This window comes from Rhodococcus sp. ARC_M5 (assembly GCF_022810405.1).
Taxonomy (GTDB): domain Bacteria; phylum Actinomycetota; class Actinomycetes; order Mycobacteriales; family Mycobacteriaceae; genus Rhodococcoides; species Rhodococcoides navarretei.
The window spans coordinates 1-56961 of record NZ_JALGQE010000012.1 but is presented as its reverse complement, the minus strand read 5'-3'; the positions used below and the strand labels follow the sequence as shown (position 1 = coordinate 56961).

Genomic DNA, 56961 nt, shown 5'->3' with positions numbered 1-56961 from the left:
TCAGGACCACGACTGTCGCAGCAGCTCTGGACGCCTGCGCAACGTTGTGACAGGTCACCAAGCTCGGCCACGGAGTGAGGTGCTCAAAGTTGTTACTCTCAAGTAGGGTAAGGAATCTCACATCGTCTTCAAAGGGGAGTTCATGGCTGTCGATGCCCGTCAGAAAATCGGAGTGACCGACCTCGCGGTCGCGTTGCCGAAAATGGTGACGGAGGTGCCTAGTCTGCTCAAGGGCCTGGCGGGATTCACCCGCAAGCCCGACCACAAAGCGTCGATCGGTCAGATCTTCCAGGACGCCGCCGCGAAGAGCAGCGACCGTCCGTTCGTGCGGTTCGAGGGCGAGTCGATCACCTACCGGGACGCGAACGAGCTCGTCAACCAGTACGCGGCAGTGTTCGCCGACAACGGAGTGGAGCGCGGCGACGTCGTCGGCATCCTCAGCAAGAACCGTCCGGAGGCGCTGTTCGCCGCGCTCGCCGCCGTCAAGCTCGGTGCCACCGCGGGCATGCTGAACTACAACCAGCGCGGCGACGTGCTCGAGCACAGCCTCGGGATTCTCGACGCCAAGGTTCTCGTACTGGACGAGAACACGCAGGAAGCCCTCGATTCGCTGGACGCCGAGCCGAAGGTGGGAGCGGTTCTGCCACTGAAGAAGCTGGCCGAACTCGCGGCGACGGCGTCCACGGCCAACCCGAAGGTGACCGCGGAGATCCAGGCCAAGGAGAAGGCGTTCTACATCTTCACCTCGGGCACCACCGGCATGCCGAAGGCCAGCCTGATGAGCCATTTCCGCTGGCTCAAGTCGATGTCCGGGCTCGGCAACATGGGCGTCCGGCTGCGCAGTAACGACGTCATCTACTGCTGCCTGCCGCTGTACCACAACAACGCACTGACGGTGACGCTGTCCTCGGTGCTCGCAGGCGGCGCGACCATGGCCATCGGCAAGCAGTTCTCGGTCAGTAATTTCTGGGACGACGTCCGCGTCAACAAGGCCACCGCGTTCACGTACATCGGTGAACTGTGCCGTTACCTGCTGACGCAGCCGGAAAAGCCCTCCGACCGTGACAATTCGGTCAAGCTGATCGTCGGCAACGGACTGCGCCCGGAGATCTGGGAGGAGTTCACCGAGCGGTTCGGCATTTCCCGCGTCGCCGAGTTCTACGGTGCCAGCGAGTGCAACATCGCGTTCATCAACGCCCTCAACATGAAGAAGACCGCTGGTATCTGCCCACTGCCCTACGCCGTCGTCCAGTACGACGAGGAATCCGGCAAGGCCAAGCGCGGTCACGACGGCAAGCTGCGCAAGGTCGGCAACGGCGAGGTGGGACTGCTGCTGTCCAAGATCACCGACCGGGCACCGTTCGACGGCTACTCCGACGACAAGGCCACCGAGAAGAAGATGGTGCGCGACGGATTCAAGGACGGCGACGCGTGGTTCGACACCGGCGACCTGGTCCGCAAGCAGGGCTGGATGCACGTCGCGTTCGTCGACCGCCTCGGTGACACCTTCCGCTGGAAGGGTGAGAACGTGGCCACCACGCAGGTCGAGGGTGCCCTCGGTGGGCACTCGTCGGTCGACGGTGCCGTCGTGTACGGCGTCGACATCGACGGAACCGACGGCAAGGCAGGCATGGCTGCGGTGACTCTCCGCGAGGGCGAGGCCTTCGACGGCAAGTCCGTGGCCGAGCACCTCTACGACAAGCTGCCGACGTACGCGGTGCCGCTCTTCGTCAGGGTCGTCGACACCCTCGAGCAGACGTCGACGTTCAAGAGCCAGAAGGTGGCCCTGCGCAAGCTCGGCTACGAGGAAGACAGCGACAGCGATCTGTACGTGCTGCGCGGTAAGTCCGGTGGCTACGAGAAGGCGTACGACGGCTACGTCGACGAGGTCGCCGCAGGTAAGGCACCCAAGGGCTAGGCCCGTGCCACTATTGATTTCATGAGCACCCTCTGCGGCAAACCGGTCGCCGACGATCGCGCATTGGTCATGGCGATCGTCAATCGCACCCCCGATTCGTTCTACGACGGGGGTGCGAACTTCACCGACGACGCGGCGATGGCTTCGGTTCACCGGGCTGTCGCAGAGGGTGCCGACATGGTCGACATCGGCGGAGTGAAGGCCGGTCCCGGCGACGTCGTCGATGCCGAGGAAGAGATTCGCCGTGTCGTTCCGTTCGTCGAGGCGATTCGGGACGCCTACCCGGAGCTGCTGATCAGTGTGGACACCTGGCGCAGCGAGGTCGCTCGCCTGGCCTGCGGCGTCGGGGCGGATCTGATCAACGACACGTGGGCCGGGGCCGACCCCGAACTGGTGCGCGTCGCTGCCGCCGAGGGCGTCGGCATCGTCTGCTCGCACACCGGCGGAGCGGTACCTCGCACGCGCCCGTTTCGGGTTCGGTACGCCGATGTGGTGGCCGACGTCATCGCCGAAGTCACCGCCGCCGCCGAGAACGCAGTCGCGGAGGGGGTGAAAAAGGATTCGATTCTCATCGATCCGACACACGATTTCGGGAAAAACACCTATCACGGGCTCGAGTTGTTGCGTCGCGTGGACGATCTTGTAAACACCGGGTGGCCTGTGCTCATGGCGCTGAGCAACAAGGACTTCGTAGGCGAGACTCTAGGGGTAGAACTCGCCGACCGGTTGGAGGGAACATTGGCAGCGACAGCATTGGCCGCAGCAGGCGGAGCCCGAATGTTCCGGGTGCACGAGGTGGCGTCGACCAGAAGAGTCGTCGACATGGTGGCAGCGATCCAGGGGCTGAGAACCCCGGCGCGGACGGTCAGGGGTCTGGCATGACACTCGCGGATCGAACGGACGTGACCCGGGCGTGGTCCGAGACCAACAGCTGGGACACCCCGCAATGGACCATCGCCGAGCTCGAAGCCGCGAAGGCGGGCCGCACGGTCTCGGTGGTACTACCGGCACTCAACGAGGAACAGACTGTTGCTGCCGTAATCGATACGATCCACCCGCTGCTCGGTGGCCTCGTCGACGAGCTGATCGTGCTCGACTCCGGTTCCACGGACGAGACAGCTGTGCGGGCGACGGCGGCCGGCGCGCGGGTCATCAGCCGTGAAGAAGCTGTACCCGGCGTCGACCCGGTACCGGGCAAGGGCGAAGTGCTGTGGCGATCCGTCGCCGCGTCGACCGGTGACCTCATCGCGTTCGTCGATTCCGACCTGATCAACCCCGATCCGGCCTTCGTGCCCAAGTTGCTGGGCCCACTGCTGATGGGCGACGGTATCCATCTGGTCAAGGGCTACTATCGCCGTCCGCTGCGGACCAGTGGAACCGAGGACGCCAACGGCGGTGGACGTGTCACCGAGCTCGTGGCCAGGCCGCTGCTCGCTGCGCTGCGACCGGAGTTGACCGGTGTCATTCAGCCCCTCGGCGGCGAGTACGCCGGTACCCGCGAGCTTCTGTCCGCGGTGCCGTTCGCACCCGGCTACGGAGTGGAGATTGGGCTGCTGCTCGATACCTACGACAGGCTCGGGCTGCGGGCGATAGGCCAGGTCAATCTGGGTGTACGCAAGCACCGCAATCGCCCGCTGGTCGAACTCGGGGCAATGAGCAGACAGATCGTCGGGACCATGCTCAATCGGTGCGGGATGGTCGACTCCGGGGCCGGTCTGATGCAGTTCCGCGTCGACGGTGACTCGTTCGAGCCGTTCTCGACCGAGGTGTCGCTGCAGGACCGACCGGCGATGAACTCGCTGACCTAGCGTGTCGGACGGTCTGACAAGATCGTGGCATGTTGACGCTGCTGATCTACGTCGTCGTCATCGCCGTCGTCGCCGCTGCACTGTTCTTCGTGGCATCGGTGGTGTTCGGTCGCGGTGAGGAACTGGGCCCGTTGCCCGAGGGAACCACCGCGACCGTGCTCCCCGCCGAGGGCGTCACCGGAGCCGACGTGAACTCGCTGAAGTTCCAGCAGACCCTGCGGGGATACAAGCCCAGCGAGGTCGATTGGGCGCTCGAGCGACTCGGCGGCGAAATAGACATGCTGCGGTCGCGACTGTCCGCGGCACAGCAGTCGCAGGACACCATCACCCCGTCCCCGGTCGAGGCAGGACCGGACGAGCGGTGAGCGCGGTCGCCGGACCGGACGGTCGTCTGCGCTGCCCCTGGGGTGCCACCGACGACGACGTGTATCGCAACTATCACGACGTCGAATGGGGGCAGCCGCTGCACGGCCGCAACGAGCTTTACGAGCGGCTCTGTCTCGAAGCGTTCCAGTCGGGCCTGTCGTGGATCACGATCCTGCGCAAGCGTGACAGTTTCCGCACCGCCTTCGCCGGTTTCGATCCGGAGCTGGTGGCCCGGTTCGGCGAGGCCGATGTCGAACGACTGATGAACGACGCGTCCATCGTGCGCAATCGGCTCAAGATCGACGCAGCGGTGAGCAACGCGCGCGCCATCGTCGATCTCGAGGACACGGACCTCGACTCCTTGCTGTGGTCTTTCGCGCCCCAACCCAGGTCGGCTCGCCTGACGGAGTTCTCCGATGTGCCCGGCTCGACCCCGGAATCGACGGCTCTGGCCAAGGAACTGAAGCGGCGGGGCCTGCGGTTCGTAGGTCCGACAACCGCCTACGCCTTGATGCAGGCCACCGGAATGGTCGACGATCACCTGTCGGGGTGCTGGGTGCAGGTCGCGAATACCGACTCCGTTTCCCGGTATCGACGGCGATAGGGAAGAATAGGTGTCAACACCCGTCGCCCCGCGACGAATTTATCTTTTAGGCCTAGGCGCCGAGCTGGTGGGCGCAGATCTGGAGGGAGCAGAGGATGGCGGCGATGAAGCCCCGGACCGGGGACGGTCCCCTCGAAGCAACCAAAGAGGGACGAGGAATCGTCATGCGTGTCCCGCTCGAGGGGGGCGGCCGTTTGGTCGTCGAATTGACCCCTGACGAGGCCGCGGCACTCGGTGACGAATTGAAGGGTGTCACCGGCTGATAGCTCTGTCGATCGATCATCGCTCAGCCCCGCTCGCCGCCACGGCAAGCGGGGCTTTGTGTTGTCTCGACGAGTGTGGGTGCTTTCGATGTGAGAGGGGTGTTCGGTGCTGACCGACGTCGTCGACGCGTTGGTGTGCCCGCAGTGTCGAGCACGCGAGCTCGACTCGGGGCTCGGTGTGGGCGACACCGATCGAACGCTGTGGTGCGATCGAGGGCATTCGTTCGATGTCGCCCGGCAGGGCTACGTCAGTTTGCTCACCGGCGACGGTGGCAAGTTCAGCGGCGACTCGGCCGAGATGATCGCGGCGCGTGAGGTGTTCCTGGGGGAGGGGCATTTCGATCCGATCGCGGCAGCGGTCTCGGCGGGTGTCCCGGAGGGCAGTGACGTCGTGCTCGACGTCGGGGTCGGCACCGGTCACTACCTCGCGGCTGTGCTCGACGCCCACGCCGATGCGCGGGGGATAGGCGTCGACGTGTCGAAGTTCGCGGCCAGGCGTGCCGCACGGTCCCATCCGCGGCTGGGGTCCGTGGTCGCGGACATCTGGAGTGGCCTACCTGTGCGGTCGGGCGCACTGTCCGCGGTGACGTGCGTGTTCGCGCCGCGCAACGCCGGTGAACTGAATCGAGTCCTCGTCGACGACGGCGTGTTGGTGATCGTCACACCCACGTCGCGACACCAGCGTGAGTTGCGTGGACCGCTGGGTCTCATCGGCGTCGAGGAAGACAAGACACGTCGCCTCGGCGAATCGCTGTCCGGTCTGTTCGAGCCGGTGGCCGAATCCCCGCTCGAGTACTCGATGATGCTCTCGCGCAACGACATCGACGCGCTGATCGGCATGGGGCCGTCGGCGCGGCACGGCGACCCCGTTGCTCGGGCAGCTGCGCTGGCGCAGTTTCCCGACACCACCGAGGTCACCGCGTCGGTGACGGTGTCGATCTATCGAGCGACGAATCAGCCGCGCCGCGCCAGCGCGTCGTTGTAGACGGCGAGAGTCTGCTTCGCGATCGATGCCCAGGAGAATTCGGCGACCGCTCGCTCGCGGCCGGCCTTGCCCATCGCTTCCGCGAGTGCGGGGTCGAGGGCTACCTCGTTGACGGTGTCCGCCAGGTTCCGCTCGAAGGCATCGGGTTCGTAGGAGTTGTAATGCACCAGGCGACCGGTGCGGCCCTCGTCGACGACCTCGGGGATGCCGCCGACATCCGACGCCACGACCGCGGTTTCGCAGGCCATCGCCTCGAGATTGACGATGCCGAGTGGCTCGTACACCGATGGGCAGACGAACACAGCTGCGGCAGAGAGAATCTCGCGAATCTTGTCGGTGGGCAGCATGTCCTTGACCCAGAACACGCCGCTGCGCTGCTGGGCCAGCAACGCCACCGCTCGCTCGGTTTCCGCGGCGATCTCCGGAGTGTCGGGTGCGCCCGCGCACAGTACGAGCTGGATCGACGGATCGAAGTGGTGGGCGGCAGCAATCAGGTGACCCACACCCTTCTGCCGGGTGATGCGGCCGACGAACGCGACGATCGGCTTGTTCGGATCCACCCCGATCTCGTCCAGAGTCGCAGTGCCGTGATCTGCGAACCACCGCTCGGTGTCGATCCCGTTGCGCACCACGTGGACTCGACTCGGGTCGAGGCGCGGATAGGCGTCGAGCACGTCTTTTGCCATGCCCTCGCTGACGGCGATGACGGCGTCGGCGTACTCCACTGCATTCTTTTCCGACCACGACGAGATGCGGTAGCCGCCGCCGAGTTGCTCGGCCTTCCACGGCCGTCGCGGTTCGAGCGAGTGCGCGGTGAGGATGTGCGGAACTCCGTACAGTTCTGCCGCGAGGTGGCCGGCGAGGCCGGTGTACCAGGTGTGCGAATGCACCACGTCCGCACCCGCTGCCGCGTTGGCCATCCGCAGCTCGGCCGACAGCGTTGTCAAGGCAGCGTTGGCACCGGCGAGTGCAGGATCGGGGTCGTGCACCTGTGCGGTGTCGCGCGGGGCTCCCATGCAGTGGATGTCGACGTCGCACAGCGACTTCAGCTGCGCGGTCAACTCCGTGACATGAACTCCTGCGCCACCGTAGATCTCCGGCGGGTATTCCTTGGTCATCATCGCTACTCGCACGTGAACGAACCTACATTCCCCGGCAGTTGTGCGTGTACTGGTAGCAAGGTTCTCTCGGTGCGGATAGGTTGAGTGGGTGAGGACACAACCGCACGTACTAGGGATTGTGCTTGCCGGCGGAGAGGGTAAGCGCCTTTACCCGATGACCGCGGACCGAGCCAAGCCAGCCGTTCCCTTCGGGGGCGCCTACCGACTCATCGACTTCGTGCTGAGCAATCTCGTCAACGCCGGTTACCTCCGGCTCTGCGTGCTCACCCAGTACAAGTCCCATTCACTGGATCGCCACATCTCGCAGACGTGGCGACTGTCCGGATTCGCCGGGGAGTACATCACTCCGGTCCCGGCACAGCAACGTCTCGGGCCTCGGTGGTACACCGGCAGCGCCGATGCCATCTTCCAGTCGCTGAACCTGGTGTACGACGAGGACCCCGAGTACATCGTGGTCTTCGGAGCCGACCACGTGTACCGGATGGATCCGGAGCAGATGGTGCAGCAGCACATCGACTCCGGTGCGGGCGTCACCGTGGCCGGGATCCGCGTTCCGCGCAGCGAGGCATTTGCGTTCGGCTGCATCGACTCCGACTCCGACGGCAAGATCACCCAATTTCTCGAGAAGCCGGCTCAACCGCCCGGCACCCCCGACGACCCCGACGTCACGTACGCGTCGATGGGCAACTACGTGTTCACCACCAAGGTTCTCGTCGACGCCATCAAGGCCGATTCCGAGAACGTCGACTCCGACCACGACATGGGCGGTGACATCATTCCGGCACTCGTCGAGGCCGGCGTCGCCTCGGTGTACGACTTCAACGACAACGTCGTTCCCGGTGCCACCGAACGCGACCGCGGCTACTGGCGAGACGTGGGCACCATCGACGCCTTCTACGACGCCCACATGGATCTGGTGTCGGTGCACCCCATCTTCAACCTCTACAACCGCCGCTGGCCCATTCGTGGATCGGCCGAGAACCTGCCGCCCGCCAAGTTCGTCCAGGGCGGCTTGGCTCAGGAATCGGTGGTCGGTGCCGGCTGCATCCTGTCGGCTGCCACCGTCCGCAACTCGGTACTCAGCTCCAACGTCATGATCGACAGTGGCGCGACCGTCGAGGGCAGCGTCCTGATGCCCGGCGTCCGGATCGGCAAGGGTGCCGTCGTTCGGCATGCGATTCTCGACAAGAACGTCGTCGTCGGTGACGGCGAGATCGTCGGCGTCGACCACGAACGCGATCGCGAGCGCTTCAACGTCAGCGCCGGGGGAGTCGTCTCCGTCGGCAAGGGCGTCTGGATCTGAGTGCCTGCGGCAGTGGTGCGGTCAGGTGCCGTAGAGGGCACATAACCGCACCACTGCCGTAGGCACCTACGCTCTGGACGCGCAGATCAACCCGTCACCCAGAGGCAGTAGTACCGTCGTCAGGCGCTCGTCCTCGGCGATGGCCCTGGCTGCGGATCGAACGGCCACTGCGGTCGCGTCGCGCTGAGTCGGGTCGGCCACGCGTCCACCCAGTAACGCGTTGTGCAGCACCAGAACTCCGCCGGGGCGCAGGAGTCGAACACTCTCGGCGACGAAGTGCGGATGGTCGGCAGGGCTGGCATCGATGAACACCAAGTCGTAGGTGTCATCGGCCAGTCGGGGGAGCACGTCGAGGGCCCAGCCGTTGATCAGCCGGGTACGCGAAGGCGCAATTCCACCCGCGCGGAACGCCTCTCGGGCCGCGCGCTGATGCTCCGGCTCGGTGTCGATGGTGGTGAGAACGCCGTCCGCGCGCATCCCGTCGAGCAACCACAGACCGCTGATCCCTGCGCCGGTGCCGATTTCGACGACCGTCTTCGCACCGAGCATCTGGGTGAAGATGGACAGAATTGCGCCGACCGACGGTGGAACCGGGGCGGCACCGAGGTCGACGGCTCGCTCTCTGGCTGCGATGAGAACCTCGTCCTCCTGAGCGGAGTCTTCGGCGTAGGCGAGCATCTTCTCGGCGTTGGTCGGCACGACCCGAGGCTATCGTGCCCCGGGCACAATCTCACGCACACATTCTCAGGTGCGCCTCAGGTGATTCATACCGGACCCACACGCGGGTCCGTCAGGCTGTGGAGGAATCGAAGGTCCGTCTCGATTGCGAAGTGTGAGCTGGAACATCCGAGGGTAGTCGTCGGTTGAATCAGAAGGACGTACGCAGTCCTGAGCAGGAGGATCCAACTATTTACAAGATCAACGGCGATCGCGACACCGCGCGTCTACCCGAGTCCGTACCCACGCCCGACGATCTCAGCGGCACCGCAGTGTTCGATGCGACCGGCGAGGACTCCACCATGCCGTCCTGGGACGAATTGGTTCGCGAACACGGCGACCGCGTCTACCGACTGGCTTACCGGCTGTCCGGCAACGCCCAGGATGCCGAGGACCTGACGCAGGACACCTTCATCAGGGTGTTCCGCTCCCTCTCCAACTACCAGCCCGGCACCTTCGAGGGCTGGTTGCACCGCATCACCACCAACTTGTTCCTGGACATGGTTCGTCGCCGCAGCCGCATCCGTATGGAAGCCCTCCCCGAGGACTACGACCGCGTCCCCTCCGACCGGCCCAACCCCGAGCAGATCTACCACGACGCGCGCCTCGACCCCGATCTGCAGTCCGCACTCGACTCGCTGGCACCGGAGTTCCGTGCCGCAATCGTGCTGTGCGACATCGAAGGACTGTCCTACGAGGAGATCGGTGCGACACTGGGCGTCAAGCTCGGAACGGTTCGCAGCCGCATTCACCGTGGACGCCAGGCGCTACGCGAGTACCTTCGAGTGCACGGGAAGGTCGACTCAGGTCACGCAAGTGTCCACTAGCTACGAGGAGGGTTGGATGACGCAGGCGCGCAAGCGAAGGCAATTCAGCTCCACCGAACATCTGGCCAGTGAAGCCGTCGCGGCGTACGTGGACGGTGAACTGCGGATGCCCGCCTACCTCCGTGCTGCTCAACACCTGTCCGAGTGCCCGGAATGCGCCGCCGAGGTCGAAGCCCAGCAGCAGGCCCGCAAGGCGTTGCGCGGGGCGGGTGAGCTGTCCATGCCACACTCGCTGCTCGGGTTGCTCAGTCAGATTCCGTCCTGCGCAGGCGAGGACCGGCCGGCCCACACGAAGCGATCGTTCATGTCGGCTGTCGCCGACGTCCGTCGTCGCCGACGCTGACTGCATCGCGATCCACGCGACGACTTCTCACCTGCATCGAGCCGAGCCGACCGCTCGAGTGATACTGAACTCTCACACCGACGTATGCGAGGGGTAACCGGACGCGTGACATCGAATTCGACCAGCACCGAGACGACCGGCACCGACCCGTCGGAGACCGAGCCCGACGGTATCGGTCCGGAAGGTCCACGGTTGCCACCGCGTCCGGTGTATCGACCGTCCGTCGATCCGGTGTCGGCATCGGTATTCGGACGCCCCGACAACGTCGACGGTTCGTTCTCCGAGCGCAGGCCCGGTGAGGAACTGCCGTCGCGCGTCTCGGTGCGGCCTCCCGATCCCATTCTCGCCGAGGCATTCGGACGTCCGGACGACACCGAGGAATCGCTGCAACGTGATCCGAACGCCGAGACCGACAGCGACACCGCTCCGTCGGCTCCGGCCGATCCGTGGCGCGACCCCACCGCTCGGGTGTCCCTCGGCAGCGCGGCGCTCGACACGCCGCCCCCGCCCGTTCTCCCGCCGGGCACCAAGCTCGGTGTGCGCGATGTGCTGTTCGGCCGATCGGTGTCCGTCCGAGCCCTCGTGGTGCTCGGTGTTCTCGCTCTCGTCATCGGGTTGGTCGGCGGCCTCTTCGGTCGCCTCACCGCCGAGGTGACCGGCGCGTTGACCAGCCAGAAAGTGACACTGACCCAGTCCAGCGGCGACGACATCCCGCGCGGGCAGATCAGCAACGTCGCCGACGCCGTCCTGCCGTCCGTCGTGTCGATCCAGGTGACGCTCGGCGAGACCGGCGGCACCGGCTCGGGCGTCGTCATCGCAGGTGAGGGTTACATCGTGACGAACAATCACGTGATCTCGCTGGCCGCATCCGACCCGGAGAACTCGACGTTGGAAGTGACGTTCTCCGACGGCACCAAGGTGCCGGCCGACATCGTCGGCCGCGACACCAAGACCGACCTCGCGGTCCTCAAGACCGATGTCGGCAACCTGACCGTCGCCGAACTCGGTCGTTCCGAGGACGTTCGCGTCGGGCAGGACGTGATCGCCGTCGGCTCACCGCTGGGATTGAACAAGACCGTCACGTCCGGCATCGTCAGCGCGCTCGACCGACCCGTCGCCCTGTCGGGTGAAGGCACCGACACCGACGCCGTCATCGACGCCGTGCAGACCGACGCTGCCATCAACCCCGGCAACTCCGGTGGCCCGCTCATCGACTTCGAGGGCCGGGTGATCGGCATCAACTCGGCGATCCGCAGCGAGAGCGGCGGATCGGTGGGCCTCGGCTTCGCGATCCCGGTCGACGAGGTCTTCGAGGTGACGCAGTCGTTGATCCGAGACGGCGTCATGCGGCACCCGGATATCGGCATCAACGCTCGCTCGGTCATCAACGACACCTCCGCCGGCGCGGAGGTCGCCAACGTCCGCGCCGACGGGCCTGCCCAGCGGGCCGGAATCGTGGAAGGCGACGTCATCACCAAGGTCGGCGATCGCACGGTGGGCGACGCCGACGAGTTGGTCGTTGCCGTGCAGGCCACCACGATCGGTGAGTCGGTTCCGGTGCAGCTCGTCCGCTCGGGACGGCTGGTGGACCTCTCCGTCACGCCGGTTTCGGACTGACGACGTAGGCTGACAGACGTGTTCGGCAACATCGGTTGGGGAGAGCTCGTCATTCTCCTCGTAGCAGCTCTCGTCATCCTCGGCCCGGATCGCCTTCCTGGCGCGATCAGCTGGGTGTCCAAGTCGATTCGGCAGGTCAAGGACTACGCCAACGGTGCCAGCCAGCAGCTCAAGGACGAGCTCGGCACCGATTTCGAGGACTTGCGCAAGCCGCTCGCGGACCTCAACCAACTCCGAGGCATGACCCCGCGGGCAGTGATCACCAAACACCTGCTCGACGGCGACGACTCGGTCTTCAAGAATCCCCTCGACGACACCTTCAAGGGCAAGCCCTTCGACGCCAAGCCGAAGAATTCAGGCGGCCCGACGCCTCAGAACGGCGTGTCCTCGGGCGGTGCGTCCGGCAACACCGTGTCGATGAGCAAGAACGAGCCGAAGCTGTCGGCGGGCGATACTCCACCGATCGACGCGGACGCGACGTAGTTCCACCCGCCCCACCCCGTCCGGACCCCGCCCCTCGTTCTCGTCAATGGACCACTGCACACGTCTGAGCGGTGCAACGGTCCATTCACGCAGTCATGGGTCCGACGTGAATGGACCACTGCACACGTCTGATCGGTGCAATGGTCCATTGACGCGGCAGGGGAAGCGGGCGACGCCGCCCGCCTAGAGTTTGCGCGCCGAGTCGATGCCGAGTGACATTCCGACCAGACCGCGCTCGCGCACTGCCAGTTTTGCAGCCACGGCCTCCAGTGCCTGAGCCGCGGGCGATTCCGGATTGCTCAGCACGATGGGAGTCCCGGCGTCACCGCCTTCTCGGACGGCGGTGTCGAGGGGGATCTGGCCCAGCAGAGGAACGCTCGCACCCACGGCCTTGGTCAGTCGATCCGATACGTCCTGACCGCCACCGGACCCGAAGATGTCCATGCGGGTGCCGTCGGGCAGCTCGAGCCACGACATGTTCTCCACGACGCCTGCCACGCGCTGCCGAGTCTGCAGAGCAATTGCCCCCGCGCGTTCGGCCACCTCTGCCGCAGCTTGCTGTGGCGTGGTGACCACGAGGATCTCGGCACTCGGAATGAGCTGTGCGACAGAGATTGCCACGTCGCCGGTGCCCGGCGGGAGGTCGAGCAGCAGTACGTCCAGGTCGCCCCAGAAGACATCGGCGAGGAACTGCTGCAACGCGCGGTGCAGCATCGGCCCGCGCCACACGACCGGGGTGTTTCCCTGTGTGAACTGGGCGATGGAGATGAACTTCACGCCGTGTGCCTGGGGCGGCATGATCATCTTCTCGACCTGCGTTGGCTTGGCGTCGTTGCCGAGCATCCGGGGCACGGAGTGACCGTAGATGTCGGCGTCGAGCACGCCGACCGACAGTCCACGAGCGGTCAGTGATGCGGCCAGATTGACCGTCACGCTGGACTTGCCCACGCCCCCCTTGCCCGACGCCACCGCGTACACGCGCGTTAGGGATCCGGGTTGCGCGAAGGGAATGATCGGCTCTGCGGAGTCGCCGCGCAGCGACTTGCGGAGTTCGGTGCGCTGCTCGTCGTTCATCACGTCGAGTTCGACCGTCACCGTGCCGACGCCCGCGACGTCGGCGACCGCGTTCTTGACGCGGTCGCTGATCTCGGTCTTCATCGGGCAGCCGGACGTCGTGAGGTAGATACCGACCCCGACGGCTCCGTCGTCGGCGATGTCGATGCTCTTGACCATCCCCAGATCGGTGATGGGTTTGCGGATCTCGGGATCGATCACCTTCGTGAGCGCGGTCCGAACGTCGGATTCGGTCAGTACAGCCATTACCTCATGCTAGGCGGTGGGCACTGCGTCGATGGACAGCAGGGCAGCCGGACACCTGATCAGTGAATGCGTGGTAGCTGGTCCGAGGTCGGGATGATGCCGGTGGCGTATCCGGCCGACCATGCGAGCACGTTCGCAACGTAGGCCATCGAGTTGTTGTAGCGCAGGATCGCCTTGGTGGTCGATCCGAGGTCGCGCATATCGGTCCCGTTGTCGCAGAGATACATGCCGGTGGCCAGCGCAGCGTCGTAGAGGTTCTGCGGGTCGGAGACGCCGTCGCCGTTGCCGTCTGCGTGGTAGAGGTTCCACGTCGAGGGCAGGAACTGCATCGGTCCGACTGCGCGGTCGTATTCGGCGTCACCGTCGAGTGCGCCGCCGTCGGTGTCACGAATCACCTGGTTTCCGGCCAGGGTGCCGTTCAGGCGCGGGCCGAGGATGGGCTCGTGCAGCTCGCCCGAGTCGTCGACCTTTCCGTTGTTGGCATGGGTGGACTCGACGCGGCCGATTCCGGCGATGACGGTCCAGCTGATGCCGCAGCCGGGTTGCTGCTGGGCCAGGATTTGCTCGGCGTTCTTGTAGGCGGAGACGTTGACCACCGGAATCGCGATGGGGCTCACCGCGAGGTTGGTGGGGAGCTCGGGTGTGGGCGGGGTCACCGGGGCCGGTGCTGGGACCGGAGCGGGCACCGGCAACTCGGCCTGAGCCACCGGCTGCGCTTGCTGGTCCAGGGCGATGGGCTGCGGAGTCTCGACGACCGAGTTCGATTCCTGCGCGGCCGGAGCCGTCTCGGTGCTGACGAACGGAATGTATTCGGTGGCTCCGGCGCTGGTGGCGGCAGTGACGAGTCCTGCGGGGACGAGTCCTGCCAGAGCAATCACCGAGTTCCGTCGGACCTTGGAATTCGATGCTTTTCTGTGACGACCCACGCGTGCTGTACCTCCTGATTTCCCCGGATGACAACCGGGGCCCGACCTGATGACCGGGATCGAGGGTACCTGATTCGAGACTGTTCCGTTATCGGGCCGTTACCAGGCGCGGAGGCCCGTCTAGTGCAGATCGGTGTCGCTCGACGCGTCGTCGGCCACGCGTGCTGCTGCCTTCTTCCGTGCTTTCTTCGGAATCGCCACGGGCTGCCCGGTCGCCTGCTCGAGTAGCGCCTTGATCTCGTCGAGTTCGCGACGCAGGTAATCGCGGGTTGCGACCTCTCCGACGGCGATGCGCAGTGCTGCGAGTTCGCGGGCGAGGAACTCGGTGTCGGCTTTCGTCTGTTGCGCGCGAGATCGGTCCTCCTCGAGCGAGACGCGGTCGCGGTCGTCCTGCCGATTCTGGGCCAGCAGGATCAGCGGAGCCGCGTACGCGGCCTGGGTCGAGAACGCGAGGTTGAGCAGGATGAAGGGATACGGATCCCACTGCAGGTTGATGGCGACGACGTTGAGGAAGATCCAGACGATCACGATGGCGGTCTGGATCGCCAGGTAGCGACCGGTACCGAGGAACCTCGCGGCCTTCTCGCCCGACTTGCCCAGGTCGACGTCGAGGCTGACGTTGAACAACCGCGATCCACGCGGGGTGTCCATTCTCTGGCGTGCTGTTTCTTTCACTGTCCGGCCACTTCCTGATCTCGCCAGTCCTCGGGCAGCAGGTGATCGAGGACGTCGTCCACGGTCACGGCCCCGACCAGGTGGTCCTCGTCGTCGACCACAGGGCCGCAGACGAGGTTGTACGTCGCGAAGTACCGCGTCACGGCGGTGAGACTGTCGTCGGGGGACAAGCGCGGCAGAGCGCTGTCCACGACTCCGCCGACCAGGCTCGCCGGGGGTTCTCGCAGCAGCTGTTGCAGATGGACGCAGCCGAGGTACGGTCCGGTCGGTGTTGCGGTCGGGGGCCGGACCACGAACACCAGCGACGCCAGCGCGGGTGTCAGGTCGGGGTTACGTACCCGGGCGAGCGCCTCGGCCACCGTGGTCGACGCGGTGAGGATGACGGGCTCGGGTGTCATCAGGCCACCGGCGGTGTCGGGGGAGTGTTCGAGCAGGCGACGGACGGGTGCGGAATCCTCCGGATCCATCAGGCGGAGAAGCGATTCCGCCTCGGTCTCGGGCAGCTCGCCCAGCAGATCGGCAGCGTCGTCGGGGTCCATGGCCTCGAGCACGTCGGCACCACGGTCGACGCCGAGGTAGTGCATCAACTCCACCTGATCGTCGTCGGGCAGTTCCTGGACGACGTCGGCGAGGCGCTCGTCGTCGAGCGCCCGAGCGACTTCCATACGGCGCTTGACGGGCAGCTCGCGCATCGCGTTGGCCACATCGGCCGCGCGTAGGTCCTCGAACTGCATGAGCAGCTGCGCCACACCCTGATCGGGCATCGACAGCTCGTTCTGCGTGAGCCCCTGCACGTGCTGCCAGTCCACGACGTGGATCGCACCGCGTCGCGCCAGCCGTTGCCGCTGTTTGCGTACGGCGACCCTGGCCACCACCCAATCCCGCGTTCGGGTGAGCTCGACCCCCAGGTCGACGACGATCGAATCGACGTCGTGCAACTCGTCGAGCTCGGGGTCGTCGACGCGCACCTTGGAGTCGAGGATCTGGGCGAACACGAGAATCTCGTTCGCGCGCTGCGTGAATCGACGCAGACTGACGTTTCCGGTCGTGAGCTGAACCGAGTTGGGCTCGATACTGGTGACTCTGAGCATCGGTACGAAAATTCTTCGCCGAGTTGCCAATTCGACCACGAGGCCGAGGACTCGCGGTTGCGCTCTACCGACGCGCATCGAGATGACCACGTCGCGGACCCGGCCGATCGATTCGCCGTCGGGGCCCAGGACGCCCAGGCCGGCGAGCCTGGCCGCGAATACCTTGCTCAGTGCTGCCATGATGGCAAGGTTAGAGGCTTCGCAATACAGAATGTGAATCAGACAGGGGTTGTGCTTTCGTGAGTGCTTCGGGCATGCGTCGGTCGGTACTGGCCGTTCCGGGCAGTTCGGACAAGATGATCGCCAAGGCCAAGGGTCTCCCTGCCGACGCGATCTTTCTCGATCTCGAAGACGCCGTCGCGCCGATTGCGAAGGTCGAGGCACGGGCGCGCATCGTCGACGCCCTGAACTCCGACGGCTGGGGCGATCAGCTCAAGGTCGTACGCGTCAACGACTGGACGACCCAGTGGACGTACGGCGACGTCATCGATGTCGTCTCCGGTGCCGGACGCACTCTCGACGCCATCCTGCTGCCCAAGGTCGAGTGCGCCGCGCATGTGCAGGCGCTGGACCTACTGCTCACTCAGATCGAGAGGGAGCACGGACTCGACGTCGGCGCCATCGGAATCGAGCCGCAGATCGAGAGCGCGCGCAGTCTGCGCAACATCGACGAGATCGCGACCGCGAGCCCCCGGGTGCAAACCCTGGTGTTCGGTCCCGCGGATCTGATGGCCAGCGTGAACATGCGCACCCTCGTAGTCGGTGAGCAGCCGGTCGGATACGACACCGGCGACGCCTACCACCACATTCTGATGACCATTCTGCTCGCGGCCCGGACGCACGGCTTGCAGGCGATCGACGGGCCCTACCTGCAGATTCGCGATCTCGACGCCTTCCGACGGGCAGCGGGCCGCACGGCCGGTCTCGGTTTCGACGGCAAGTGGGTGCTGCACCCGACGCAGATCGAGGCGGCCAACGAGATCTTCGCGCCGCGTCAGGCCGATTACGACAAGGCCGAGATGATTCTCGACGCGTACGAGTTCCACACGTCCGCGGCAGGCGGTGGTCGCGGCGCGGTGATGCTCGACGACGAGATGATCGACGAGGCGAGTCGCAAGATGGCGCTCGTGGTCTCGGCGAAGGGGCGAGCGGCCGGAATGACGCGCACGACGGCCTTCGTCGCGCCCTCGTCCTGATCGAGCCGCCCGCGCTGTGAACCGGCACAACGGGTGTGCCGGGTGTCCGTTTCGGGGCACAATGGAGTCATGACCAATCCCCTCTCGCAGTCCGGCCGCCCGGGGCAGGGCCTGCCGACGCCGCCTTCCGGTTGGCCCATCGGCTCGTACCCCACCTACGCCGAGGCCCAGCGTGCCGTCGACTATCTGTCCGACGAAGAGTTCTCGGTACAGGACGTGACGATCGTCGGCGTCGATCTGATGCAGGTCGAACGCGTTCTCGGACGCCTCACGTGGCCCAAAGTGATTGGTGGAGGCATTGTTTCGGGCGCATGGCTCGGTGTGTTCCTCGGTCTGGTGCTCGGAATCTTCAGCGAGAACATCTTCGGAGCCCTGCTCATCGGCGTCGGCGGTGGCATCATCTTCGGTTTGATCTCGGCGTCCATTCCGTATGCGGCCACCAAGGGGCAGCGAGATTTCGCGTCGAGCATGCAGTTGGTCGCGGGCCGGTACGACGTCCTCTGTGAGCCCCGAACCGCGGAGAAAGCACGCGACCTGCTCGCCAAACTGTCGATCTGATCACACCTGGTGGACGACCAGGCAACCGACAGGTAACGGAATAGCCCCAAATCGCCCTCGATGCCAGTGAGTTCGGTTACGTTTCTTTCGTGCACGGCAGTCTCACCCAGTGTGCTGCGCGAGTAACTGAACGTACGGAGGCGGAAAGTGCCGAGACATCGTGGTCGTAGGCGTGGAAAAGCAACGAGGATAGGGGTGTTGGCAGCAGCGGCTCTGGTGACGAGTCCGTTGCTCGCAGCGTGTGGTTCGTCCGACAGTTCGGTTCCGGTTCTGAGTTTCTACACTGCCGCAGACGGCGCAGAGCAGTACGCCGCTGCGGCACAGGTGTGTTCGGACGCCTCGAACGGCCGATACCGCGTGGAGCAGAGAACTCTGCCCAAGAGCGCAAACGATCAGCGGCTCCAACTCGCGCGGCGTCTCGCCGGAAACGACAAGACGCTGGATCTGATGACGCTCGACGTGGTGTGGACGGCCGAATTCGCCGAGGCCGGATGGGCATTGCCCGTTCCCGAGGACCTGTCTGCGAAGCTGCGCGACGGTTCGACGCTCGAAGGCCCGCTCGCCACCGCGGAATGGCAGGACCAGCTGTACGCGGTTCCACTCAACTCCAACACGCAGTTGCTCTGGTACCGGCCGGACGAGGTGCCGGGTGGGGTGCCGCCGCAGACGTGGGATCAGCTGATCGACGTGGCCGAGGCCAACGCGGCCGAGGGTAAGCCGGGCCAGATCGGTGTTCAGGCCAAGCAGTACGAGGGCTTCATGGTCTGGTTCAACTCGCTGCTCGAGAGCGCGGGTGGTTCGGTCGTCGCCGAGGACGGAACGACGGTGACACTGAACGACACCCCCGAGCATCGCGCCGCCACCGAGAAGGCACTCGAGATCATCAAACGAGTGGCCACGGCCGACGGTCGAGATCCATCGGTCTCGCAGAGCGACGAGGCCACGGCCCGGCTCGGCATGGAATCCGGCCGGATGGCCTTCCAGGTCAACTACCCCTTCGTGTTGCCCGGTCTGAAGGAGAACGCCATCGCCGGTGCCGTCTCGTTCCTCGATCTGTCCGGTGTGCCTGCCGATCAGCAGGACGCGCGAATCGCCGAGGTCTTCCGTAGTGCTCCCTACCCGGAGGTCAATCCCGGTGAGCCCGCCAAGGTCACCATCGGTGGGTTCAACATCGGCGTCGCGAACACCACCCAGTACGAGGACCTCGCGTGGGAGGCCGTCGAGTGCCTCACCAACGAGGAGAACCAGCGCAACAACGCCGTCAACGGTGGTGTGCCGCCGGTGCTTGCACGCCTGTACGACGATCCGGAGTTCCAGGCCGTCTATCCCGCGTGGGAAGGGGTTCTCGGTTCCATCGAGTCGGCAGCCGTGCGGCCCGTTTCGCCTGCGTACCAGAGCATCTCGATTCTGCTGACCGATGCGCTCAACCCGCCGCAGGACATCGACCCGGTGGCCGACGTGGACAAGCTCGCAGATCTGGTCACCAAGGCCGTCAATTCCGAAGGGTTGATTCCATGAGTGCTCCTACCGAGTCGCAGCCTCAGTCGCAGCCCGCCGACAAGCAGGCTGCCCTGAAGAACGTCTCCGACGGCAAGAAGGCCGAACGTCGGCTGGGGCTGTTGCTCATCGCACCTGCCGCCCTGCTGATGATCGCGGTGACCGGATATCCGATCATCTACGCGTTCTGGCTCAGCCTGCAGAAGTACAACCTCGCTTTTCCCGAGGATCGTGAATTCGTCGGTGTCTCCAACTACGTGACGGTGCTCTCCGACGGTTACTGGTGGACGGCCTTCAGCGTCACGGCCGGCATCACGATCATCTCGGTGATCATCGAGTTCATCCTCGGCCTCGCGGTGGCTCTGGTCATGCACCGCACCATCTTCGGCCGTGGACTGGTGCGCACCGTGGTGCTCATTCCGTACGGCATCGTGACCGTCGCGGCGGCGTACAGCTGGTACTACGCATGGACCCCGGGTACCGGCTACCTTGCGAATCTGCTGCCCGACGGGAGTGCCCCGCTCACCGAGCAGTTCCCGTCCCTGGCCATCGTCGTGCTGGCCGAGGTGTGGAAGACGACGCCGTTCATGGCGCTGCTGTTGTTGGCAGGACTGGCGCTGGTGCCCGACGATCTGCTCAAGGCAGCCGAGGTCGACGGAGCAGGCGGGTGGACGAGGTTGATGCGCATCACGATCCCGTTGATGAAGCCGGCGATTCTCGTCGCGGTGCTCTTCCGCACCCTCGACGCGTTCCGCATCTTCGACAACATCTACGTCCTCACCCGAGGTAGCAACGAAACCGGATCGGTCTCGATCCTCGGTTACAACAATCTGTTCGGTGCGTTCAACCTCGGACTCGGGTCGGCGATCAGCATCCTGATCTTCTTCTGCGTCGCGATCATCGCGTTCGTGTTCATCAAGTTGTTCGGTGCATCGGCACCGGGATCCGACGACGGAGGCCGCAAGTAATGACCACTGTTACGCCTCGCAAGAAGGTCGGTTGGACGGTCGTCAACGTCCTCGTCCTGATCTACGCACTCGTACCGCTGCTGTGGATCATCAGTCTCTCGTTCAAGTCGACGGCGACCATCGCGGACGGCAAGTTCATCCCCACTTCGATCACCTTCGACAACTACAAGGGCATCTTCCAGACGAACCAGTTCACCTCGGCCCTGGTGAACTCCATCGGCATCGGTCTGATCACCACGGTGATCGCCGTGGTGATCGGCACGATGGCCGCGTATGCCGTTGCTCGCCTGGACTTTCCGGGCAAGAAGGCCCTCGTCGGTGCGGCACTGCTGATCGCGATGTTCCCCCAGATCTCGCTGGTGACACCGCTGTTCGACATCTCCCGCTCGCTGGGGCTGTTCGACACCTGGCCGGGACTGATCATTCCGTACATCACCTTCGCGTTGCCGTTGGCGATCTACACCCTGTCCGCGTTCTTCCGCGAGATTCCGTGGGAGCTGGAGAAGGCAGCGAAGATGGACGGCGCGACGCCCGCACAGGCGTTCCGCAAGGTCATCGCCCCGCTGGCCGCACCCGGCATCGTCACCGCCGCCATCCTGGTGTTCATCTTCGCCTGGAACGACCTGCTGCTCGCCATCTCGCTGACGGCGACGGAACGTTCGGTCACCGTCCCGGCGGCCATCTCGCAATTCACCGGTAGCTCTCAGTTCGAGGAGCCCACGGGATCGATCGCGGCGGCCGCCGTCGTCATCACGATCCCGATCATCATTTTTGTGCTCTTCTTCCAACGACGTATCGTGGCGGGCTTGACGTCCGGCGCAGTGAAGGGATAACCGTCATGGCCGAAATCGTTCTCGACAAAGTCACCAAGCTCTACCCCGACGGCGCAGCGGCGGTGAGCGACGTCGACATCACCATCGCCGACGGCGAGTTCATCATCCTCGTCGGGCCGTCCGGTTGCGGAAAGTCCACCACCCTCAACATGATCGCCGGTCTCGAGGACATCTCGTCCGGCGAGCTGCGCATCGCGGGGGAGCGCGTCAACGAGAAGGCACCGAAGGATCGCGACATCGCGATGGTGTTCCAGTCGTACGCGCTGTACCCGCACATGACGGTGCGGCAGAACATCGCCTTCCCGCTGACGCTCGCCAAGCTCTCGAAGTCGGAAATCAACAGCAAGGTCGAGGAGGCAGCCAAGATCCTCGATCTGAGCCAGCATCTCGACCGCAAGCCGGCGAATCTCTCCGGTGGTCAGCGTCAGCGAGTTGCCATGGGCCGCGCCATCGTTCGTACACCCAAGGCGTTCCTGATGGACGAGCCGCTGTCCAACCTCGACGCGAAGCTGCGCGTGCAGACCCGCGCCGAGATCTCGCGTCTGCAGAAGCGGCTCGGCACCACCACCGTGTACGTCACCCACGACCAGACCGAGGCCATGACCCTCGGCGATCGCGTCGTGGTGCTGCGGGGCGGATTGGTGCAGCAGATCGGTTCCCCACAGGAGCTCTACGACAAGCCGCGAAACCTGTTCGTGGGCGGCTTCATCGGATCGCCCTCGATGAACTTCGTTCCCGGACAGCTCACCTCGAACGGTGTCTCGACCGCGTTGGGCGATATCGACATCCCGCTCGAGCGGATGGATGCGATCAAGGCCAAGAACCCCGGCCGCGAGGTGGTCGTCGGCATCCGCCCCGAGCATTTCGAGGACGCGGCCCTGATCGACGGCTATCAGAAGATGAGCGGTGCCACCTTCACCGCCACCGTCGATGTGCTCGAGTCGATGGGCAGCGACAAGTACGTCTACTTCACCCTGAAGGGCGCACGCGTCGAATCCAGCGAACTGCAGGAACTCGCGGCCGATGCGGGCATCGCCGATCTCGGTGGCGCACAGGTGGTTGCGCGTCTGGCCGCCGAGTCCAAGGCCACCGAGGGCGGTCAGGTGGAACTGTGGTTCGACCCGGCGAAGATCTCGGTGTTCGACCAGGCCTCGGGTGCCAACCTGACGCTGTAGAGCGGCTGCGCCGCATGTGAACGGAACTTCGTAGTGGACTACGAAGTTTCGTTCACATGCTCGCTGCCTGCACCGACGACGACCGACTCGTGAGCCGCCGGAGTGCTCTTGATGGCCATCGCCACGAGCGCGACCACGAGGCAGGCCACCGCGCCTGCGGCGAAGGCTGCGGTGTAGACGCTCTCGCGGGCAACGACCGTCCCCTCGATGGTGAACATGGCGAGGACGGTGGTCAACGTGGCGCTCGCGATCGAGGTGCCGACTGTCCTGACGATCGAATTGACGCTGTTCGCCACGCCGGTGTCGGCGGCGCTGACTTCGGCCATCAGCAGGTTGGGCAGCGCCGCGAAGGCGAGGCTGACGAACATGTTGATGACGATGCCTGCGGTGATCAGCTGCCAGGTGTGATCGTGGGCCAGTGCCACGAAGGCGAACCCGATCAGCCCGATCATCGCTCCTGCGATCAGCACTCGGCGGGGCCCGAACGATCGGATGAGTCGACCGCTGATCACCGCCGCAACCACTCCCACCGCAGCACCGGGTAGCAGGTACACGACGCTCGCTTCGAGAACGTTGGCGGTGAAGCCGTAACCCGCGATGGCGCGTGGGGTCTGCACGAAGTACGAGCAGGCGAGAAAATTGACGAACATGCCGATGCCGACGAAGAGCGTGGCGACGTTGGTGGCCAACAGTGGACCGTGAGTGAGCATGCGGGGCGCGACGAGCGGTGCATCGATGCGCTTCTCGAAGATCCACCAGACCGTTCCCAACAGTGCGCCTGCGACAGCGCAGCCGATGGTGGCCACCGAACCCCAGCCCCACGTGCGGCCCTGGGTGAGGGCGAGGAACAGCAGCAGAAGAGTGCCGGCCAGGAGCACGGCACCCCACCAGTCGACGGATCCGCTGGCGTGTCGTGGTCGTACAGGCACGCCGAACCAGGCAATGGCGAGAGCGACGACGACGATGGCGACGGTGAGCCAGAACACGCGGTGGTAGTCGGCGCCGTCGGCCGTGAGCAGCCCCGTCAGCACCAGTCCGAATCCGCCGCCCACGCCGAGCGTGCCGGACAGGATTGCCATCGATCCGACCAGTTTCTCGCGCGGCATTTCGTCGCGCAACACGGCCAGAGCGATGGGGAAGAGGGCATACGAGACGCCCTGCAGGATACGGCCGACGAGCAGCCAGACGAGTGAATCGGTCAACGCTGCCAGCAGCGACCCGGCCAGCACGACGGTCAGGACGCCGACGAGAACGGGTCGTTTGCCGTGCAGGTCGGCGAGCCGGCCGATGACGGGGGTGGCGATGACCGCGGCGAGGAGATTGGCCGTCAGTACCCAGCCCGCTGCCGTGGTGCCGACGCCGAGCTGGGTACCGATGGTGCCCACGATGGGCACGACCATCGTCTGCAGGACAGCGAGAGTCATCACGATGAAGCAGAGTCCGGGCAGCAGCGTGCGGCGGGTGGACATGGAAGAGCTACCTCGTTACGTGTGAAAAACGATCCGAATCGAACACAAATGTTGAACGCATCTAAGTAATTATCGGCTACGGCTCGACCGTGGGGCTCGCGAGGGCGTAGTCCTACGGCCGGTTCGACGGGGTCATTGGCCCCGGTTGGGCTTCCCCAGCGCTTTCTGCCGGAGTTCGCTGACGATTTCGTCGTTCCAGACGTGTTCGCGTACCAGGCGGTAACGCTCCCGGCTCATCCACAGGTACGCCTCCGCGTCGGTGCGATCCTCGAGGATTTCGGCCGCGCGCACCATGCGCACCACCGGCAGGTACTCCTCACCGAACCAACGCCGCGCGACGGTACCGCGGTCGACGAATTCGCCGACCTCCTGCATCAACCGGAATCCCCACGCCTCCACCGATTCGCTCAGCTGGGCGTAGTCGAAGGGGTCGGTGACCTGTACGGCCTCGCGGGCCCGGCCCACCAACGGCACTCGACTGAGGAAGATGCGCCGGTGATCCTTGATCAGCAGGTCGCCGCGTCGAGTGATGCCCTCGGGTGAGATGCGCGTGATGATCTCGGTGACGACGGCATCGATCGACGTCCGGTGCATCGCGAAGGCGATGGAGACTCGGTGATGACCGTCGACGACGAAGTGCATCCCACCGATGCGGTAGACCTGGATCGGCGGCATCGCCTCGCCTCGGCGCTGAGCGGCCGCGAGTCGCTGCCAGCGTTCGCGGATACGCGCTGACGTCGGCCGGAAGAATCGATCGAAATCGCGCGTGCGATCGACACTTCCGACGATGGTGTCGACGCGGATGACCTGCAGGCCGAGGTGACGCTCGCCCACCTTGCCGAGGGCGGCGACCACCTCGTCGAACGGCAGAATGGTGTTGACGTCGTCGGGTTGACGCCGGAGCCACCCGACCAGCCGGGCGACGTCGGCGCGTCGGCGCTGGCGGGTGAAGTCGTTCTCCGCATCCGCGGCCGGAAATCCGGTGTCACGTGCCATGTCTGCGCCTCACGATCTTCGGTGCCTCGAAATCCGTTCTGCTGTCGCCCGGTTCGATCTCGAGAAGGGTGTATCCGACGGTGTTGATCACCGCGGCGTCGTGCAGGGTCAGATCGTCCGGGGTATGACCGTGCGGATGAATATGACCGTGCAACAACAACTGTGGGGAGAGTCGACGCGTCACCTCGTTCAGACAGTCGAAACCGATGTGCGCGGGGTCGGTGTCGTCGCCGACCCCGAGCGGTGGACTGTGGGTGAGCAGAATGTCGATGGGCCGAAGATCCTTGCGTACGGTGCGATGCCACGCGAACGTTCGGGTCAGGGTGCGTGAGCGCCGACGTTGCTGCCGTTGGGTCCACTGATTGGGCCCACCGTTGTAGCGGATGGACCCGCCGAGACCGGCGATCCGCAGACCGGCCGCGGAGACGATGCGACGGTCGACGTTGACGGCGCCGACCGGTCCGGGCCAGGTGGCGGGCAGCCCGGCGCGCATCCACCCCGCGCGCCCGGCCGAGTATCCGGTGAGGTCCGCGTCGTGGTTGCCCGGGACGAAGACGCACGGCGCGTTCAACGCGTCGGTGAGGTACTCGAGGTAGTCGAAGGGGAGGTCGCCCGCGCCGAGGATCAGGTCCACTGCGAGCGACTTCACCTGCGGACTCCACAGTGATTCGATCGTTTCGTCGGCAACTGCGAGAACGGAGACCACGGGTACGACGGTACCCACCTCCGGTGCGGGGGCACCTCCGAACGGACTTCTCGGGCATCGGTGGTGTTGGATGGGTCAGGTGAGCGACAGTGTCATTACAGCGGTACGCGCACATCTGGTGACCGAAATCGGCGACGAGAACCCGTCGTCGGCGTCGGTGACGTTCCTCGGCCTCGAGTCGCTGGACGTCCTGAGATTCGGCGCGGACTCCGACGTGGTCCGGTACGTCAGTCTCGGCTGTTCTCGGCACCCCATGGCCGACCCCAACGAACTCGTTGCCGATCCCTCGCGGGGCCCCCGTGCAGAACTGGTGCTGACACTTCGCGGTGGGGCAGGCGTGGCGTCGGGCGTGCACAAGTCCTTGGCCGTGCTCGCCGCGTCACCCGCGGTGGAGGGCGTCGTGCTCGTCGAGGATGCGCTGCTCGATCTGGGTGAGCCGCTGTGGACCAACGCGCCGTTCACTGCCGTGCTGCTCGGTGACAGTGATATCGCGGATCTGACTCTGCCCGAGCCCTACGATCCGGTTCGCTTTCTGGCTGCCGTGCCTCTCACCGGCACCGAGGCGGCCTGGGTGCGGTTGCGCGGCGCGGACGCGCTGCGCGAGGCGTGGACGGAAGCGGGAATCGACGTGCGCGATCCCAACCGGTCCGCAGCCAGCCTCTGATCCGCCCCTACTGCGCGTAGGACGCCAACTCGGGTTCGGCGTCCACCGAGTCGTTCTCGAAATGCTGGGGAACGCCGAGGCCGTAGGCGAATCCGGTGATCGACGATTCCAGCGTGTAGCGCAGCTGGGGCATCGTCGTGGTGAAGCACAGGTTCTTCGAAATGCGTTTCTGCACAGCGGGTCCGTCGTGGGCGAGTGCGTCGAGCACGATGTTGTACGCGACGTTGTCACCGAGAATGCCGAAGTGTTCGACCGGTCGTAGTGGGCAGATGTCCTGCACGGCGATGTTCGACGCTCCGGCAAGGGTGCTCGCGCGCGGTTGCGGATAGATCAACTCGTCGAATTGCGTGTAGATCGAGGTGTAGCCCGGCCCGTCCGGCAACGGACGCGCCGCCAACGCGGTGAGGAACTTCGATCCGGTGGCGATCTGCCAGTTCGCCGGCGGGCACTCCTGCGCGTCGTCACATCCCGACCGTGCCGAGTCGGTGCCGTTGTACGGGGTGGCGAGCGAGATGAAATCCGACACCAGCGCGGGCAGATCCGGCCAGAACGTCAACGCCCACAGCTCGTCCAGTGGGCCGTGCTGGTGACCCATCATGACCACCTGGCGACCGCTGTCGGCCGCCATCGTTCGAACCGCATGTACGACGTATTGGGCGGCGATCTGCAGGTCGCCGTACCCCTCGTCGGGGAAGGACAGGCTGCACACCGGTATCCCTGCAGCGGGCAGTGATCGAAGATAGTTCCAGCCGAAGGATTGCTGATCGGTGGCGAAGGCCGGGGTGAGGAGGACCGGATCGCGGGTGGCGTCGCGCAGATCGGTGGTGCACGTGAGGGCCTTGTCCAGTTCGGCCGCCGCGACGGTCAGCGGCGGGCCGACGGCCGCCTGCCCTGGTCCGGAACCGGTCTCGGCCGATGCTGCCGCCGGGGTGAACGAGCAGAGTGCGGCGACGGCCGAGGCCACCGCCAGAGCGCGGATCTTCATCGTTACCTTCCGAAATGAACTGCACGTCTTGTGCAGTGTCATCCGGTGAGGGCCGGGGGGCTCAACACCCGTGGAGCTTCGGGGGAATCGCCAACAATCGCGTCCGCACGTTGGACGATGTCCAATTTCCGAACGTTGCTAGAGCCAGTCGTTCTTGTGGAACGTGCGCCACAATCCGATACAGACGCACAACACGACCGCGACCATCAGGTGGTAGCCGTACGTCCAGTGCAGTTCGGGCATGTTGTCGAAGTTCATCCCGTAGATGCCCGCGACCATCGTCGGCACAGCGGCGATCGCCACCCACGCCGAGATCTTGCGCATGTCCAGGTTCTGCTGCATGGTCACACGCGCCAGCGCGGCGTCGACGAGTGAGCTGAGCACCTCGTCGTACTCGGAGATGCGCTCGGCAACCGTCGTGTGATGGTCCTGTACGTCGCGCAGATAGCGCCGCACGGCTTTGGGGACGCTCGGCTCCTGCACCAGCCGCGCCAGCGGCGTCGACAGTGGTGTCACCGACCGGCGAAGCTCCACCACCTCCCGCTTGAGGAGATAGATGTTCTCGATGGGCACGTGGTGGTGCGGCGAGAACACCTCCTCCTCCATCCCGTCTACGTCTCGCTCGATCGATTCGGTCACCGCGAGATACTCGTCGACCACGTGGTCTGCCACCGCGTGCAGCACCGCCGACGGTCCGAGCGCGAGTTGTTCGGAGTTCGCTTCGAGACGCTGACGCACGCCGGCCAACCCGGAATGCTCACCGTGCCGGACGGTGATGACGAAGTCACGGCCGACCATCACCATGATCTCGCCGCTCTCGACGATCTCGTTGGCGGTCGTCACCGACTCGTGCTCGACGTACTTCACCGTGCGCAGCACCAGGAACGCGACGTCGTCGTAGCGCTCGAGTTTTGGCCTCTGGTGGGCGTGCACGGTGTCCTCGACCATCAGCTCGTGCAGCCCGTAGCACTGAGCGATGGCACTCATCTGGTGTTCGTCGGGCGCGTGCAGACCGACCCACACGAATCCCTCGCCGCGGGCCCGCACCTCTGCGATGGCCGAGGTGTGGGTGAATCTGCCGGGCAGCCGGGCGCCGTCGACATAGACCGCGCAGTCGACGATCGCGCGGGCCGTGGGCACCGGAATTCGCGGTGTCGGCTCGTGATCTGCCTTGGCGGTACGTCGATGCAGTGAGGGCAGCGACGGGCGAGGGGGAAGGGACGGCATGGCGGGCAATCGTACGCCAGCAAAACGACGAGAGAGTGGGCCTGAAACACTGTGCAGGTGCTCATCGATCTCCACACCCACTCGACGGCGTCCGACGGCACCGACAGCCCGGCCGAGCTGGTCCGCGCCGCAGCCGAAGCGGGACTGTCGGTGGTGGCTCTGACCGACCACGACACCACCGCGGGCTGGGACGAGGCTGCCTCTGCGCTGCCGTCCGGACTGACGCTCGTGCGCGGTATGGAACTCTCCTGCAGTGGACGAGGCGAGGACGGCGAGCCGGTTCCGGTGCACCTGCTCGCGTACCTGTTCGACCCGGCGAACGAGGCATTCGCCGGGGAGCGCGCTCGTCTACGGAGCGAGCGGGTGACGAGGTTGCGTGCCATTGCCGAGAAGATGGCGGCGGACGGTTTGCCCATCGACCCCGACGCGGTGCTGGCCTCGGCCGGGGAGGCGGCCGGGCGACCGCACCTGGGCCGTGCGCTGATCGACGCCGGGTACGTTCCGAACATGGACGCTGCGTTCGCCGGTCCGTTGGCGACCAGCGGCAAGTACTACGTCGAGAAGGTCGACACCCCCCTCGAGGTCGCGGTGGACATGATCGCCGCGGCGGGCGGTGTCAGTGTGCTCGCGCACGCAAGAGCTCGTGCCCGCGGCCGCATCCTCGACCTCGATCACATTCGCGAACTGGCAGCTCGCGGTCTCGGCGGAGTGGAAGTGCACCACATGGATCACTCGCCGGAGGACACCGCGGTGATGGCCGATCTCGCCGAGGAGCTGGATCTGATCGTCACCGGATCCTCGGATTACCACGGAACCAACAAGACGGTGAAGCTGGGCGAATACACCACCGCCCCGGAGCACTACGACCGACTGGTTGCGGCGGCCCGCCCATGACATTCGACGTGACGCTCTACCTCACGGTGCTGATCACCCTCTTCGTCATCATGGACCCCCCGGGCGCGATCCCGGTGTTCCTGTCGCTGGTGGGCCGCAAGAGCAAGGAAGCGCGCAACAAGGCCGCGTGGCAGGCACCGACGGTGTCGCTGACCGTCATCTCGGTGTTCGCGATCGGCGGCCAGGCAATCCTGAGCTATCTGCACATCGGTATTCCGGCACTGCAGGGTGCGGGCGGGTTGCTGTTGCTGCTCATCGCCCTGTCGCTGCTGACCGGAAAGGGCGCGGGCGGAGACACCGCCGCGGAGGACGTCAACGTCGCACTCGTGCCGCTCGGGACTCCGCTGATGGCCGGCCCCGGTGCCATCGCCGCCGTGATCGTCTACGTCAGCCAGGCCGACGGTGACGCAGGATCGTTGCTGGCAATTGCCCTGGGCATCATCACCATTCACGTTCTGTTCTTCCTCGTACTGCGATTCTCCACGGTACTCATCCGGCTGCTCGGAGAGGGCGGTATCTCCCTGTTGGCCCGCATCGCGGGACTGTTGCTCGCTGCCATCGCGGTGCAGTTGATCGCGGACTCGGTTCGCGGATTCGTGGCCGGCGGATGACCGGGGCAGGGGCCGGGTTGCGATTCCTGCGCGGGCTCAGCGGCATCGTCACCGCGGGACTTTTGGTGCTGGCCATCGCCGTCGCCGTCACGCAGTATCTCGGCCACACTCGCGGTTTTCCGGGGCCGGGTGGTCTCTCGGTCGCCGCGCATATCGTCGCCGCGGTCGTGGCCGTGATTGCCCAGCGCATCACCGATCACCGTCGCGGATTTGCCGCGTTTCTCGGGGCGATGGTCGTGTTCGTCGCTACCGGCCTCGTGCTGTGGACGCAATGGTGGCAGTGAGAACCCGTTCCTGACTCTGTGGTCAGTTAGGGCGACGATGTGGCACACTGGGGCACCGACAGGGCTACAGCCCATCGCTGATCGTGCAGGCGTACCCGCCTCACATGCGAGACACGCTCTCGGCAGTTTGCAGCCAGCACTGGCGCACTCCGAGCGCCCTCATCCCCATCATCATCACTTCGTTGACATGCGTCGCCTTGCTGGTCGAGGTCGACAGTGCGAGGAGCTTTCACCGTGACGGCAGTCGAAGACAGCACAGCAACACCCACCACACCGGCCCTTCCCGCCGGGATCACCGACGAGGAGATCTTCGCCGGGCACCTCGGCGGCAAGCTGTCGGTCGAGTTGGCGGCACCCCTCGAGACCCAGCGCGATCTGTCCATTGCGTACACGCCCGGAGTCGCCCAGGTCAGCCGCGCCATCGCTGCCGACCCCGCGTTGGCCAAGCGATACACCTGGACCGATCGCCTCGTCGCCGTCATCTCCGACGGCTCCGCAGTGCTCGGTTTGGGCGACATCGGTCCTCGCGCGTCGCTGCCGGTGATGGAAGGCAAGGCCGCGCTGTTCAAGAAGTTCGCCGGTCTCGACTCCATCCCGATCGTGCTCGACACCAACGACGTCGACGAGATCGTCGAGACCATCGTGCGCCTGCGGCACAGCTTCGGTGCCGTCAACCTCGAAGACATCTCGGCACCGCGCTGTTTCGAGATCGAGAAGCGCGTCATCGAGGCACTCGACTGCCCCGTCATGCACGACGATCAACACGGCACCGCGATCGTGGTCCTCGCCGCGCTCAACGGGGCCGCGAAGGTTCAGGGCCGCAGTACCTCCGAGCTGAAGGTCGTCATCTCCGGAGCCGGGGCAGCGGGCGTCGCGTGCGCGAACATGCTGCTCCTGGCCGGCATCCGGGACGTGGTGGTGCTGGACTCGAAGGGGATCGTCTCCTCCGACCGCCACGACCTCACCAGTGTCAAGACCGATCTCGCGGCACGCACCAACCCCCGTGCGCTGTCCGGCGGAGCGGCCGACGCCCTGGCCGGAGCCGATGTGTTCCTCGGTCTGTCCGCGGGCAAGGTCGACGAGAGCTACATCGCATCGATGGCCCCGGACTCCATCGTGTTCGCGTTGTCCAACCCGGATCCGGAGATCCATCCCGGGGTGGCGCGAAAGTACGCCGCGATCGTCGCGACCGGACGCAGCGACTTCCCGAACCAGATCAACAATGTTCTCGCCTTCCCCGGTGTGTTCAAGGGCGCGCTCGACGCGGGTGCCCGCCGCATCACCGAAGGCATGAAGCTCGCCGCTGCCGAGGCAATCCTCTCGGTTCTCGGCGACGAGTTGGCTGCGGACAAGATCGTGCCCAGCCCACTCGATCCTCGTGTCGCCCCGGCCGTTGCGGACGCAGTTGCGGCAGCAGCGCGAGCCGAGGGCGTCGCGTAGGAAAACGGAAAGAAAACACCGGCGAACCCGGCCCCCACCCGGGCCTGTGGTTCGCCGGTGTCTTTTCGTCGTCGGACGAGTCAGACCTTCGCGAGTCCGGTTGGCATCCGCCGCAGACGACCAGTTCCCGGAACGGACGACCAGACAGCAAGGGCGAGAAGGCCGTCGACGATCAAGGTCAGCAGCGCCACCAGAATGGCACCGACCAGAACGCGGCCGTAGTCGTAGAGCGCAAGCCCGTCGAAGATGTAGCGGCCGAGCCCACCGAGGTTGACGTAGGCCGCGATGGTCGCGGTGGCGATGATCTGCAGGGTGGTGTTGCGCAACCCGCCGAGGATCAGAGGCAGCGCGTTGGGGATCTCCACCCGAAACAGCACTTGGGTTTCGGTCATCCCCATCGCACGTGCGGCGTCGACGACGTTCGCGTCGACGTTGGCGATGCCGGAGTACGTGCCGGCCAACAGCGGAGGAATGCCCAGCAGCACCAAGGCGATGATCGGGGGGACGAGACCCAATCCGATCACCAGAACCAGAAACACGAGAATGCCGAGGGTCGGCAGCGACCGCAGCGCGTTGACGAGTCCGACGATGACGGCCTCGCCGCGGCGTAGGTGACCGATCAGCAGACCGGCGGGAACCGCGACGGCCGCGGAGAGCAGCACTGCCAGCAGGCTGTACCACATGTGCTCGATCAGTCGTGCGCCGATTCCCGTGGGACCGGCCCAGTTTCCGCCGTCGAGGATGTACGAGAACGCCTCGGAGAAGAGATTCATGCGCGTGCCTTCTTCTTCGATGAGCCCGTGCTCAGCCGCGTCCACGGAGTCAGTCGACGGCCCAGCAGGTACAGGGCTGCGTCGAACACCAACGCCAGGAACACGATCGAGATGATGCCGGCGAAGATCTGGTCGGGATAATCGCGCTGGTAGCCCTGGGTGAAGAGCTGCCCGAGACCGCCGATGCCGATCACCGAGCCCACCGAGACCAGCGAGATGTTGGTGACCGCCACGACTCTGATGTTCGCGATCAACACCGGAAGTGCCAGTGGCAGTTCGACGGCCACCGCTCGTCGCAGCGACGAGTAGCCCATCGCCTGGGCGGAGTCGACCACCGCAAACGGTACCGAATCGAGTGCCTCGGGCACCGCCCGCACCAACAGGGCAGTCGAGTACACCGTCAGAGCGATGACGACGTTCAACGGATCGAGTACCGGTAGACCGACCACTGCAGGGATGGTGACGAACAGCGCGAGCGACGGCAGGGTGAACGCGATACTGGCCACTGTCAACGTGATTCGGCGAACCCAGCGAGTGTTGCGAATGACGGTGCCCAGTGGGATGGCGATGACCAGCCCGACGAACAGCGGGACGAGCGAGAGATACAGGTGTGTCTTCGTGTAGCCGAGTACGACATCGAAATTGTCGAACAGCCAGGTCACTGTTCGGTGTCCCCGGTAGCGAGGAAGTGGTGCCGGTTGCGCTCGGAGTCCTCGGCCTTGCGTTGTTCTGCAAGGTTTTCGAGGATCTCGGCACCGTCGACGCTACCGACGGCCGCGCCGGATGCATCGACCGCAACACCGATTCCCGACGGGGAGGAGATGGCCGAGTCCAGTGCCTGCCGCAGGTCGCCGCCCTCGAGGAACAGAGATCCTCCCGCCGCCGTGCTCTCGTCGATGCTTCCGCCGTCGCGCACCTTCTCGACACCGGTCGCGTCGATCCACCCGAGCGGGCGACGCTGCTCGTCGACCACCAGGACCCACTGCCCCTGATCGAGGCGTAGACCGTGAATCTCGTCCTGCGTCGCCGTGTGGATCGGGTGCATCGTCACCGACTGTGCCGAGCGGAACGACAGGCCCCGGTATCCGCGATCTCGACCGACGAACGACGCCACGAACGACGTTGCGGGGGCAGCGAGTACGGTCTCCGGCTTGTCGTACTGCTGCAGCCGGCCCTGCGGACCGAAGACGGCGATGTTGTCGCCGAGCCGGACGGCCTCGTCGATGTCGTGAGTGACGAACACGATGGTCTTCTGCAGGTCGGCCTGCAATCGCAGCATCTCGGTCTGCAGTTCCTCACGAACCACCGGGTCAACCGCACTGAAGGGCTCGTCCATCAACAGGATCGGCGGGTCGGCGGCGAGTGCGCGGGCCACGCCCACCCGCTGTTGCTGCCCACCGGACAGCTGCGCCGGGTATCGCGAGGCGAATGCCGGGTCGAGCCCGACGCGCTCGAGGACGTCGAGCGCGGCCTTGCGTGCGGCACGACGGGATTCGCCGTTGAGCACCGGCACCGTCGCGACGTTGTCGACGACGGTGCGGTGGGGCAGCAGCCCGGCACTCTGGATGACGTACCCGATGCCGCGACGCAACTTCACCGCGTCGGTGTCCGCGATGTTGCGACCGTCGACCGTGATCACGCCCGAGGTCGGTGCGATCATGCGATTGATCATCCGCATGGAGGTGGTCTTGCCGCACCCGGACGGCCCCACGAACACGGTGAACGAGTGTGGCTCGATCACCAGGTCCAGGGAGTCGACCGCCGTGGTGCCGTCCGGGTACGTCTTGTTGATCTGCTCGAAGGTGATCATCAGCTGACCGGCTGGTCCAGACCCTTGTCCGCGACCCAATCCGCTGCTGCTGCCGCGGGTTCTACCTTCTCGTCACCGGACACTCGCGTGTTCAGCGCAATCAGCTCCTCGGTGGTGATCTGTGCCGACACGGCGTCGAGCACCTGAGTGAGCTTGTCCGACTGCTTGGACGTGCGCAGCACCGGAATGATGTTCTGCGCGGCGAAGTTGTTCTCCGGATCCTCGAGAACGACCAGATCGTTCTGTGCGATCGAGGGCGCGGTGGTGAAGATGTCCGCTGCGACGACCTGCCCGGAGACCAGCGCCTCGACCGTGGCCGGGCCGCCGCCGTCGGAGATCGGGATGTAGTTGCCGGGCGAGATGTCCAGACCGTACTTGTCGCGCAGACCGGGCAGACCGCCGGTGCGCTCCTGGAATTCCGGGGTACCGGCGAAGGTCACCTCGGACGAGAACGGAGCGAGGTCGCCGATGGTGGTGAGATTGCGCTCGGTGGCGGTCTGGCGAGTGACGACGACGGCATCCTTGTCCTCGCCGGGAGCCTGCGCCGTCACGGTGAGATCGTCACCCAGTGCGTCGGGCAATGCGGCCAGAACGTCCTCGGAGGACGTGGCGGTCGCGGATTCGTCCAAGTACTGCAGCAGGTTTCCGGTGTAGTCCGGGATCAGATCGATCGACCCGTCGCGTACCGCAGGAATGTATGCCTCACGGCTGCCGATATTGAGCTTGGTGCTCACCTCGAAGCCGTTGGCGCGCAGCGCCTCGGCGTAGATGTTCGCCACGGTTTCGGACTCGGGGAAGTTGGCCGAGCCGATGATGATGGAGTTCGTGTCGCTGTTGCTCTCGCCGCCACCGCTGGACAGTGGGTCCGAATTTCCGCCGCAGGCGGTCAGTGCGGTGACCGAGAGAGCGAGTGCGGCAACGGCAGCCACTGCCCTCGGAGCGGAGAACGCGCGCGTGATTCGGGAGGTGGTCATGATGTCCTTCCATCGGTTCGGGCACAGTCCTACCCATCTCCTTCGACCCCACTCGCGCTGCGGGGGTATCGAAGGAACCAGGACTCGGGCTGCTCGGGATGGTAGTCGAATTCGGCGTGCCCATAAGGTTGGTTCGACTACCGTCTCGTTCGCACTAGTGCCCCGCGGCCGAGATCGGTAAACCACCCGGGCAGTGAACAGGAGAAAATGACAGTGCGTTCGTCGGTTCTGGTAGCCGCCCTGACGATGTCGATCGCCGGGCTGCTCGGCGGTTGCAGTGCGGGCACGTCGACCGACCCGGCTTCCGGGCCCATAGTCGTCGGAGCGGGCAGCACCGACCTCTCGCAGCTGCTCGCCCAGATCTACGCCGGGGGACTGCGGTCGACGGGAACGGACGTCGAGGTGAAGGAAGACCTGGGAGATCGGGCCGACTACCTCGCGGCGCTGGACCGCGGTGAGGTGACGATGGTTCCCGATCTGACCGGGGACCTGCTCCGCACCTTCGACGCCACATCATCGGCAACCGAGGCCGAGGACGTGTACACCGAACTGAACCGATCACTGCCCGCCGGGTTGTCGGTGGGGGATTACGTGACAGCAGAGGATCGACTTGCCATCGCGGTGGCGTCGGACAATGCGGTGGACGACGGAACGACGGTGGCCGAATTTCTGCGTCGTACCGACGTGACGGTAGGGACGGTCGAGGGGGAGGTACATCCGATGGACGTCAGGACAGAGGGTGTGGGCAGCCCGAGCTTCACCGGGGCCGGCTTCTCGGAGTTCATGGTGTATCCGGACGCACAGTTCGCGGTCGACGAGCTGAATTCCGGGGCGGTGGCCGCACTTGCCATTCGCACCGCGTCGTTCGGCCCGCTGGCGAAAGACCTGACAACGCTGCCCGACGACGACAGCGTCTACCCAGCGCAGAACGTGGTGCCGCTCTATTCCAACGGAGTGCTCGAGGAGAGTGCGCTCGAGTCGTTCTCGGTGGTGGCTGGGGAGCTGACGACAGCGGACCTCGCCGACATGATCGGCGAGGTCCGCAGTGGTGTTCCGTCAGGCGAGGTCGCCGGCCGTTGGCTCGGTGAGCGCAACCTGTGACGCGCCGACCGTGGGGGTGGCTCTGACCTTGCGGCCGAGGTACGAGCCCATGTGCTGGACGGCCTGAGCCGCCTCACGCAGGATCGATGCCTGTAGATGGGCCACGTGCCAGAGCTTCTTGTACTCCACGTGTTCGAGCTCAACGCCCGACAGACGCAGCTTGTCCGCGAACGCGGTGATCTGCGCGTACAGCACCTCGTCGGTGCCGACGTGCATGACGATCGGGGGCAGTCCGTCCAGGTTTCCCAACAGTGGGGCGAAGCCCTGGTCCAGTGGATCGCCTGCACCCAGATAGGCATCGGCCGAGCTGTACGACCATCCGGTGTTGACCACGAGATCGCGGTCCTTGACGGCGTCGCGCGCACCGGGATCGACCCAGGGCGAGATCAGGCCGAGGGCGGCCGGGCTGGTGCCGTCGTCCACCAGCCGCCGGGCGGTGGCGACGGTCAGACCGCCACCGGCCGAATCGCCGGCGATGGCGATGCGCTCGGCTGCGAATCCGTGGGACCGGACCAGCTCGCGGAACGCCGCCACGGCGTCGTCCAGACCTGCCGGGTACGGGTTCTCCGGGGCCAACCGGTAGTCGAGCACGTAGACCGCGCTGGCCGATTCCCGCGCCAGATGCGCCGCGAGCGACCGGTGCGTGTTGATCGAACCGATCGTGTATGCGCCGCCGTGCAGGTAGAGGATTGCCGTGTCGCGTTCGGTCGCACCGACGGTGACACGCTCGGCTTTGCGTCCCGCGAGCGTCAACTTCTGCGAGACCGTTCCGTGCGGAAGTGTCTGCGCCGGAGCCGCGGCCTCGAGAAGTGCCCGCTGCGCCCGGAAAGACAGGCGCGGATTGAGCGCAAGGCGGTAGAACGGCTTCAGTGCCGCCGCGACGATCGGCAGGGGAACGTATAAGGACTTCACGGGCGCGCCTACTTCTTCGTGCGCGGCAGCGCGCGCTTGGATACCGCCGCGATCAGGCCCTGGTATCGCGAACCGGTGATGCGCTGCAGCAGATCGAGGGCGATCGCGTCGGAACCGATGAGTACCCGGCCCTTGCCCTTCTCGACGCCCTTGAGAATGGTCTTGGCCGCGTCGATCGGGGTGGTCTTGGCGAGCTTGCTGTCGAAGAACTTGGCCACGTCGGCCTGATCGAAGTTCTCGGCGACCGTGGCGTTGCGGGCAATGGCGGTCTTGATGCCGCCGGGATGCACCACGGTCACCTTGACCGGTGCCTTGGAGATCAGCATTTCCATCCGCAACGACTCGCTGAATCCGCGGACGGCGAACTTTGCGGCGTTGTACGCGGACTGCGACGGCATGGCCAGCAGGCCGAAGAGGCTGGAGATGTTGATGATGTGGCCGTCGCCGGAGGCCTGGATGTGCGGCAGAAATGCCTTGGTGCCATTGACGACTCCCCAGAAGTCGACGTCGACGATGCGCTCGATGTCCTTGAACGAGGACTTGTCGACGTCACCGTGGTACGCGATCCCGGCGTTGTTGTAGATCTGGTTGACCTTGCCGAAATGCGCGACGACGGCCTCGGCGTAGTCCAGTACGGTCTCGCGCTGGGACACATCCAAGAAATCCGACTTGACCTCGGCACCCAACGCCTCGACGCGTCGGACCGTCTCGTCCAGTCCTGCGGTGTCGACGTCGGACAGTGCCAACTTCGCTCCCCGCCCGGCCAGCTCGAGGGCCAGAGCCCGGCCGATTCCCGAACCCGCGCCGGTGACTACGGCGACCTTGCCTGTGAATGTGCTCATCGTGCGGACACCTTGTCTGTGTTGTTGCCGGCGGAGGTGTTGGCCGACGATCCGGAGGGCAGGTCGGCGGTAGCGACGCTACGGTACGCATCGAGATCGAAGTTCTTGGTCATTCTGCGGAACTCGAAGGTGAAGCCCGGCCACAGTGTCGTGTTGTTGCCGTGCTTGTCGAGGTACCAGCTGGCGCACCCGCCGTTCATCCAGACGCTCTTGGCGAGCTGATCCTGGAGCGTGACGTTGTATTCGTCCTGCACGTCCTTGCGCACCTCGATGGTGCCGATGTCGTGCTTGTCGATCGTGTTCAACGCGTCGACCAGGTAGTTGATCTGCGACTCGATCATGAAGACCATCGAGGTGTGTCCGAGGCCGGTGTTGGGCCCCACCAGGAAGAACATGTTGGGGAAGTTGGCGACCGCTGCGCCCTTGTAGCCCTGCTGGCCACCGTCGTCGAAGGTTTCGGCCAACGTGCGACCGTCCTTACCGGTGATGCCCTGGTAGGCGGGGGAGTCGGTGACGTGGAAGCCGGTGGCGACCACGAGCGCGTCGATCGGGCGCTCGGTGCCGTCCTTGGTCACGATGGAGCCCTCGCGCACCTCCGCGATGCCGTCGGTGACGAGGTCGACGTTGCTCTGGGCGAGTGCCGGGTAGTACGCGTTCGAGATCAACATGCGCTTGCAGCCGATGCGGAAGTTCGGCGTCACCTTGGCGCGCAGCGCCTTGTCCTTGATCTGGGTGCGCAAGTGGTTCTCCGACGCCCACTGCAGGGGCTTCATGAAGGCCGGAGCCTTGGCCAGACCGACGACCTGGGTCTCACGCATCGCGTAGATGCCGGCGCGAGAGAGACGCTGGAATCCGGGAACGTGCTTGAAGGCGAAGCGCTCGAGCTTGGTGTACGGCCGATCGGCGCGGGGAAGAATCCACGGCGCGGTGCGCTGGTACACGTCGAGATGCTGTACCTGGCCTGCGATGGCCGGCACGATCTGAATCGCCGACGCACCGGTGCCGATGACGGCGACGCGCTTGCCGGCGAGCGAGACGTCGTGGTTCCACTGGGCGGAGTGGAAGACGTCGCCCTTGAAGTCGTGAATGCCCTTGATGTCGGGCAGGTTCGGCTCGCACAGTGCGCCGACGGCCGAGACGACGATCTTCGCGGTGTAGTTGCCGGAGGTGGTCTCGACATCCCAGCGGTTGGTCTCCGCGTTCCAGCGGGCCGAGGTCACGTCCGTGCCGAATACGTGCTTGTCCATGACGCCGTACTTGCGCGCGACTCCGGCAATGTACTTCTGGATCTCGGGCTGCGTGGAGAACGACCGGGTCCAGTCCGGGTTCAGGGCGAACGAGTACGAGTACAGGTGCGACGGCACGTCGCAGGCGGCACCGGGGTAGGTGTTGTCGCGCCAGGTGCCGCCGACGTCGTGGCCGCGTTCGATGACGACGAAGTCCTTCTTACCTGCCTTCGTCAGCTTGATCGCGGCACCGAGGCCTGCGAAGCCGCTGCCGATGATCAGCGTATCGACGTGACGCGGCGTCGTTGCACGGTCCGAAGTATCTGTTACGGGAAGACTCATGTAGGGGAGCGTAGAAGCTTATTGAGTGTGAGTCAATAGTTATTGACTAACATTCAGTAGGGTGGTTGCATGGCGTTCGTGAACAGCCCCGGCGCATCGACCACGAAGAGGACCAGGCTCAGTCCGCAGCAACGACGAGCGCAACTGATCGAGCTCGGGACCGAAATGCTCGCCGACCGCCCGCTCGAGCAGATCTCCGTCGAGGACATCGCAGACCAAGCAGGCGTCTCCCGGGGTCTACTGTTCCACTATTTCGCCTCCAAGCAGGAGTTTCACCTGGAAATAGTTCGTGAGGCGTCCCGGTCGATGATCGAGCGCACTGCTCCCGATCCCGAACTCGACCCCTTCGAGATCCTGCGCGACTCCATCGCCAACTACGTCGATTACGTCGCCGAGAAGCGCGATACGTTCATCTCCCTGCTGCGTGGCACCGCGAGCGGAGATCCCCTGATGCGCGAGGTGTTCGAACAGACCCGCACCACCATGGCCGAGCGCACGCTCGCGCAACTCGCCGGACTCGATATGGAAGTGACCCCCACCATCGACCTCGCCGTCCGCGGTTGGATCGCCTTCGTGGAGGAAGCGACCATCACCTGGCTCCGGGATCCGCACATCACTCGCGAAGAACTCATCGACCTCAATGTCAACGCCCTGCCCGCCGTGGCCCTGGCCCCGAGCATGATCTCCGCACTCCTGGGAGCCGACGCGGACACCGACACCGACGCCTGAGCGCCCCGGCCCCGCCCCCTGATCCCCGCCCCCGGCCCCCCCGCCCCCCCCTGCCGCGTCAATGGACCGTTGCACCCCTCAGACGTATGCAAGGGTCCATTCACGCACAACCGAGGTGTGCGTCAATGGACCGTTGCACTGCCCAGACGTATGTAGTGGTCCACTGACGGCGAAGTTGGGTGCGTACGAACGACAACAGCGGCCCACCCCCGAAGGAGTGGGCCGCTGTTGTTACCGAACTGTCTAGTCTTCGCCGACCTTGTTGAAGGCCTCGTCGATGATTTCCAGTTGCTCGACGGCATGCACCTTGCTCGATCCCGACGACGGGGCGGACATTGCGCGACGCGAGATGCGCTTGATGCCGACCAGCTTCTCGGGCATGAGCTCGGGCAGTGCGAGACCGAAGAAGGGCCACGCACCCTGGTTCGCAGGCTCTTCCTGAACCCAACGGAACTCGGTTGCGTTCGGGTAGCTCTCGAGTGCTTCCCGGATGCGGCGGACCGGCACCGGGTAGAGCTGCTCGACGCGAACGATCGCAACGTCGTCGCGATTGTCCTTCTGCTTGCGAGCGAGAAGCTCGTAGTAGAGCTTGCCGCTGACCATCAGCACTCGCTTGACCGCGCTGCGGTCGCCGGTGCCGGTGTCGTAGGTGGGCTCGTCGAACACCGAGTGGAACTTGCCGTCGGTGAAGTCCTCGATATTGCTCACTGCTGCCTTGTTGCGCAGCATCGACTTCGGGGTGAAGACGATGAGCGGGCGACGAATGCCGTCACGCGCGTGCCTGCGCAGCAGGTGGAAGTAGTTCGCGGGGGTCGAGGGGAGCGCGACGGTCATCGATCCTTCGGCACACAGCGTCAGGAAGCGTTCGATGCGTCCGGACGTGTGGTCGGGACCCTGACCTTCGTGGCCGTGCGGCAGCAGCAGCACGACGTCGGAGAGCTGACCCCACTTGGCCTCACCGGAGGAGATGAACTCGTCGATGATGGACTGCGCACCGTTGACGAAGTCGCCGAACTGCGCTTCCCACATCACCAGTGCGTCCGGGTTGCCCACCGAGTAGCCGTACTCGAAGCCGACGGCTGCGAACTCGCTGAGCGCGGAGTCGTAGACCATGAACTTGCCGGGGTTGTCGCTGCCGATGTTCTGCAGCGGGGTGTACTCGGCACCGGTCTTGCGGTCGATGATCACCGAGTGGCGCTGGGTGAACGTGCCACGGCGGGTGTCCTGGCCGGAGAAGCGGATGTTGCGTCCCTCGTCCACCAGCGATCCGAGTGCGAGCAGTTCGCCGAAGGCCCAGTCGACCTTGCCCTCGTGCGCCATCTCGCGACGCTTCTCGAGCACCGGCTTGACGCGCGGGTGCACGTTGAACCCGTCGGGAACGTCGAGGTGCGCATCGCCGATGCGGTGCAGCACGGCCTTGTCGACCGCGGTGGTGAGCTTGGCCGGCAGCTGCTGGTCGAGTTCGACCGACTCACTCGGCTCCGGGGTGTACTTCTCGAGTTCGCGTACCTCGTTGAAGACGCGTTCGAGCTGGCCCTGGTAGTCGCGAAGTGCGTCCTCGGCTTCCTTGAGCGAGATGTCGCCACGGCCGATGAGCGATTCGGTGTAGCTCTTGCGGACGCTGCGCTTGGTGTCGATCACGTCGTACATCGCCGGCTGCGTCATCGACGGGTCGTCGCCCTCGTTGTGACCGCGACGGCGGTAGCAGATCATGTCGATGACGACGTCCTTGTGGAACTTCTGACGGAAGTCCACCGCGAGCTGAGCGACCCAGGCACAGGCCTCGGGGTCGTCGCCGTTGACGTGGAAGATCGGCGCAGCGATCATCTTCGCCACATCGGTGCAGTACTCGGACGAACGCGAGAACTCCGGTGAGGTGGTGAAGCCGACCTGGTTGTTGACGACGATGTGCACGGTGCCGCCCGTGCGGTAGCCCCGCAGATCGGACAGGTTCAACGTCTCGGCGACGACGCCCTGGCCGGCGAATGCAGCGTCGCCGTGCAGCATCAGCGGCAGTACGGAGTAGCCGCCCTGACCGGTGCCCTTGTCCAGCAGATCCTGCTTGGCGCGGACGAGACCTTCGAGGACGGGGTCGACGGCTTCGAGGTGCGACGGATTCGCGGTGAGCGAGACCTTGATGTCGTTGTCGCCGAACATCTGGATGTACGTGCCCTCGGCACCGAGGTGGTACTTCACGTCGCCGGAGCCGTGTGCGGCGGCCGGGTTCATGTTGCCCTCGAACTCGGTGAAGATCTTCGAGTAGGGCTTGCCGACGATGTTGGCGAGCACGTTCAGACGGCCGCGGTGCGGCATACCGATGACGACCTCGTCGAGGGCGTACTCGGCGCTCTGGTCGATGACGGAGTCCATCATCGGGATGACCGACTCGGCACCTTCGAGCGAGAAACGCTTCTGGCCGACGTACTTGGTCTGCAGGAACGTCTCGAATGCCTCGGCGGCATTCAGCTTGCTCAGGATGTACTTCTGTTGCGCCACAGTCGGTTTGACGTGCTTGGCCTCGACGCGTTCCTGCAGCCACGAGACCTGCTCGGTCTCGAGAATGTGGGTGTACTCGACGCCCACGTGGCGGCAGTACGAGTCGCGCAGAACGCTGAGCACGTCCCGCAGCTTCATCTTGTCCTTGCCGTGGAATCCACCGACCTTGAATTCGCGGTCGAGGTCCCACAGCGTGAGGTCGTGGCTGATCACGTCGAGGTCCGGGTGCATCCGGAACTTGTCCTTGGTGAACTGCAACGGATCGGTGTCGGCCATCAGGTGGCCACGGTTGCGGTACGCCGCGATGAGCTCGAGCACGCGGGTGTTCTTGTCGACCGTGCCCTCGGGCAGATCCTTGCGCCAACGAATGGGCTCGTACGGGATCTTGAGCGAGTGGAACAGCTCGTCGTAGAACTCGTCGCTGATCAGCAGGTTGTGGATCGTCTTGAGGAAATCGCCCGACTCTGCACCCTGAATGATGCGGTGGTCGTACGTCGAGGTCAGCGTCATGAGCTTGCCGACGCCGAACTCGGCGAGACGCTCGTCGCTGGCACCCTGGAACTCGGCCGGGTACTCCATGGCACCGGCGCCGATGATGGCACCCTGACCGTTCATCAGACGTGGCACCGAGTGCACGGTGCCGATTCCGCCGGGGTTGGTCAGCGAAATGGTGACGCCCTGGAAGTCCTCACCGGTGAGCTTGCCGTCGCGGGCACGTCGCACGATGTCCTCGTACGCGTTGTAGAACTGCGTGAACGTGAAGTCCTGCGTGTTCTTGATGGCAGCGACGACGAGGGAACGGTTACCGTCCTTGCCGGGCAGGTCGATCGCGAGACCGAGGTTGATCGCGGCCGGGGTGACGGCGTTCGGCTTTCCGTCGACCTCGGCGAAGTGGCGGTTCATGCCCGGGAACGCCTTGACGGCCTGCACGATCGCATAGCCGAGCAGGTGCGTGAACGAGATCTTGCCGCCGCGGGTACGTGCCAGGTGGTTGTTGATGACCAGGCGGTTGTCGACCATGAGCTTGGCCGGGATCGCACGCACGCTGGTTGCAGTCGGAATCTGCAGCGAGGCAGACATGTTCTTCGCCACCGCTGCGGCAGCGCCACGCAGAATTTTGCTCGACTCTTCACCGAACTCTGCTGCGGCGGGCTTGGCGGGAGCAGACTTGGCGGGAGCTGCCTTCTTCTCGGCGGGCTTGGCAGCAGCGGCAGGCTTCGAGGCTTCGGCCTTGGGAGCGGCAGCTTTCGGTGCTGCCTTCGGTGCTTCGGCCTTGTCGGGAGCAGAGGCGGCCGGCTTGGCTGGGGGCGCGGGTGCTGCGGGGGGAGCGGACTTGGTCGAGCTACCGTTCGAGGCTGCGCCGTTACCGGCCGCACCGTTGGAGCCGGTGGTCTCGTCGGTCACTGCATCGGGGTCGTAACCGGACAGAAACTCGTGCCAGCTCGCGTCGACGGATGAGGGGTCCTTCTTGAATCGCTGGTACATCTCGTCGACCAGCCATTGGTTTTGTCCGAATTGGGTAGTAGAGCTGCTGCTCACGGCAGTAGTTCGCCTCGTTTCTGTCTTCGTTCCCGTTCAGCGCGCGTACGTGTCCAGGCTAGACCGTTGGTCCAGCTCACGTGCGTCCGGGACGTAGCTGTGATATGTACTCACCGGTAACCATCGGCCTCGTTGTCGATGACTCCTTGGACTATCGAATTATTCCCCCGGTTCGTTTCGGCTGCAGTCCACAGTTTCGCGTAGAAGCCGCCCTGGGCCCGCAGCTCCGAGTGCCGTCCTTGTTCCACGATACGGCCGCCGTCGACCACCACGATCAGATCCGCTCGCGCGGCGGTCGCCAATCTGTGCGCGACGATCACGGCCGTTCGAGTACGCGCGACGGCAGTGCCGGCCGCGAGCACCGTGCGTTCGGTTGCGGGGTCGAGGGTGGCGGTGGCCTCGTCGAGCAAGAGGAGGTCCGGGTCGACCAACTCGGCTCTGGCCAGTGCGATCAGCTGGCGTTGACCCGCCGACAACCCTTGGCCACGCTCGCCGACCGGTTGATGCATACCGCCTCGAAGTGCAGCGATGGTGCTCAGTGCCCCCACGGATCGAGCCGCGTCCTCGATGTCGGCGCGGCTGGCATCGGGCCTGCCGTAGGCGATGTTCGACGCGACCGTTCCGGTGAACAGATGGGCTTCCTGCGGTACGACGCCCAGTCGGTGCCGGTAGTCCGAGAGGCGATAGTCGCGCAGATCGTGGCCACCGACTCGTACCGACCCGGAGGTCGGATCGTAGAACCGGGCCAGCAGTTTCACCACCGTGGATTTACCTGCCCCGGTCCGTCCGACCAACGCGACGGTGGTGCCCGCCGGGATGGTGAGATTTACCTCACTGAGGGCATCGGAGTGTGCTCCGGCATACCGAAAGCCGACGTCGACGAGATCGACATCGGCGCGCAGGCGTCCGTCGGGAAGCGCCGTGGTGGCCGCAGCGGTGGCGGTTTCGATCGAACTCGTGGTGCGCAGCAGGTCGCCGATCCGGCCGATACCGACCCGGGCCTGCTGATAGCCGTCGAACACCTGCGAGAGCTGCTGGATCGGTCCGAAGAGCAGCCCGAGATAGAGCACGAACGCCACGAGGGTGCCCGCTGTGGTGGTGCCCGTGGCGATCTGGTGTGCGCCGACGAACACCACGACGGCGAGCGCGATGTCCGAGAGCAGAGTGATGAGCGGGAAGAACACCGAGATGGCGGTCTGCGATCGCATTCGGCTCGCCCGGTAGCGGTCGGAGCGTTCGGCGAACCGGGACGCGGCGTACTCCTCGCGTCGGTACGCCTGCGCGGCGCGCAGTCCCGTGACGTTCTCCTGAAAATCGGCGTTGACGATCGAGATGCGCTCGCGGGAGGTCGAGTACGCGGCCGAGGAGACACGCCGGAAGATCACGGTGGCGACGGCGAGAGGCGGTACCACGGCAAGTGCCACCAACCCGAGGACCGGGTCGGTGAACAGCAGCGCGGCCGCGATGCCCACGACGGTCAGCACGCTCACCACCGCCGTCGATGCGCCGGTCTGGATGAACGACGAGAGCGCGTCGACGTCGGTGGTCATCCGGGTCATGATGCGGCCCGACAGTTCGCGCTCGTAGTAGTCGAGACCCAGCCGCTGAATGTGCGCGTAGCTACGCACACGGAGTCCGAAGAGCACTCGCTCACCTGCGCGCGCGGTGATGACCGTCGTCCAGCAGACGACGAACCAACTCGCCGCTGCCAGCACGACGCCGATCGAGGTGGCGATCCACAGGGTGTTGGAGTCTCCGCTCGCCACTCCGCTGTCCACCGCATAGCGAACGAGAGAGGGAAAGGCGATCGAGGCCAGCGAGTCCAGTGCGAGGAGCACCACCACACCCGCGAGCAACAATCGCACCGGGCTCAGCAATCGCGACAACCGGAACTCCGGGTCGGGTCGACGCAGTTCGGTTCCCGATGCGCCTGGTTGCTCCGTGGCCGGCGGCAGTGCCGCGACTGCCTGCGAGATCGCCGGTGTCGGTGCGAGCGAGCCGAATGCCCCGGCCATCGCAGTTCCGTGACCACCGCCGCCTCCGGGCGCGGGTGTCGCGGCTGCGACCGACGATTCCGGAGAGGTGTCGGGCCAGAGCATCTCGGCGGACGGGCTCGCGGTCGGCTCCGAGGCGGCGTAGTCGTTCGATTCGCCGTCGCCGCCGGCCAGGAGGGCCCGGAACAGCGGACAACGCTGATCCAGCTCGTCCACAGTTCCGGTGTCGATGATGCGACCGTTGTCGAGGACGGCGACGCGGTCGGCCAGGGTCAGGGTCGAGCGCCGATGCGCGAGCACCAGAGTCGCTCGGGTACGGACGCCGCGCAGCGCGTCGAAGATCGATGCCTCGGTCTCGGCGTCCACCGCGGAGGTGGCGTCGTCGAGGATCAGAATGCGCGGCTCGACGAGAAGAGCGCGGGCCAGGGCTATTCGCTGGCGCTGACCGCCGGAGAGGGTGAGGCCGCGTTCGCCGACGAGGCTGTCGTAGCCCTCGGGCAACGCGTCGATGAAGGCCGACGCCTGCGCCAGGCGCGCCGCGTTCTCGATCTCCTCCGTGGTGGCGTCGGGCCTACCGAGGGCGATGTTGGCGGCAATGGTGTCGGAGAAGAGGAACGGCTCGTCGAACACCAGCGACACCGCCGCGCGCAGCGACGTCGAGTCGAGGTCGTCGATATCGATGGCCGTCCCGTCGGACGTCAGCTCGATGTGCCCCTCCGACGGTCGGTAGAAGCGGGGGAGCAGCAGGGCGAGTGCCGTCTTCCCCGAGCCCGCGTGTCCGACGACGGCGACGGTTTCCCCGGGCGAGATGCTCAGGTCGAGGCCGGTGAGCACATCGCGTTCGGGCTCGAATCCGAAGGTCACCTCGGAGATGCGGACACCGAGCGGGCCGTCGGGCAGCGCGACCGGCTTCGAAGGTTCTGGGTCGGACGGTTCGGTGTCGACCACCTCGTAGACGCGCTCGACGGCCGCGCGGGAGAGCTGGGCCATGATCACCACGGAGGAGACGGTGCGGGTGACGGCGGACAGCGTCGCGACATACGTGGCGAACGCCAGGAACGTGCCGATGGTGATGTGACCCTGCAGGGCGAGGTAACCGCCAAGGGCGATGACTCCGACGAGGCCGAGTTGGGGGATGGTGGCCATCGAGGGGGCGAAGCGCGAGTTGATCTTGGCCGACCGCATGCGCTCGGCGAAGAGCGTGCGGCCCAGCGCTTCGATGCGGTCCACCGCCCGGGCTTCCTGCCCGAACCCCTTGACCACTCGAACGCCGGTGACGGTTTCCTCGACATGTTGGGCCAGATCCGCTGCGCGCTGTTGCGCCGACCACGTGGCCGCGAAGAGAGTCGGACGAATGCGATAGACGACGATGCTCACCGCGGGGACGATGAGGACCGCGACGACGGTGAGCAGCGGCGAGAGATACGCCATCACCACCAGTGCCAGTACGAACTGCAGAACGGCTCCGGCCGACAGGGGCACCATGGCCAGCAGGCCCTGCACCAGTTGCAGATCGGTGATCGACCTGGAGACGACCTGGCCGGTGCGGATCTCGTCCTGCTTGCGTCCGTCGAGTCGCTGCAGTGAGGCGAGCAGGTCGAGGCGCAGATCGTGCTGGACGTCGATCGAGAGCCGGCCGGCGAGCATGCGTCGACCGAACTGGCACGCGAACCGCACCACACCCAACAGTGCGATGGCGGCGGCGACGGTGGCGATCTTCTCGCCCCTGCCTGCGGTCGCGTCGTCGATGGCCAATCGGGTGAGCAGCGGGAACGAGATGTCTATGACTGCGGCGATCATCGTCACGCCCAGCGCGCCGAGTGCGGTGCGCCGATGCAGCATGCACTGCGCGATCAGACGTCTGATCCACCCGCGCCGAGCACTCGACGCGGGTTCTGCGCCGTCGAGTGCCGACGAGCTGCGGCCGGGTGCCGCACGGTCCTTCACCGCATTACTGTGTGCCATCGATAGAACACGGTAGACCCGAGCACCGACACGGTTCGCCTGCGAACACCTGGTCCCTCACCGACCTCAGTCGATGTCGCGGGTGCGGGCCAGAAACCAGCCGACACCGATGAGAATTGCGGCCCACAGCGCGAGACCGAGCGGTGCCCACGGCCACGACGCCAGATCGCCTGCGTCGTCGAGTTGAGTCGCTGCCATGGTCGGCAGGGTCAGGTTCGACGGGAGCGCCACGGCGACCGATCCGAGCCCGAGTCCGAACAGGATCAACGAGATCAGGCCCTCGCCGAACGGCAGCCACGCGACGAGCACGATCGCGGCCCACGTCGGAGATTTGAGCAGCAGACCAAGGCCGGCGCCGATCATCGACCACAGCACGACGGCGAGGAGGCACGACGCCACCACGCCGATGAACGCGCCGTCCAACAGCACTGTCCGCTCGTTGAAGATCAGCAGGCAGATCAAGCTGGCCAGCAGTACCACCAGGCCGTACCCGAGCCCGAACAGCGCTGTCACGATGAGTTTGGCGGCGATCACCCCGTCGCGGCCGCGAGCGGTCAGGAAGCTGGTGGTGATGGTCTTGTGGCGGAATTCGGTTCCGGCGTTGACGGCACCGAAGATGCCGGCGAACAGAATCGCGGCACCGGCGGCGACGTAGAGGCCGATCGACGCGACCCCGCCGGAAATGTCGAGGTCCTCCTCGAATTCGCCCAGCTGATTCGCGATCACCGACGTGATGACGGACGCGAACACCCCGACGACGATCGGTGCGATGGCCAGTGCCCACCAGAACTTCAGCGTCGTGACCTTGCGGATCTCCGACGTCAGCAACGCGTTCATCGCGGACCCCCGTTCCAGTTCTGCGGCGGTGGGCCGTAGCCCGGCGGTGGACCGTAACCCTGCGGCGGCCCGCCGTACGGATTCTGCGGAACGGGTGCCGCGGTGTACTGGCCCGCTGTCATCGAGAGGAAGACCTGCTCGAGGTCGACGTGTTCACCGGTGGTGCCGAAGATCGTCACCCGGGCGTCGGCCGCGATGCGGGCGATCGTGGCCGCGTCGGGACCGGCGACGCCGATGCGTCCGTCGGGCAGCAGTTGGCTGTCGTTGAACCCGCTCGATGCCAGCGCCAATGCCAGGGCCGCGGGGTCCGATGCGGCAACGAGGACGCGGCTCGGACGCGTCGATCGCAGTTGCGCGATGGAACCCTGGTACACGAGTGCACCGGCGCTGACGATCACCAGGTTGTCGACGGTCTGCTCGATCTCCCGCAGGATGTGACTCGATACCAACACAGTGCGCCCCGACGCTGCGAATGCCTTCAGGAAGTCGCGGAGCCAGGCGATTCCTTCGGGGTCGAGACCGTTTGCGGGTTCGTCGAGCACGAGGATTTCCGGATCCCCCAGCAGCGCGGTCGCCAATGTGAGGCGTTGTCGCATGCCGAGGGAGAAGCCGCCTGCGGCGCGGTCGGCGGCGTCACCGAGGCCCACCAGATGCAGCACGTCGAGGGAGCGACTGTCCGGCACGCCGATCGCGGCGGTGTAGATCTTCAGGTGATGTGCTGCAGTGCGCTTGGGGTGGAGGCTCAGAGAGTCGAGGACGGCTCCCACCGTGCGAGCCGGGTGGGTCGCCGTTCGGAACGGAGCGCCGTTGACGAGGCCGACACCCGAGGTGGGAGCCACGAGTCCGAGCAGCATGCGCAGCGTTGTCGTCTTGCCCGATCCGTTGGGGCCGAGGAATCCGGTGACGGTGCCCCGCGGCACGACGAAGCTCAGGTCCGAGACCGCGCGAACTGTGCCGAACTGCTTGGTCAGTGCTTGCGCTTCGAGCGCCGCTCCCGGATAGCTGGTCATCTGTGCGCATTCCCCCTGGCCGTTGGTCACCTCGAGCACCGGTTGCACGCGGCAACCGGTACCCGAGGCTACGGGGTGCGACCGACACCGTCGCGAGAGCGCCTTCTTCCGTCAGCGATGCAACGCCGCGGCGATCTCTCGGTAGGTCTCGAGCGGATCGGCATCGTCGGGGAGCGAGTGCAGCGTCACGTGCGAAGCGCCCGCGTCGAGGTGTTCGTTCAATCGGGCGGCGATCGCGTCGGCCGTACCGTGCGCTACCAGTGCGTCGATGAGTCGGTCGCTACCGCCGTCGCCGATCTCCTCGTCGGAGTAACCGAGCCGGTTCAGATTGTTGGTGTAGTTGCGCAGGTGGAGGTACGGGTTGTTGACCGGTGGTCGGCCGATCGAGCGGGCCTTCTCCGGGTCCGATTCGAGGACCACCTTGTGTTCGGGTGCCAGGATCTTGTTCGGTCCCACTGCCTCTCGTGCTTCACGGGTGTGCTCGGGCGTCGTGAGGTACGGGTGCGCACCGGCGGTGCGGGCGGCGGCCAGCGCGAGCACCTTCGGGCCGAGCGCGGCGAGCACGCGCCGCTCCACCGGAACTCCGGCGGCATCGAGTTCGTCGAGATACGCCACCAGAGCGTCGTACGGCTTGGTGTACTCCTGCACCGCCTCCGGGTGGCCCGCACCGATGCCGAGGACGAATCGTCCCGGGTGCTTCTTCTCTATCCGGTGATACGACGCGGCGACGTCGGCCGCTGCGTCCGACCAGATGTTGACGATGCCGGTCGCGACTACGACCGTCTCCGTGGCGTCGAGGATGTCCTCGGTGGTCGTCAGATCCGCGGGCGGGGAGCCGCCGAGCCAGATGGTCCCGTAACCGAAGGACTCGATGGCGCGGGACAACTCCGGCGTGAACGCCGAGTGCAGTCGCCAGACGCCGTACTTGCCGAGTTCAGGTGTGGAGGTCATGTTCGATGTCAACGCAGCAGCCTCTCGAAGATTCCGGGCATTCTCATTCGTCCGGTTCGATGATGCGATTCTCCGGGAACCGGGCCGGGGGTGGACCGAACGCGTCGCGTGCGTTCTTGATGACACCCTTGCCCACTGCGCGGTTGCCCGCCCCGCCGATCGCCGCACCGATTCCGGCGGGCAGCATCTTTCCGACCAGCAGCGCACTGCGCTTGGCGAGGTATTTCGAGATGAACTTCTTCACCAGCGACTTGTTCATGCTCGTCATCGAGCCGCCCGGGATGCGGGAGGTGATCAGCGGTCCCCAGTTCTTGGCGGTCTTTCCGACTGTCCGTTGCACGATCTGCATGCCCGATTCGCCCAGTGCGACCGACAGCACCAGAGCGCGTCGTTGCTGGTGGTTCTCCACCGGAATGCCGTGCACGGACGCAACCGACAGAGTCAGCAGTGCCGAGGACTCGATGAAGAAGGCGGTTTCGGCACCCACTGCGGCGAGCGAGGCGACGGTCCCGACGCCGGGGATCGCCGCTGCGCCGCCCACTGCGGAGCCGCTGCCGGTGACCGCGAGGAGAAATCGCTTCTCCAGGCGTTCGATGATCTGAGCCGGGGTGTCGTACGGGTGTGCTCGACGCACGTGCGCGACGTACTTCTCGACGGCCGGTCCCTGCAGGCGGCTGGCGTTGTCGAGAATGTTGACCAGCGCACGTTCGAGCTTGCCTCCGCCCCCGACCTCGACCTGTGCGTCGTCCTTCTTTCCTGCCATCGATGCCTCTTTCGGTCGCGAGTGTGGTTGGCCGTTCGGCAGGGAGCGTCAGCGCACCCAGTGATCGGGCGGAACGAGCTCGTCGGGCTTCGGCGGCGGGGGAGCGGTTCCGTCGCCGAACGGCGATCCTCCCAGGGCTTCGCGGCCGTGGGGTTCGAGCCACCCCGCCAGGTCCGGGCCCTTGGGCACGATTGCCGTCGGATTGATGTCGGTGTGCACCTCGTAGTAGTGCCGCTTGATGTGGTCGAAGTCGACCGTGTCGCCGAACCCGGGGGTCTGGAACAGATCGCGTGCGTAGTTCCACAGCACCGGCATCTCGCTGAGCTTGCTCCGGTTGCACTTGAAGTGGCCGTGATAGACGGGATCGAAGCGTACGAGGGTGGTGAACAGCCGCACGTCGGCCTCGGTGATGTGGTCGCCGACGAGGTACCGCTGCGTGGACAGGCGTTCGACAAGCCAGTCGAGGCGGGCGAACAGCTGGTCGTAGGCCTTCTCGTACGCCTCCTGGGATCCGGCGAATCCGCAGCGGTAGACACCGTTGTTGACGTCTCGGAACACGAGGTCGGCAACCTCGTCGATCTCGCTCCGCAGTGCCTCGGGGTAGAGGTCGGGGGCACCGTCGCGGTGGTACTGCGTCCATTCGGTGGACAGGTCGAGGGTGATCTGCGGGTAGTCGTTGGTGACGACCTCGCCGCTGGGAACGTCGACGATGGCGGGCACGGTGATGCCGCGTTCGTAGTCCGGGAAGCGGGCGAAGTAGGCGTCCTGCAACCTCGGGATCTGCAACACCGAGTCGACGCCGCCCGGCTCTTCCTGGAAGTTCCAACTGCGCGGGTCGTGGGTCGGCCCCGGAATGCCGAGTGACAGAACGTCTTCGAGTCCGAGCAGCCGACGAACGATGATCGAGCGATGAGCCCACGGGCAGGCTCGCGCGGCGATCAGACGATACCGTCCGGGCTCCACCGGATAGCCGTCCCGGCCGTCTGCGGTAATTCGCGTCGGGATGTAGTTGGTGTCGCGCTTGAATTCCTTGCCCGGTTCCACGTATGCGGCATCGTCGGCCATGCTTTCGAACTCCTCACATCGTTCACGTTCTGGCGCCGCTGGCGCTCTTCTCGACGCTACCCAGTTCGAAGCCACCTCAACCGGGTCACGGTCCGAGCACCGCAGTGTGGCACGCGCCGATTTCGACATAGCCCAGCCGCGCGGCGAGGCGTCGAGCAGTGGTGTTCTCGGGTCGTGATCGCCACTGCGGGATCAAGCCCTCGTCGATGGCGTCGTTGGTAGCCAGGCGGCCGACCACCTGAGCGTGACCCCGTCGGCGATGATCCGGGTCGGTCAGGACGCGCATGTCGGCCAGGATCAGCTGCTCTTCCGAGTAGCCGGCCGAGGCGAGCGAGTGCGCCGAGTCGGCCGGTCGGTCGTCACCGAGCAACGTGAACCAGTTCCGCGAGACCGGCTCTCCGAACGCCTCGGCGACGTCGGCCTCGCTGCAGTGCGCGGCGAGGTTGCGAGCGTGCGCGGCATCGTGGGAGATCAGTGGGTCGTGCACGTCGATGGAATGGCCGATGTCCGTGCCGTAGGCCAGCGTGTGAGTATCGATCTCGTAGCGCTCCGAGCGGCTGCCCAGCAGTGACGAGACCCAGTCGCGGTCGGTACCGGCCTGGCCGGCGAGAGCGCGGGAGGCATCCACGGCCCAGGGCGGACCGACGATCGCGGTGGTCTCGGCCAGTCGCAGCACGGTGATGTCCTCGGTGGCAACGACATGTTCGACGCGGTCCGCGTCGGTGTCGAGGGCCCGATCGTCCATCTGCAAACGTCGACACCAGGCCAACCGGACGATGTCGAGTTTGTGCCGATCGAATGGGCCCGCGTCGGGTAGAGGGGAATTCACCACAGAAACTGTAGCCACAGGGCCGCTGGGCACCATTTCGGTTTCACCGTCCCAAAGCAATCTTTCGAACTTTTTCGCCCCCGGTGTTTCGCTCAGCGCCGATAGATGGCAGACTCACTTTTGAGATTAGAGCTTCGACGTGAAGATCTAGCTCGCTTACAGAAGGTTTACAGAATGACGCAGGGCAGTGTGAAGTGGTTCAACGGCGAAAAGGGCTTCGGCTTCATCGAGCAGGATGGTGGCGGACCGGACGTTTTCGTTCATTACTCGGAGATTCAGGGTAGCGGCTTCAAGTCGCTCGACGAGGGCCAGCGCGTGGAGTTCGAGGTGGGCCAGGGTCAGAAGGGCCCCCAGGCTACCGGCGTCCGCGCCATCTGATTCAAGCTTCGTAACCCGACTTCTCCTGGCGGAGTGACCTTCTCGAAGTAATCTCCACCAGAAATTCGGTGACAAGGCCGGATACACGGAAGAAATTCCGAGTATCCGGCCTTCGTCTGTTCGAACGGGACATCGACTACGGACGGTGTCCTTTTACGTGCTCGATGGGGCATTGTGTGCAGTATGTCCGATTGATGCCCAGGTCAGAGCATTGTCCGGGTTGCTCTCCGTCGAACCATGGCCCTATATTCCAACTGGAATAATTCGATGGGGATATGCAGATGTGGGGTGAGGTTCGATGCGAGGGGACGCAGTGAATCCGCTGGGGGTCTCGGTCCTCGCCCTGCTCTCGGAGGGGCCGATGCATCCCTACGAGATGTATCAGCTCCTTCTCGAGCGCAAGGAGGACCGGATCGTCAAGATTCGCCCCGGTTCGCTCTACCACGCAGTTGCTCGACTCCACGGGCGAGAGTTGATCACCGAGGTCGGAACCGACCGCGGGGGTAACCGTCCCGAGCGCACGACCTACGAGATCACGCCCGCCGGCAGGCGGGTTCTCGTCGACCGGCTGGCCGAGATTCTTCGCTCCCCGGTGCGCGAATATCCACAGTTCACCCTGGGCCTGTCCGAGATGCACAACCTCCCGGCATCCGAGGCGATCGCGTTGCTCCGTGCGCGTACCGAAGACCTGGCTCGAGAGATCGAGGAACTGTCCGGATTCCAGCGCCTGGCGCGAGAACGCAACGTATCCGAAATCTACTGGGCTGGAATCGATTACACCTACCACATGCTGGACGCTGAAGTGAAGTGGTTGACGAGCTACATCGATCGCGTCGACAGCGGCGAGCTCGAGTGGCCGCATGCCTTTCCGCACAGCACACCACCCTGACCGATCGGCACCTGCCACACGACCCCGACGCCTCGGGGAACTGCCACACGACCCCGACGCCTCGGGGAACCAGGAGAACGCAATGAACGCCGTCGAGACCGCCCCGCTGCACAACGACATCAGACCGTGGCCCGCCCTGTGGGCGCTGTGTCTCGGGTTCTTCATGATTCTGGTGGACACCACCATCGTGGCCGTCGCTCAGCCGGCGATTCTCAGCGGTCTGAACACGGACATCAACAACGTCATCTGGGTCACCAGCGCGTACCTCCTGGCCTATGCCGTTCCACTCCTGGTCACGGGTCGGATGGGGGACAAGTTCGGCCCGAAGAACCTGTACATCGCCGGCCTCGTGCTCTTCACCCTCGCGTCCGTGTGGTGTGGACTGTCGGGATCGATCGAGATGCTCATCGCGGCGCGCGCGGTTCAGGGTCTCGGCGCTGCGATGATCACCCCGCAGACGATGGCCGTGATCACCCGTGTGTTTCCGGCGGAGAAGCGCGGAACTGCGATGGGAGCATGGGGCGCAGTCGCAGGCGTCGCGACGCTCGTCGGGCCGATTCTCGGCGGTGTTCTGGTCGACTCGCTCGGCTGGGAATGGATCTTCTTCATCAACGTACCGGTCGGAATCGTCGCAATTGCGTTGGCGCTGAGGTTCGTTCCGGTGTTGCCGACCAACGATCACAAGTTCGATCTACTGGGAGTTGCGCTCAGCGCCATCGGGCTCTTCTGCATCGTCTTCGGCATCCAGGAGGGTCAGAAGTACGACTGGGGTAACGGCGTCTGGATCCTCATCGGTGTCGGGTTGCTCGTCTTCGCGGGGTTCGTCTACTGGCAGTCCGTGAACAAGAACGAGCCGCTGGTGCCCTTGGCACTGTTCCGTGACCGTAACTTCTCGTTGTCCAACATCGGTATCGCAGCCATGGGCTTCGCGATGTCCGGCATGATGCTGCCGATCATGTTCTACGCGCAGAGTGTCACCGGTTTGACACCTACCCGGTCGGCGTTGCTGTTCGTGCCGATGGCGCTGCTCACCGGAATCCTCGCGCCCAATGTCGGCAAGCTCGTCGACAAGACGCATCCTCGCTACATCGCCGGTTCGGGGCTGTTCATCCTCGCGGCCGCCTTACTGTGGTTCGCGTACGAGATGACGCCTACCACCGCAATCTGGAGACTGCTGCTTCCGGTCGCGGCGATGGGTGTGGCGAATGCGTTGATCTGGTCTCCCTTGGCGGCCACGGCAACCCGCAATCTGCCGATGAGTCAGGCGGGCGCCGGCTCGGGCATCTACAACACCACCCGCATGATCGGCTCGGTTCTCGGTAGCGCCGGCATCGGCGCGCTCATTCAATCGAGGCTGGCCGCAGAGCTGCCGACCGGTGGATCTGCAACGGGGGCAAACGAATTCGCCGGTCGTGTGCCGGAGATGCTGCGCGACGGATTCACCACCGCCATGGCGCAGTCGCTGATCCTGCCCGCCGTCGTGCTGATCGTCGGCATGATCGCGGTCTGCTTCTACGCCCGACCCGCGTTCAAGTAGTCCATGTGAGCGGAACTTCGTGACGGGTTCACGTGGTCGTCGCAACGAGCAGTCGTTTGTTGTACTCCTCGAGGGGAGTATCCCATCCCAGGGTTTTTCTGGGGCGGTTGTTCAGTAGCGCGGCGACCT

General features: G+C 65.3%; 55 protein-coding genes (1 of these 55 only partly in view). 29 read left to right on the top strand and 26 right to left on the bottom strand.

Going from position 1 to position 56961, the window contains the following annotated elements:
* The 8 genes from MTX34_RS18185 to MTX34_RS18150 all read left to right on the top strand — a co-directional run.
* Positions 1–50, top strand: partial view of a TIGR00730 family Rossman fold protein gene (locus MTX34_RS18185; protein WP_243596842.1) — the end only. The gene continues 514 nt to the left of window position 1, outside the view; the window shows 50 of its 564 coding nt (coding positions 515–564); the start codon falls outside the window, past its left edge; the stop codon is at positions 48–50.
* A 92-nt stretch (positions 51–142) separates the two neighbouring features.
* Entirely contained in the window at positions 143–1918 is a 1776-nt protein-coding gene (locus tag MTX34_RS18180) for a long-chain-acyl-CoA synthetase (RefSeq protein ID WP_243610303.1), read from the top strand.
* 21 nt (positions 1919–1939) lie between these two features.
* Positions 1940–2800 (top strand): dihydropteroate synthase, encoded by an 861-nt coding sequence (gene folP, locus MTX34_RS18175; RefSeq protein ID WP_243610302.1) that lies wholly within the window; start codon positions 1940–1942, stop codon positions 2798–2800.
* Complete coding sequence (locus MTX34_RS18170) at positions 2797–3726, top strand: glucosyl-3-phosphoglycerate synthase (RefSeq protein WP_243596845.1); 930 nt, start codon at positions 2797–2799, stop codon at positions 3724–3726. The genes folP and MTX34_RS18170 overlap by 4 nt, the downstream gene beginning before the upstream one ends.
* A 29-nt stretch (positions 3727–3755) precedes the next feature.
* On the top strand, positions 3756–4091 hold the full coding sequence (locus MTX34_RS18165) for a DivIVA domain-containing protein (protein ID WP_243596846.1): 336 nt from the start codon (positions 3756–3758) through the stop codon (positions 4089–4091).
* A complete protein-coding gene (locus MTX34_RS18160; RefSeq protein WP_374639957.1) occupies positions 4088–4696 on the top strand; it encodes a DNA-3-methyladenine glycosylase I in 609 nt (202 codons plus the stop codon). Before MTX34_RS18165 ends, MTX34_RS18160 begins: the two co-directional genes overlap by 4 nt.
* Before the next feature lie 95 nt (positions 4697–4791).
* The gene (locus MTX34_RS18155) at positions 4792–4959 is read left to right on the top strand and encodes a DUF3117 domain-containing protein (protein WP_008714277.1); all 168 of its coding nucleotides are present in this window, start codon (positions 4792–4794) and stop codon (positions 4957–4959) included.
* A 106-nt stretch (positions 4960–5065) separates the two neighbouring features.
* Positions 5066–5944: a methyltransferase domain-containing protein gene (locus MTX34_RS18150; protein ID WP_243610301.1), complete on the top strand. Its 879-nt coding sequence runs from the start codon at positions 5066–5068 to the stop codon at positions 5942–5944.
* Here MTX34_RS18150 and glgA read toward each other — a convergent pair.
* The gene (gene glgA, locus MTX34_RS18145; RefSeq protein WP_243596848.1) at positions 5914–7077 is read right to left on the bottom strand and encodes a glycogen synthase; all 1164 of its coding nucleotides are present in this window, start codon (positions 7075–7077) and stop codon (positions 5914–5916) included. The two genes, MTX34_RS18150 and glgA, sit on opposite strands and share 31 nt — an antisense overlap.
* Before the next feature lie 76 nt (positions 7078–7153).
* On the opposite strand from glgA, the gene glgC reads away from it, so the two are divergent.
* A complete protein-coding gene (gene glgC / locus MTX34_RS18140) occupies positions 7154–8368 on the top strand; it encodes a glucose-1-phosphate adenylyltransferase (RefSeq protein WP_243596849.1) in 1215 nt (404 codons plus the stop codon).
* Between the two features lie 66 nt (positions 8369–8434).
* Here the strand turns inward: glgC and MTX34_RS18135 are convergent, their stop codons facing one another.
* Entirely contained in the window at positions 8435–9046 is a 612-nt protein-coding gene (locus tag MTX34_RS18135; protein ID WP_032365496.1) for an O-methyltransferase, read from the bottom strand.
* A gap of 239 nt (positions 9047–9285) precedes the next feature.
* Here MTX34_RS18135 and sigE point away from each other — a divergent pair, with 239 nt between their 5' ends.
* From sigE to tatB, 4 genes are all read left to right on the top strand, one after another.
* On the top strand, positions 9286–9912 hold the full coding sequence (gene sigE, locus MTX34_RS18130) for an RNA polymerase sigma factor SigE (protein ID WP_243596927.1): 627 nt from the start codon (positions 9286–9288) through the stop codon (positions 9910–9912).
* Positions 9913–9928: 16 nt separating this feature from the next.
* Complete coding sequence (locus tag MTX34_RS18125) at positions 9929–10255, top strand: anti-sigma factor (protein WP_243596850.1); 327 nt, start codon at positions 9929–9931, stop codon at positions 10253–10255.
* 84 nt (positions 10256–10339) lie between these two features.
* On the top strand, positions 10340–11872 hold the full coding sequence (locus tag MTX34_RS18120) for a S1C family serine protease (protein WP_374639953.1): 1533 nt from the start codon (positions 10340–10342) through the stop codon (positions 11870–11872).
* An 18-nt stretch (positions 11873–11890) separates the two neighbouring features.
* Positions 11891–12355, top strand: a complete 465-nt coding sequence (gene tatB, locus MTX34_RS18115) for a Sec-independent protein translocase protein TatB (RefSeq protein ID WP_243610300.1) — start codon at positions 11891–11893, stop codon at positions 12353–12355.
* 183 nt (positions 12356–12538) lie between these two features.
* Here the strand turns inward: tatB and MTX34_RS18110 are convergent, their stop codons facing one another.
* The 4 genes from MTX34_RS18110 to MTX34_RS18095 form a co-directional block, all read right to left on the bottom strand.
* Positions 12539–13675 (bottom strand): Mrp/NBP35 family ATP-binding protein, encoded by a 1137-nt coding sequence (locus MTX34_RS18110; protein WP_243596852.1) that lies wholly within the window; start codon positions 13673–13675, stop codon positions 12539–12541.
* A 59-nt stretch (positions 13676–13734) separates the two neighbouring features.
* Positions 13735–14601 (bottom strand): lytic transglycosylase domain-containing protein, encoded by an 867-nt coding sequence (locus MTX34_RS18105; RefSeq protein ID WP_243596853.1) that lies wholly within the window; start codon positions 14599–14601, stop codon positions 13735–13737.
* 120 nt (positions 14602–14721) lie between these two features.
* Positions 14722–15252, bottom strand: coding sequence for a DUF1003 domain-containing protein (locus MTX34_RS18100; protein ID WP_243610363.1), 531 nt, complete (start codon positions 15250–15252; stop codon positions 14722–14724).
* 20 nt (positions 15253–15272) lie between these two features.
* A complete protein-coding gene (locus MTX34_RS18095; RefSeq protein ID WP_243596854.1) occupies positions 15273–16547 on the bottom strand; it encodes a magnesium transporter MgtE N-terminal domain-containing protein in 1275 nt (424 codons plus the stop codon).
* A gap of 74 nt (positions 16548–16621) precedes the next feature.
* On the opposite strand from MTX34_RS18095, the gene MTX34_RS18090 reads away from it, so the two are divergent.
* The 6 genes from MTX34_RS18090 to MTX34_RS18065 all read left to right on the top strand — a co-directional run bounded on the left by MTX34_RS18090 (position 16622) and on the right by MTX34_RS18065 (position 22594).
* Entirely contained in the window at positions 16622–17563 is a 942-nt protein-coding gene (locus tag MTX34_RS18090; RefSeq protein ID WP_243610362.1) for a CoA ester lyase, read from the top strand.
* A gap of 69 nt (positions 17564–17632) precedes the next feature.
* The gene (locus tag MTX34_RS18085; protein ID WP_008714301.1) at positions 17633–18121 is read left to right on the top strand and encodes a general stress protein; all 489 of its coding nucleotides are present in this window, start codon (positions 17633–17635) and stop codon (positions 18119–18121) included.
* Between the two features lie 195 nt (positions 18122–18316).
* Complete coding sequence (locus tag MTX34_RS18080) at positions 18317–19639, top strand: extracellular solute-binding protein (RefSeq protein WP_308198549.1); 1323 nt, start codon at positions 18317–18319, stop codon at positions 19637–19639.
* Positions 19636–20586: a carbohydrate ABC transporter permease gene (locus tag MTX34_RS18075; protein WP_243610299.1), complete on the top strand. Its 951-nt coding sequence runs from the start codon at positions 19636–19638 to the stop codon at positions 20584–20586. Before MTX34_RS18080 ends, MTX34_RS18075 begins: the two co-directional genes overlap by 4 nt.
* Positions 20586–21419, top strand: coding sequence for a carbohydrate ABC transporter permease (locus MTX34_RS18070; RefSeq protein WP_243596856.1), 834 nt, complete (start codon positions 20586–20588; stop codon positions 21417–21419). Before MTX34_RS18075 ends, MTX34_RS18070 begins: the two co-directional genes overlap by 1 nt.
* A gap of 5 nt (positions 21420–21424) precedes the next feature.
* On the top strand, positions 21425–22594 hold the full coding sequence (locus MTX34_RS18065) for an ABC transporter ATP-binding protein (RefSeq protein WP_243610298.1): 1170 nt from the start codon (positions 21425–21427) through the stop codon (positions 22592–22594).
* A gap of 38 nt (positions 22595–22632) precedes the next feature.
* On the opposite strand, the gene MTX34_RS18060 is transcribed toward MTX34_RS18065, so the two are convergent.
* The 3 genes from MTX34_RS18060 to MTX34_RS18050 all read right to left on the bottom strand — a co-directional run bounded on the left by MTX34_RS18060 (position 22633) and on the right by MTX34_RS18050 (position 25765).
* Positions 22633–24063 carry an MFS transporter gene (locus tag MTX34_RS18060; RefSeq protein ID WP_243610297.1) on the bottom strand — a complete coding sequence of 477 codons (1431 nt, stop codon included), beginning with the start codon at positions 24061–24063 and terminating at the stop codon, positions 22633–22635.
* A gap of 132 nt (positions 24064–24195) precedes the next feature.
* The gene (locus tag MTX34_RS18055; protein WP_243596858.1) at positions 24196–25059 is read right to left on the bottom strand and encodes a chromosome partitioning protein ParB; all 864 of its coding nucleotides are present in this window, start codon (positions 25057–25059) and stop codon (positions 24196–24198) included.
* On the bottom strand, positions 25049–25765 hold the full coding sequence (locus MTX34_RS18050; protein WP_243610296.1) for a metallophosphoesterase: 717 nt from the start codon (positions 25763–25765) through the stop codon (positions 25049–25051). Before MTX34_RS18050 ends, MTX34_RS18055 begins: the two co-directional genes overlap by 11 nt.
* Positions 25766–25835: 70 nt before the next feature.
* Here MTX34_RS18050 and MTX34_RS18045 point away from each other — a divergent pair, with 70 nt between their 5' ends.
* The gene (locus tag MTX34_RS18045) at positions 25836–26429 is read left to right on the top strand and encodes a suppressor of fused domain protein (RefSeq protein ID WP_243610295.1); all 594 of its coding nucleotides are present in this window, start codon (positions 25836–25838) and stop codon (positions 26427–26429) included.
* Between the two features lie 7 nt (positions 26430–26436).
* Here the strand turns inward: MTX34_RS18045 and MTX34_RS18040 are convergent, their stop codons facing one another.
* Both MTX34_RS18040 and MTX34_RS18035 read right to left on the bottom strand, forming a co-directional pair.
* On the bottom strand, positions 26437–27414 hold the full coding sequence (locus tag MTX34_RS18040) for a lipase family protein (protein WP_243610294.1): 978 nt from the start codon (positions 27412–27414) through the stop codon (positions 26437–26439).
* Positions 27415–27552: 138 nt separating this feature from the next.
* Positions 27553–28641 (bottom strand): magnesium and cobalt transport protein CorA, encoded by a 1089-nt coding sequence (locus tag MTX34_RS18035; RefSeq protein ID WP_243610293.1) that lies wholly within the window; start codon positions 28639–28641, stop codon positions 27553–27555.
* Positions 28642–28698: 57 nt separating this feature from the next.
* On the opposite strand from MTX34_RS18035, the gene MTX34_RS18030 reads away from it, so the two are divergent.
* The 4 genes from MTX34_RS18030 (at position 28699) to MTX34_RS18015 (ending at position 31870) form a co-directional block, all read left to right on the top strand.
* Positions 28699–29535, top strand: a complete 837-nt coding sequence (locus MTX34_RS18030; RefSeq protein ID WP_243610292.1) for a PHP domain-containing protein — start codon at positions 28699–28701, stop codon at positions 29533–29535.
* Complete coding sequence (locus MTX34_RS18025; RefSeq protein WP_243610291.1) at positions 29532–30146, top strand: MarC family protein; 615 nt, start codon at positions 29532–29534, stop codon at positions 30144–30146. Before MTX34_RS18030 ends, MTX34_RS18025 begins: the two co-directional genes overlap by 4 nt.
* Positions 30143–30430, top strand: a complete 288-nt coding sequence (locus MTX34_RS18020; protein ID WP_243610290.1) for a hypothetical protein — start codon at positions 30143–30145, stop codon at positions 30428–30430. Before MTX34_RS18025 ends, MTX34_RS18020 begins: the two co-directional genes overlap by 4 nt.
* Positions 30431–30664: 234 nt before the next feature.
* Complete coding sequence (locus MTX34_RS18015) at positions 30665–31870, top strand: NADP-dependent malic enzyme (protein WP_243610289.1); 1206 nt, start codon at positions 30665–30667, stop codon at positions 31868–31870.
* 80 nt (positions 31871–31950) lie between these two features.
* Here MTX34_RS18015 and MTX34_RS18010 read toward each other — a convergent pair whose 3' ends face one another.
* Genes MTX34_RS18010 through MTX34_RS17995 form a run of 4 tightly spaced genes read right to left on the bottom strand, consistent with a single transcriptional unit; the run spans position 31951 to position 35427 of the window.
* Entirely contained in the window at positions 31951–32643 is a 693-nt protein-coding gene (locus tag MTX34_RS18010) for an ABC transporter permease (RefSeq protein ID WP_243596867.1), read from the bottom strand.
* Positions 32640–33305 (bottom strand): ABC transporter permease, encoded by a 666-nt coding sequence (locus MTX34_RS18005; protein ID WP_243596868.1) that lies wholly within the window; start codon positions 33303–33305, stop codon positions 32640–32642. Before MTX34_RS18005 ends, MTX34_RS18010 begins: the two co-directional genes overlap by 4 nt.
* Entirely contained in the window at positions 33302–34453 is a 1152-nt protein-coding gene (locus tag MTX34_RS18000) for an ABC transporter ATP-binding protein (RefSeq protein ID WP_243610288.1), read from the bottom strand. The genes MTX34_RS18005 and MTX34_RS18000 overlap by 4 nt, the downstream gene beginning before the upstream one ends.
* Positions 34453–35427: an ABC transporter substrate-binding protein gene (locus tag MTX34_RS17995; RefSeq protein WP_243610287.1), complete on the bottom strand. Its 975-nt coding sequence runs from the start codon at positions 35425–35427 to the stop codon at positions 34453–34455. Before MTX34_RS17995 ends, MTX34_RS18000 begins: the two co-directional genes overlap by 1 nt.
* A 207-nt stretch (positions 35428–35634) precedes the next feature.
* Between MTX34_RS17995 and MTX34_RS17990 the strand changes: the two genes are divergently transcribed.
* On the top strand, positions 35635–36528 hold the full coding sequence (locus MTX34_RS17990; RefSeq protein WP_243610286.1) for a glycine betaine ABC transporter substrate-binding protein: 894 nt from the start codon (positions 35635–35637) through the stop codon (positions 36526–36528).
* Here MTX34_RS17990 and MTX34_RS17985 read toward each other — a convergent pair.
* From MTX34_RS17985 to MTX34_RS17975, 3 genes are read right to left on the bottom strand one after another with little or no spacing between them, the layout of a single operon-like run.
* Positions 36484–37440: an alpha/beta hydrolase gene (locus MTX34_RS17985; protein ID WP_243610285.1), complete on the bottom strand. Its 957-nt coding sequence runs from the start codon at positions 37438–37440 to the stop codon at positions 36484–36486. The two genes, MTX34_RS17990 and MTX34_RS17985, sit on opposite strands and share 45 nt — an antisense overlap.
* An 8-nt stretch (positions 37441–37448) precedes the next feature.
* Entirely contained in the window at positions 37449–38282 is an 834-nt protein-coding gene (locus MTX34_RS17980) for an SDR family oxidoreductase (RefSeq protein ID WP_068053168.1), read from the bottom strand.
* Positions 38279–39850 carry an NAD(P)/FAD-dependent oxidoreductase gene (locus MTX34_RS17975; RefSeq protein ID WP_243610284.1) on the bottom strand — a complete coding sequence of 524 codons (1572 nt, stop codon included), beginning with the start codon at positions 39848–39850 and terminating at the stop codon, positions 38279–38281. Before MTX34_RS17975 ends, MTX34_RS17980 begins: the two co-directional genes overlap by 4 nt.
* Positions 39851–39919: 69 nt before the next feature.
* On the opposite strand from MTX34_RS17975, the gene MTX34_RS17970 reads away from it, so the two are divergent.
* Positions 39920–40579 (top strand): TetR/AcrR family transcriptional regulator, encoded by a 660-nt coding sequence (locus MTX34_RS17970; RefSeq protein WP_243610283.1) that lies wholly within the window; start codon positions 39920–39922, stop codon positions 40577–40579.
* Positions 40580–40822: 243 nt separating this feature from the next.
* On the opposite strand, the gene MTX34_RS17965 is transcribed toward MTX34_RS17970, so the two are convergent.
* The 8 genes from MTX34_RS17965 to MTX34_RS17930 all read right to left on the bottom strand — a co-directional run bounded on the left by MTX34_RS17965 (position 40823) and on the right by MTX34_RS17930 (position 54028).
* Entirely contained in the window at positions 40823–44614 is a 3792-nt protein-coding gene (locus tag MTX34_RS17965) for a multifunctional oxoglutarate decarboxylase/oxoglutarate dehydrogenase thiamine pyrophosphate-binding subunit/dihydrolipoyllysine-residue succinyltransferase subunit (protein WP_243596875.1), read from the bottom strand.
* A 110-nt stretch (positions 44615–44724) separates the two neighbouring features.
* A complete protein-coding gene (locus MTX34_RS17960; RefSeq protein ID WP_243596932.1) occupies positions 44725–48450 on the bottom strand; it encodes an ABC transporter ATP-binding protein in 3726 nt (1241 codons plus the stop codon).
* 189 nt (positions 48451–48639) lie between these two features.
* Positions 48640–49410 (bottom strand): ABC transporter permease, encoded by a 771-nt coding sequence (locus MTX34_RS17955; RefSeq protein WP_243596876.1) that lies wholly within the window; start codon positions 49408–49410, stop codon positions 48640–48642.
* The gene (locus MTX34_RS17950; RefSeq protein WP_243610282.1) at positions 49407–50420 is read right to left on the bottom strand and encodes an ABC transporter ATP-binding protein; all 1014 of its coding nucleotides are present in this window, start codon (positions 50418–50420) and stop codon (positions 49407–49409) included. Before MTX34_RS17950 ends, MTX34_RS17955 begins: the two co-directional genes overlap by 4 nt.
* A 111-nt stretch (positions 50421–50531) precedes the next feature.
* The gene (locus tag MTX34_RS17945) at positions 50532–51371 is read right to left on the bottom strand and encodes an LLM class F420-dependent oxidoreductase (protein WP_243610281.1); all 840 of its coding nucleotides are present in this window, start codon (positions 51369–51371) and stop codon (positions 50532–50534) included.
* Positions 51372–51414: 43 nt separating this feature from the next.
* Entirely contained in the window at positions 51415–52134 is a 720-nt protein-coding gene (locus MTX34_RS17940) for a hypothetical protein (protein WP_243596879.1), read from the bottom strand.
* A gap of 48 nt (positions 52135–52182) precedes the next feature.
* Positions 52183–53199 (bottom strand): glutathione S-transferase family protein, encoded by a 1017-nt coding sequence (locus MTX34_RS17935; RefSeq protein WP_243610280.1) that lies wholly within the window; start codon positions 53197–53199, stop codon positions 52183–52185.
* An 85-nt stretch (positions 53200–53284) separates the two neighbouring features.
* Entirely contained in the window at positions 53285–54028 is a 744-nt protein-coding gene (locus tag MTX34_RS17930) for a GNAT family N-acetyltransferase (RefSeq protein ID WP_243596881.1), read from the bottom strand.
* A gap of 174 nt (positions 54029–54202) precedes the next feature.
* Here MTX34_RS17930 and MTX34_RS17925 point away from each other — a divergent pair, with 174 nt between their 5' ends.
* The 3 genes from MTX34_RS17925 to MTX34_RS17915 all read left to right on the top strand — a co-directional run bounded on the left by MTX34_RS17925 (position 54203) and on the right by MTX34_RS17915 (position 56832).
* Positions 54203–54406, top strand: a complete 204-nt coding sequence (locus tag MTX34_RS17925) for a cold-shock protein (RefSeq protein ID WP_008714360.1) — start codon at positions 54203–54205, stop codon at positions 54404–54406.
* 298 nt (positions 54407–54704) lie between these two features.
* The gene (locus tag MTX34_RS17920) at positions 54705–55295 is read left to right on the top strand and encodes a PadR family transcriptional regulator (RefSeq protein WP_243610279.1); all 591 of its coding nucleotides are present in this window, start codon (positions 54705–54707) and stop codon (positions 55293–55295) included.
* Between the two features lie 82 nt (positions 55296–55377).
* The gene (locus tag MTX34_RS17915; RefSeq protein ID WP_243610278.1) at positions 55378–56832 is read left to right on the top strand and encodes a DHA2 family efflux MFS transporter permease subunit; all 1455 of its coding nucleotides are present in this window, start codon (positions 55378–55380) and stop codon (positions 56830–56832) included.
* The last annotated feature ends 129 nt before the right edge of the window (positions 56833–56961 follow it).

Bases quoted from the DNA above. Each gene is read 5' to 3' on its own strand.
- MTX34_RS18180 (WP_243610303.1), top strand. From the start codon at position 143: ATGGCTGTCGATGCCCGTCAGAAAATCGGAGTGACCGACCTCGCGGTC.
- folP (WP_243610302.1), top strand. From the start codon at position 1,940: ATGAGCACCCTCTGCGGCAAACCGGTCGCCGACGATCGCGCATTGGTC.
- MTX34_RS18170 (WP_243596845.1), top strand. From the start codon at position 2,797: ATGACACTCGCGGATCGAACGGACGTGACCCGGGCGTGGTCCGAGACC.
- MTX34_RS18165 (WP_243596846.1), top strand. From the start codon at position 3,756: ATGTTGACGCTGCTGATCTACGTCGTCGTCATCGCCGTCGTCGCCGCT.
- MTX34_RS18155 (WP_008714277.1), top strand. From the start codon at position 4,792: ATGGCGGCGATGAAGCCCCGGACCGGGGACGGTCCCCTCGAAGCAACC.
- MTX34_RS18135 (WP_032365496.1), bottom strand. From the start codon at position 9,046: ATGCTCGCCTACGCCGAAGACTCCGCTCAGGAGGACGAGGTTCTCATC.
- MTX34_RS18125 (WP_243596850.1), top strand. From the start codon at position 9,929: ATGACGCAGGCGCGCAAGCGAAGGCAATTCAGCTCCACCGAACATCTG.
- MTX34_RS18120 (WP_374639953.1), top strand. From the start codon at position 10,340: ATGCGAGGGGTAACCGGACGCGTGACATCGAATTCGACCAGCACCGAG.
- MTX34_RS18110 (WP_243596852.1), bottom strand. From the start codon at position 13,675: ATGGCTGTACTGACCGAATCCGACGTTCGGACCGCGCTCACGAAGGTG.
- MTX34_RS18100 (WP_243610363.1), bottom strand. From the start codon at position 15,252: ATGGACACCCCGCGTGGATCGCGGTTGTTCAACGTCAGCCTCGACGTC.
- MTX34_RS18095 (WP_243596854.1), bottom strand. From the start codon at position 16,547: ATGGCAGCACTGAGCAAGGTATTCGCGGCCAGGCTCGCCGGCCTGGGC.
- MTX34_RS18090 (WP_243610362.1), top strand. From the start codon at position 16,622: ATGCGTCGGTCGGTACTGGCCGTTCCGGGCAGTTCGGACAAGATGATC.
- MTX34_RS18085 (WP_008714301.1), top strand. From the start codon at position 17,633: ATGACCAATCCCCTCTCGCAGTCCGGCCGCCCGGGGCAGGGCCTGCCG.
- MTX34_RS18075 (WP_243610299.1), top strand. From the start codon at position 19,636: ATGAGTGCTCCTACCGAGTCGCAGCCTCAGTCGCAGCCCGCCGACAAG.
- MTX34_RS18070 (WP_243596856.1), top strand. From the start codon at position 20,586: ATGACCACTGTTACGCCTCGCAAGAAGGTCGGTTGGACGGTCGTCAAC.
- MTX34_RS18065 (WP_243610298.1), top strand. From the start codon at position 21,425: ATGGCCGAAATCGTTCTCGACAAAGTCACCAAGCTCTACCCCGACGGC.
- MTX34_RS18060 (WP_243610297.1), bottom strand. From the start codon at position 24,063: ATGTCCACCCGCCGCACGCTGCTGCCCGGACTCTGCTTCATCGTGATG.
- MTX34_RS18055 (WP_243596858.1), bottom strand. From the start codon at position 25,059: ATGGCACGTGACACCGGATTTCCGGCCGCGGATGCGGAGAACGACTTC.
- MTX34_RS18045 (WP_243610295.1), top strand. From the start codon at position 25,836: ATGGGTCAGGTGAGCGACAGTGTCATTACAGCGGTACGCGCACATCTG.
- MTX34_RS18040 (WP_243610294.1), bottom strand. From the start codon at position 27,414: ATGAAGATCCGCGCTCTGGCGGTGGCCTCGGCCGTCGCCGCACTCTGC.
- MTX34_RS18035 (WP_243610293.1), bottom strand. From the start codon at position 28,641: ATGCCGTCCCTTCCCCCTCGCCCGTCGCTGCCCTCACTGCATCGACGT.
- MTX34_RS18025 (WP_243610291.1), top strand. From the start codon at position 29,532: ATGACATTCGACGTGACGCTCTACCTCACGGTGCTGATCACCCTCTTC.
- MTX34_RS18020 (WP_243610290.1), top strand. From the start codon at position 30,143: ATGACCGGGGCAGGGGCCGGGTTGCGATTCCTGCGCGGGCTCAGCGGC.
- MTX34_RS18010 (WP_243596867.1), bottom strand. From the start codon at position 32,643: ATGAATCTCTTCTCCGAGGCGTTCTCGTACATCCTCGACGGCGGAAAC.
- MTX34_RS18000 (WP_243610288.1), bottom strand. From the start codon at position 34,453: ATGATCACCTTCGAGCAGATCAACAAGACGTACCCGGACGGCACCACG.
- MTX34_RS17995 (WP_243610287.1), bottom strand. From the start codon at position 35,427: ATGACCACCTCCCGAATCACGCGCGCGTTCTCCGCTCCGAGGGCAGTG.
- MTX34_RS17990 (WP_243610286.1), top strand. From the start codon at position 35,635: ATGACAGTGCGTTCGTCGGTTCTGGTAGCCGCCCTGACGATGTCGATC.
- MTX34_RS17980 (WP_068053168.1), bottom strand. From the start codon at position 38,282: ATGAGCACATTCACAGGCAAGGTCGCCGTAGTCACCGGCGCGGGTTCG.
- MTX34_RS17975 (WP_243610284.1), bottom strand. From the start codon at position 39,850: ATGAGTCTTCCCGTAACAGATACTTCGGACCGTGCAACGACGCCGCGT.
- MTX34_RS17970 (WP_243610283.1), top strand. From the start codon at position 39,920: ATGGCGTTCGTGAACAGCCCCGGCGCATCGACCACGAAGAGGACCAGG.
- MTX34_RS17960 (WP_243596932.1), bottom strand. From the start codon at position 48,450: ATGCTGCATCGGCGCACCGCACTCGGCGCGCTGGGCGTGACGATGATC.
- MTX34_RS17955 (WP_243596876.1), bottom strand. From the start codon at position 49,410: ATGAACGCGTTGCTGACGTCGGAGATCCGCAAGGTCACGACGCTGAAG.
- MTX34_RS17950 (WP_243610282.1), bottom strand. From the start codon at position 50,420: ATGACCAGCTATCCGGGAGCGGCGCTCGAAGCGCAAGCACTGACCAAG.
- MTX34_RS17945 (WP_243610281.1), bottom strand. From the start codon at position 51,371: ATGACCTCCACACCTGAACTCGGCAAGTACGGCGTCTGGCGACTGCAC.
- MTX34_RS17940 (WP_243596879.1), bottom strand. From the start codon at position 52,134: ATGGCAGGAAAGAAGGACGACGCACAGGTCGAGGTCGGGGGCGGAGGC.
- MTX34_RS17935 (WP_243610280.1), bottom strand. From the start codon at position 53,199: ATGGCCGACGATGCCGCATACGTGGAACCGGGCAAGGAATTCAAGCGC.
- MTX34_RS17925 (WP_008714360.1), top strand. From the start codon at position 54,203: ATGACGCAGGGCAGTGTGAAGTGGTTCAACGGCGAAAAGGGCTTCGGC.
- MTX34_RS17920 (WP_243610279.1), top strand. From the start codon at position 54,705: ATGCGAGGGGACGCAGTGAATCCGCTGGGGGTCTCGGTCCTCGCCCTG.
- MTX34_RS17915 (WP_243610278.1), top strand. From the start codon at position 55,378: ATGAACGCCGTCGAGACCGCCCCGCTGCACAACGACATCAGACCGTGG.